This window comes from Pelagibacterium xiamenense (assembly GCF_021166475.1).
GTDB lineage: Bacteria > Pseudomonadota > Alphaproteobacteria > Rhizobiales > Devosiaceae > Pelagibacterium > Pelagibacterium xiamenense.
Window position 1 is genome coordinate 505,910 of record NZ_JAJOYS010000002.1, and the last position, 56,802, is coordinate 562,711.

At 63.5% G+C, this 56,802-nt stretch carries 55 protein-coding genes (2 of these 55 only partly in view); 23 read left to right on the plus strand and 32 right to left on the minus strand.

Annotation, left to right across the window (positions count from 1 at the left end; all coding sequences use genetic code 11):
* From LSG43_RS10430 to petA, 5 genes are all read right to left on the minus strand, one after another.
* Positions 1-166, minus strand: the beginning of a protein-coding gene (locus tag LSG43_RS10430; protein ID WP_231803824.1) for an S-methyl-5'-thioadenosine phosphorylase. Its footprint begins 701 nt before the window's first position; only the first 166 of its 867 coding nucleotides appear in the window; the start codon lies at positions 164-166; its stop codon lies off the left edge, out of view.
* A 4-nt stretch (positions 167-170) separates the two neighbouring features.
* Complete coding sequence (locus tag LSG43_RS10435; RefSeq protein ID WP_231803826.1) at positions 171-386, minus strand: hypothetical protein; 216 nt, start codon at positions 384-386, stop codon at positions 171-173.
* A 129-nt stretch (positions 387-515) separates the two neighbouring features.
* Positions 516-1,349, minus strand: a complete 834-nt coding sequence (locus LSG43_RS10440; protein WP_231803828.1) for a cytochrome c1 — start codon at positions 1,347-1,349, stop codon at positions 516-518.
* A gap of 21 nt (positions 1,350-1,370) precedes the next feature.
* Positions 1,371-2,633 (minus strand): cytochrome b, encoded by a 1,263-nt coding sequence (locus LSG43_RS10445; protein ID WP_231803830.1) that lies wholly within the window; start codon positions 2,631-2,633, stop codon positions 1,371-1,373.
* Between the two features lie 14 nt (positions 2,634-2,647).
* The gene (petA, locus tag LSG43_RS10450) at positions 2,648-3,172 is read right to left on the minus strand and encodes a ubiquinol-cytochrome c reductase iron-sulfur subunit (RefSeq protein ID WP_231803832.1); all 525 of its coding nucleotides are present in this window, start codon (positions 3,170-3,172) and stop codon (positions 2,648-2,650) included.
* A 222-nt stretch (positions 3,173-3,394) separates the two neighbouring features.
* On the opposite strand from petA, the gene LSG43_RS10455 reads away from it, so the two are divergent.
* The 3 genes from LSG43_RS10455 to LSG43_RS10465 all read left to right on the plus strand — a co-directional run bounded on the left by LSG43_RS10455 (position 3,395) and on the right by LSG43_RS10465 (position 5,026).
* Positions 3,395-3,871, plus strand: coding sequence for a tRNA (cytidine(34)-2'-O)-methyltransferase (locus LSG43_RS10455; protein WP_255714146.1), 477 nt, complete (start codon positions 3,395-3,397; stop codon positions 3,869-3,871).
* A complete protein-coding gene (gene hemF, locus LSG43_RS10460; RefSeq protein WP_231803834.1) occupies positions 3,868-4,755 on the plus strand; it encodes an oxygen-dependent coproporphyrinogen oxidase in 888 nt (295 codons plus the stop codon). Before LSG43_RS10455 ends, hemF begins: the two co-directional genes overlap by 4 nt.
* 76 nt (positions 4,756-4,831) lie before the next feature.
* Positions 4,832-5,026 carry a DUF1059 domain-containing protein gene (locus LSG43_RS10465; RefSeq protein WP_231803836.1) on the plus strand — a complete coding sequence of 65 codons (195 nt, stop codon included), beginning with the start codon at positions 4,832-4,834 and terminating at the stop codon, positions 5,024-5,026.
* 105 nt (positions 5,027-5,131) lie between these two features.
* Here the strand turns inward: LSG43_RS10465 and LSG43_RS10470 are convergent, their stop codons facing one another.
* From LSG43_RS10470 to LSG43_RS10480, 3 genes are read right to left on the minus strand one after another with little or no spacing between them, the layout of a single operon-like run.
* Complete coding sequence (locus tag LSG43_RS10470; protein WP_231803838.1) at positions 5,132-6,343, minus strand: tRNA nucleotidyltransferase/poly(A) polymerase-related protein; 1,212 nt, start codon at positions 6,341-6,343, stop codon at positions 5,132-5,134.
* The gene (locus LSG43_RS10475) at positions 6,340-6,966 is read right to left on the minus strand and encodes a CoA pyrophosphatase (RefSeq protein ID WP_231803840.1); all 627 of its coding nucleotides are present in this window, start codon (positions 6,964-6,966) and stop codon (positions 6,340-6,342) included. The genes LSG43_RS10470 and LSG43_RS10475 overlap by 4 nt, the downstream gene beginning before the upstream one ends.
* Positions 6,967-6,974: 8 nt before the next feature.
* Positions 6,975-7,520, minus strand: a complete 546-nt coding sequence (locus tag LSG43_RS10480; protein WP_231803842.1) for a GNAT family N-acetyltransferase — start codon at positions 7,518-7,520, stop codon at positions 6,975-6,977.
* Positions 7,521-7,790: 270 nt separating this feature from the next.
* Between LSG43_RS10480 and LSG43_RS10485 the strand changes: the two genes are divergently transcribed.
* Entirely contained in the window at positions 7,791-8,750 is a 960-nt protein-coding gene (locus LSG43_RS10485; RefSeq protein ID WP_231803844.1) for a glutathione S-transferase family protein, read from the plus strand.
* Between the two features lie 83 nt (positions 8,751-8,833).
* Here LSG43_RS10485 and LSG43_RS10490 read toward each other — a convergent pair whose 3' ends face one another.
* Positions 8,834-9,847, minus strand: a complete 1,014-nt coding sequence (locus tag LSG43_RS10490) for a PAS domain S-box protein (protein WP_231803846.1) — start codon at positions 9,845-9,847, stop codon at positions 8,834-8,836.
* Positions 9,848-10,004: 157 nt separating this feature from the next.
* Positions 10,005-10,472: an NUDIX domain-containing protein gene (locus tag LSG43_RS10495; protein WP_304622649.1), complete on the minus strand. Its 468-nt coding sequence runs from the start codon at positions 10,470-10,472 to the stop codon at positions 10,005-10,007.
* Between the two features lie 82 nt (positions 10,473-10,554).
* Here LSG43_RS10495 and LSG43_RS10500 point away from each other — a divergent pair, with 82 nt between their 5' ends.
* Genes LSG43_RS10500 through LSG43_RS10515 form a run of 4 tightly spaced genes read left to right on the plus strand, consistent with a single transcriptional unit; the run spans position 10,555 to position 14,430 of the window.
* A complete protein-coding gene (locus LSG43_RS10500; RefSeq protein ID WP_231803848.1) occupies positions 10,555-11,445 on the plus strand; it encodes a metallophosphoesterase family protein in 891 nt (296 codons plus the stop codon).
* Positions 11,446-11,493: 48 nt separating this feature from the next.
* Positions 11,494-12,825: a MurL-like N-terminal domain-containing gene (locus LSG43_RS10505; protein ID WP_231803850.1), complete on the plus strand. Its 1,332-nt coding sequence runs from the start codon at positions 11,494-11,496 to the stop codon at positions 12,823-12,825.
* Positions 12,815-14,107 carry a UDP-N-acetylmuramoyl-L-alanine--D-glutamate ligase gene (murD, locus tag LSG43_RS10510; RefSeq protein WP_231803851.1) on the plus strand — a complete coding sequence of 431 codons (1,293 nt, stop codon included), beginning with the start codon at positions 12,815-12,817 and terminating at the stop codon, positions 14,105-14,107. Before LSG43_RS10505 ends, murD begins: the two co-directional genes overlap by 11 nt.
* Entirely contained in the window at positions 14,104-14,430 is a 327-nt protein-coding gene (locus LSG43_RS10515; RefSeq protein WP_231803853.1) for a DMT family transporter, read from the plus strand. Before murD ends, LSG43_RS10515 begins: the two co-directional genes overlap by 4 nt.
* 6 nt (positions 14,431-14,436) lie before the next feature.
* Here LSG43_RS10515 and LSG43_RS10520 read toward each other — a convergent pair whose 3' ends face one another.
* From LSG43_RS10520 to LSG43_RS10540, 5 genes are all read right to left on the minus strand, one after another.
* The gene (locus tag LSG43_RS10520) at positions 14,437-14,688 is read right to left on the minus strand and encodes a hypothetical protein (RefSeq protein ID WP_231803855.1); all 252 of its coding nucleotides are present in this window, start codon (positions 14,686-14,688) and stop codon (positions 14,437-14,439) included.
* 51 nt (positions 14,689-14,739) lie between these two features.
* A complete protein-coding gene (locus LSG43_RS10525) occupies positions 14,740-15,882 on the minus strand; it encodes a glycosyltransferase family 4 protein (protein ID WP_231803857.1) in 1,143 nt (380 codons plus the stop codon).
* A 127-nt stretch (positions 15,883-16,009) separates the two neighbouring features.
* Complete coding sequence (gene mce, locus LSG43_RS10530) at positions 16,010-16,429, minus strand: methylmalonyl-CoA epimerase (protein WP_231803859.1); 420 nt, start codon at positions 16,427-16,429, stop codon at positions 16,010-16,012.
* The gene (gene scpA / locus LSG43_RS10535; protein WP_231803861.1) at positions 16,426-18,549 is read right to left on the minus strand and encodes a methylmalonyl-CoA mutase; all 2,124 of its coding nucleotides are present in this window, start codon (positions 18,547-18,549) and stop codon (positions 16,426-16,428) included. Before scpA ends, mce begins: the two co-directional genes overlap by 4 nt.
* A 226-nt stretch (positions 18,550-18,775) precedes the next feature.
* Positions 18,776-20,740, minus strand: a complete 1,965-nt coding sequence (locus LSG43_RS10540) for an acetyl-CoA carboxylase biotin carboxylase subunit (RefSeq protein ID WP_231804667.1) — start codon at positions 20,738-20,740, stop codon at positions 18,776-18,778.
* On the opposite strand from LSG43_RS10540, the gene LSG43_RS16635 reads away from it, so the two are divergent.
* Entirely contained in the window at positions 20,627-20,965 is a 339-nt protein-coding gene (locus LSG43_RS16635; protein WP_231804710.1) for a hypothetical protein, read from the plus strand. The two genes, LSG43_RS10540 and LSG43_RS16635, sit on opposite strands and share 114 nt — an antisense overlap.
* Before the next feature lie 177 nt (positions 20,966-21,142).
* Here LSG43_RS16635 and LSG43_RS10550 read toward each other — a convergent pair whose 3' ends face one another.
* The 3 genes from LSG43_RS10550 to LSG43_RS10560 form a co-directional block, all read right to left on the minus strand.
* On the minus strand, positions 21,143-22,675 hold the full coding sequence (locus LSG43_RS10550; protein WP_231803862.1) for an acyl-CoA carboxylase subunit beta: 1,533 nt from the start codon (positions 22,673-22,675) through the stop codon (positions 21,143-21,145).
* Between the two features lie 67 nt (positions 22,676-22,742).
* Positions 22,743-23,732 carry an MDR family oxidoreductase gene (locus LSG43_RS10555; protein WP_231803864.1) on the minus strand — a complete coding sequence of 330 codons (990 nt, stop codon included), beginning with the start codon at positions 23,730-23,732 and terminating at the stop codon, positions 22,743-22,745.
* A 180-nt stretch (positions 23,733-23,912) separates the two neighbouring features.
* Positions 23,913-25,637: a tetratricopeptide repeat protein gene (locus LSG43_RS10560; protein ID WP_231803866.1), complete on the minus strand. Its 1,725-nt coding sequence runs from the start codon at positions 25,635-25,637 to the stop codon at positions 23,913-23,915.
* Between the two features lie 330 nt (positions 25,638-25,967).
* Between LSG43_RS10560 and LSG43_RS10565 the strand changes: the two genes are divergently transcribed.
* The 4 genes from LSG43_RS10565 to LSG43_RS10580 all read left to right on the plus strand — a co-directional run bounded on the left by LSG43_RS10565 (position 25,968) and on the right by LSG43_RS10580 (position 29,679).
* Positions 25,968-26,417, plus strand: coding sequence for a response regulator (locus LSG43_RS10565; RefSeq protein ID WP_231803868.1), 450 nt, complete (start codon positions 25,968-25,970; stop codon positions 26,415-26,417).
* 486 nt (positions 26,418-26,903) lie between these two features.
* Entirely contained in the window at positions 26,904-27,092 is a 189-nt protein-coding gene (locus tag LSG43_RS10570; RefSeq protein WP_231803869.1) for a hypothetical protein, read from the plus strand.
* 275 nt (positions 27,093-27,367) lie between these two features.
* A complete protein-coding gene (gene otsB / locus LSG43_RS10575) occupies positions 27,368-28,174 on the plus strand; it encodes a trehalose-phosphatase (protein WP_231803871.1) in 807 nt (268 codons plus the stop codon).
* The gene (locus LSG43_RS10580) at positions 28,171-29,679 is read left to right on the plus strand and encodes an alpha,alpha-trehalose-phosphate synthase (UDP-forming) (protein ID WP_231803873.1); all 1,509 of its coding nucleotides are present in this window, start codon (positions 28,171-28,173) and stop codon (positions 29,677-29,679) included. The genes otsB and LSG43_RS10580 overlap by 4 nt, the downstream gene beginning before the upstream one ends.
* A 58-nt stretch (positions 29,680-29,737) precedes the next feature.
* On the opposite strand, the gene LSG43_RS10585 is transcribed toward LSG43_RS10580, so the two are convergent.
* Genes LSG43_RS10585 through LSG43_RS10595 form a run of 3 tightly spaced genes read right to left on the minus strand, consistent with a single transcriptional unit; the run spans position 29,738 to position 33,292 of the window.
* Positions 29,738-30,685, minus strand: coding sequence for a substrate-binding domain-containing protein (locus tag LSG43_RS10585; protein ID WP_231803875.1), 948 nt, complete (start codon positions 30,683-30,685; stop codon positions 29,738-29,740).
* Between the two features lie 50 nt (positions 30,686-30,735).
* The gene (locus LSG43_RS10590; RefSeq protein ID WP_231803877.1) at positions 30,736-31,770 is read right to left on the minus strand and encodes an ABC transporter permease; all 1,035 of its coding nucleotides are present in this window, start codon (positions 31,768-31,770) and stop codon (positions 30,736-30,738) included.
* Positions 31,751-33,292, minus strand: a complete 1,542-nt coding sequence (locus LSG43_RS10595) for a sugar ABC transporter ATP-binding protein (protein ID WP_231803879.1) — start codon at positions 33,290-33,292, stop codon at positions 31,751-31,753. Before LSG43_RS10595 ends, LSG43_RS10590 begins: the two co-directional genes overlap by 20 nt.
* Positions 33,293-33,622: 330 nt before the next feature.
* On the opposite strand from LSG43_RS10595, the gene LSG43_RS10600 reads away from it, so the two are divergent.
* Positions 33,623-34,648, plus strand: a complete 1,026-nt coding sequence (locus LSG43_RS10600; protein ID WP_231803881.1) for a LacI family DNA-binding transcriptional regulator — start codon at positions 33,623-33,625, stop codon at positions 34,646-34,648.
* Position 34,649: 1 nt separating this feature from the next.
* Here LSG43_RS10600 and LSG43_RS10605 read toward each other — a convergent pair whose 3' ends face one another.
* Positions 34,650-34,991 carry a hypothetical protein gene (locus LSG43_RS10605; protein ID WP_231803883.1) on the minus strand — a complete coding sequence of 114 codons (342 nt, stop codon included), beginning with the start codon at positions 34,989-34,991 and terminating at the stop codon, positions 34,650-34,652.
* Positions 34,992-35,194: 203 nt separating this feature from the next.
* Here LSG43_RS10605 and LSG43_RS10610 point away from each other — a divergent pair, with 203 nt between their 5' ends.
* The 8 genes from LSG43_RS10610 to LSG43_RS10640 all read left to right on the plus strand — a co-directional run bounded on the left by LSG43_RS10610 (position 35,195) and on the right by LSG43_RS10640 (position 43,898).
* A complete protein-coding gene (locus LSG43_RS10610) occupies positions 35,195-36,739 on the plus strand; it encodes an ABC transporter ATP-binding protein (protein WP_231804669.1) in 1,545 nt (514 codons plus the stop codon).
* On the plus strand, positions 36,736-37,827 hold the full coding sequence (locus LSG43_RS10615; RefSeq protein ID WP_231803885.1) for an ABC transporter permease: 1,092 nt from the start codon (positions 36,736-36,738) through the stop codon (positions 37,825-37,827). Before LSG43_RS10610 ends, LSG43_RS10615 begins: the two co-directional genes overlap by 4 nt.
* A complete protein-coding gene (locus tag LSG43_RS10620; protein WP_231803887.1) occupies positions 37,824-38,738 on the plus strand; it encodes an ABC transporter permease in 915 nt (304 codons plus the stop codon). The genes LSG43_RS10615 and LSG43_RS10620 overlap by 4 nt, the downstream gene beginning before the upstream one ends.
* Before the next feature lie 54 nt (positions 38,739-38,792).
* Entirely contained in the window at positions 38,793-39,869 is a 1,077-nt protein-coding gene (locus LSG43_RS10625) for a BMP family ABC transporter substrate-binding protein (RefSeq protein ID WP_231803889.1), read from the plus strand.
* A 114-nt stretch (positions 39,870-39,983) separates the two neighbouring features.
* Positions 39,984-41,693 carry an adenine deaminase gene (gene ade, locus LSG43_RS10630; protein WP_231803891.1) on the plus strand — a complete coding sequence of 570 codons (1,710 nt, stop codon included), beginning with the start codon at positions 39,984-39,986 and terminating at the stop codon, positions 41,691-41,693.
* A gap of 41 nt (positions 41,694-41,734) precedes the next feature.
* Positions 41,735-42,043, plus strand: a complete 309-nt coding sequence (locus tag LSG43_RS10635; RefSeq protein ID WP_231804671.1) for a hypothetical protein — start codon at positions 41,735-41,737, stop codon at positions 42,041-42,043.
* Positions 42,013-42,147 carry a hypothetical protein gene (locus tag LSG43_RS16495; RefSeq protein WP_255714149.1) on the plus strand — a complete coding sequence of 45 codons (135 nt, stop codon included), beginning with the start codon at positions 42,013-42,015 and terminating at the stop codon, positions 42,145-42,147. Before LSG43_RS10635 ends, LSG43_RS16495 begins: the two co-directional genes overlap by 31 nt.
* A 104-nt stretch (positions 42,148-42,251) precedes the next feature.
* Positions 42,252-43,898 carry a tannase/feruloyl esterase family alpha/beta hydrolase gene (locus tag LSG43_RS10640; RefSeq protein WP_231803893.1) on the plus strand — a complete coding sequence of 549 codons (1,647 nt, stop codon included), beginning with the start codon at positions 42,252-42,254 and terminating at the stop codon, positions 43,896-43,898.
* Positions 43,899-43,937: 39 nt separating this feature from the next.
* On the opposite strand, the gene LSG43_RS10645 is transcribed toward LSG43_RS10640, so the two are convergent.
* From LSG43_RS10645 to uraH, 7 genes are all read right to left on the minus strand, one after another.
* Positions 43,938-46,106, minus strand: a complete 2,169-nt coding sequence (locus LSG43_RS10645) for a malate synthase G (protein WP_231803895.1) — start codon at positions 46,104-46,106, stop codon at positions 43,938-43,940.
* Between the two features lie 205 nt (positions 46,107-46,311).
* The gene (gene guaD, locus LSG43_RS10650) at positions 46,312-47,634 is read right to left on the minus strand and encodes a guanine deaminase (RefSeq protein WP_231803897.1); all 1,323 of its coding nucleotides are present in this window, start codon (positions 47,632-47,634) and stop codon (positions 46,312-46,314) included.
* Complete coding sequence (locus LSG43_RS10655; RefSeq protein WP_231803899.1) at positions 47,631-48,860, minus strand: urate hydroxylase PuuD; 1,230 nt, start codon at positions 48,858-48,860, stop codon at positions 47,631-47,633. The genes guaD and LSG43_RS10655 overlap by 4 nt, the downstream gene beginning before the upstream one ends.
* A 229-nt stretch (positions 48,861-49,089) precedes the next feature.
* A complete protein-coding gene (gene xdhC / locus LSG43_RS10660) occupies positions 49,090-49,911 on the minus strand; it encodes a xanthine dehydrogenase accessory protein XdhC (protein ID WP_231803901.1) in 822 nt (273 codons plus the stop codon).
* Complete coding sequence (gene xdhB, locus LSG43_RS10665; RefSeq protein WP_231803903.1) at positions 49,908-52,247, minus strand: xanthine dehydrogenase molybdopterin binding subunit; 2,340 nt, start codon at positions 52,245-52,247, stop codon at positions 49,908-49,910. The genes xdhC and xdhB overlap by 4 nt, the downstream gene beginning before the upstream one ends.
* Positions 52,247-53,716, minus strand: coding sequence for a xanthine dehydrogenase small subunit (gene xdhA, locus LSG43_RS10670; RefSeq protein WP_231803905.1), 1,470 nt, complete (start codon positions 53,714-53,716; stop codon positions 52,247-52,249). The genes xdhB and xdhA overlap by 1 nt, the downstream gene beginning before the upstream one ends.
* A 3-nt stretch (positions 53,717-53,719) precedes the next feature.
* A complete protein-coding gene (uraH, locus tag LSG43_RS10675) occupies positions 53,720-54,070 on the minus strand; it encodes a hydroxyisourate hydrolase (protein ID WP_231803907.1) in 351 nt (116 codons plus the stop codon).
* Positions 54,071-54,219: 149 nt separating this feature from the next.
* Here uraH and puuE point away from each other — a divergent pair, with 149 nt between their 5' ends.
* Positions 54,220-55,644 carry an allantoinase PuuE gene (gene puuE, locus LSG43_RS10680; protein WP_231803910.1) on the plus strand — a complete coding sequence of 475 codons (1,425 nt, stop codon included), beginning with the start codon at positions 54,220-54,222 and terminating at the stop codon, positions 55,642-55,644.
* A gap of 12 nt (positions 55,645-55,656) precedes the next feature.
* On the opposite strand, the gene LSG43_RS10685 is transcribed toward puuE, so the two are convergent.
* The 3 genes in view from LSG43_RS10685 to LSG43_RS10695 are tightly spaced (at most 48 nt apart) and all read right to left on the minus strand, a layout consistent with a single transcriptional unit that may run on beyond the window.
* A complete protein-coding gene (locus tag LSG43_RS10685; protein WP_231803912.1) occupies positions 55,657-56,043 on the minus strand; it encodes a YybH family protein in 387 nt (128 codons plus the stop codon).
* A 14-nt stretch (positions 56,044-56,057) separates the two neighbouring features.
* Positions 56,058-56,519 (minus strand): SRPBCC family protein, encoded by a 462-nt coding sequence (locus LSG43_RS10690; protein ID WP_231803914.1) that lies wholly within the window; start codon positions 56,517-56,519, stop codon positions 56,058-56,060.
* Between the two features lie 48 nt (positions 56,520-56,567).
* Positions 56,568-56,802 carry the 3' portion of an SRPBCC family protein gene (locus LSG43_RS10695; RefSeq protein ID WP_231803916.1) on the minus strand. The gene runs 206 nt beyond the window's last position, so 235 of the gene's 441 nt are visible here — the last part of the coding sequence; its start codon lies beyond the right edge, outside the window; it ends in the stop codon at positions 56,568-56,570.

The window sequence follows — 56,802 nt, forward strand, 5'->3', positions numbered from 1 at the left end:
CGTGCCTGGGCAGAAACCGTAGCGCGAGCCCCTCGAACCGCGCATGAAGTATGGCATCGGACGGTTCGCCCCACGGGCTTTCGATAACGCGCCACTCAGGCGCCTCCAGCCCGGGCAGGTCGTAAACGCCGGAGCCGCCGACAATGCCGAGAACCGGGTCGGCCACGCGGTCAGAAGTACCGGTTGGGGGGTACGATCCTGGCGGTCAGTTCGCCCGCCTTGCGCGCGGCCCGCATCGTCGCCTCGCGGGCAGCCCGTTTACTCTCTTCGCTCACCAGCTCTCCGGCAACCCGTGGAGCATTGCGTATAGCCTCGCGCACCACCGGATGCCGGCTCGCGGCAAGCGCGATGAAAAACGCGTTGCGGGCAACATTGAATGCGGACATGGCCCCTCCGGTCACCATCGAATGCATTGGCACAAGAATGATCGAGCGCGCGGCGCCAATCAAGTGCAAACACACAAAAAGAAAGGGCCCGCAGGGGCCCTTTCAAAACGTTCGAATACGTCCGGCACCCTAGTGGGCGTCGCGCCAGATCCGGCGCTTGACCAGATACATCAGCACGGCAAAGCCGATGAGGAAGAGGATGACCCGGAAGCCGAGTTCCTTGCGATGCACCATGTGCGGATCGGCGGTCCACTGCAGGAACGCGGCAACATCGCGTGCATATTGCTCGACCGTCTCGGGCGTCCCTTCGCCTTCGTAGTCGATCATTCCGTCCGCCAGCGGCGGCGGCATGGCGATCGAGTGTCCGGAAAAGAAGGAGTTGTAGTACTGACCCGGCTGCATCTCCACGCCTTCGGGCGCTTCGTGATAGTTGACCAGCAGGTTGTAGATGTAGTCCGCCCCGCCTTCCTGATAGGCGGTGAAGTACGTGAAGATCCACCACGGGAATTCCAGATGGATCGACCGCGCCTTTGCCATCAGCGAGAGGTCGGGCGGCAAGGCGCCGCCATTGGCGTCGCGCGCGATCTGGTCGGACGGGAACGGATCGGGCCACCGGTCGGCGGGAATGCCCTCGCGTTCGCCGCCTTCGGCGTCAGGATCGGCGATGGTGTACTGCTCGGCGAGCGCCCGCACCTGCTCTTCGGAGTACTGCGGCCCGCCGGGCTCCGAGAGGTTGCGGAACGCAATGTACTCAAGGCCGTGGCAGCTCGAGCAGCTCTGCTGGAAGATCTGGAACCCGCGGCGAAGCTGGTTCCGGTCGTAGGTGCCGAAGACGCCCGCGAACGTCCAGTCTTGCTGCTCCGCATGCGCTGGTTCCTCGCCTGCCGCGACCGCGGGCGCAGACGCAAGAGCCAGGGATAGCGTGAGGATAAGCGCCGCCAGGAGTGTCTTTTTCTCAGTCATTGTCTTTTCCCCCTGGCCCGATCAGGCCTTGGCCTTCTTGTCCGAGCCCAGAACGCTTTCCGAAATGCTGGCCGGAAGCGGCGCAGGCGTTTCGATCCGCGAGAGCAGCGGCAGGATGATCAGGAAATAGGCGAAGTAGTAGGCCGTGCAGAGCTTGGCGATGACCACATACACGCCTTCCGCCGGCTGCGCACCCAGATAGGCGAGCGCGATGAAGTTCAAAACGAACAGCCAGTAGAAGGGCTTGAACAACGGCCGGAAGCTCCCCGAACGCACTTTCGAGCGGTCGAGCCACGGCAACACGAACAGGATCAGCAGCGACCCGCCCATGACGATAACGCCGCCGAGCTTGGAGTTGATGAACAGCACGTTGAAGTCGATCGCGCGCAGCATCGCATAGAACGGCAGCAGGTACCATTCAGGCACGATATGCTCAGGCGTCACCTGCGGGTTGCCCGGAATGTAGTTGTCCGGGTGCCCCAGAATGTCCGGCGCAAAGAACACGAACCAGGCGAACGGGATCATGAAGACGATGATCGCGAACAGGTCCTTCATCGTGAAATAGGGATGGAAGGGCAGCGTATCGCGGTTGTCCTTGACGCTGACACCGGCCGGATTGTTGTTGCCCGGCACGTGCAACGCCCAGATGTGCAGCACAACGACCGCCGCGATGATGAACGGCAGCAGGTAGTGCAGCGAGAAGAAGCGGTTGAGCGTCGGATTGGCGACCGAGAACCCGCCCAGAAGCAGGATCTGGATCGGCTCACCGATGATCGGCAGCGCCGAGAAGATCCCGGTGATCACCGTCGCACCCCAGAAGCTCATCTGGCCCCAGGGCAACACATAGCCCATGAACGCCGTGGCCATCATCAGGATGAAAATGATGACGCCGAGCATCCAGAGCACTTCGCGCGGCGACTTGTACGAACCGTAGTAGAGCCCGCGGAAGATGTGGATATAGACCGCCGCAAAGAACATCGAAGCGCCCACCGCGTGGGTGCCCTGGATGATGCGGCCATAATTGACGTCGCGCTGAATGTGCTGAACCGACGCGAAAGCGAGGTCCACATTTGGCGTATAGTGCATCACCAGAATGATGCCGGTGACGATCTGCACCACCAGCATGAAAGCGAGAATGCCGCCGAAGGTCCACCAGTAATTGAGGTTCTTCGGGGTCGGGAAGTCCATCAGGTGTTCCTTGGAGAACCTGACGATGGGCAGACGCTCGTCGAGCCAGCGCTCGAACCCGTTGCCCGGCGTGTAATTGCCAGCGTGATTAGCCATGCCTCAGATCCCCCTTACCCGATCTGGACGATAGTATCGGAAATGAATTCATAGGGCGGAACCACGAGGTTCGCCGGCGCCGGACCGCTGCGGATACGGCCCGAGGTGTCGTAGACCGACCCGTGGCACGGGCAGAACCAGCCGTCAAAGGCGCCCGCCTCGCCGACCGGCACACAGCCCAGATGGGTGCAGTTCGCGATCATGATCAGCCATTCGGCATGGCCTTCCTTGACGCGATCCTCGTCGGTTTCGGGGTCCTTGAGATCGGCAAGCGGGGTCGCCCGCGCCTCTTCGATCTCCTCGGGCGTGCGGTGCCGCACGAAAACCGGCAGGCCCCGCCACAAAATGGTGACCGTCGAGCCTTCAGCCACCGGCGAAAGGTCGAACTGGATCGAGGCGAGAGCCAGAACCGACGCATCGGGATTGAGTTGATCGATAAGGGGCCAGGCTATGCCCGCCAGGCCCACCGCCCCTGCAGCGCCGGTTGCGATGTAGAGAAAATCGCGTCGTGTCGCTTTTGTTTCGCTCGCTGTCGCCAAAGCTAGATCCCCGTAAGGCCTGTACAAAAGAATGCGATCCGCTTCCGGTCCCGAGATATCCGCATTTTTGGATGCGCGACTCGGCCCGGGCCGCTGGCAGGCGGCGCGGATTTTTGGGTTCTTTTTGCACTGTCTTTGCCGCTTGTCCAGACATCGGGGACGTGACTTCCCCCATCTGCGACACTATACCCACCTAACTTTCGACCCAATGGAGCCACGATTTTGGCGTCACCCATCGCCCTCGCGCTCTATCAGCCCGATATTGCCCTCAATACCGGTACGCTTCTGCGCCTCGGCGCCTGCCTCGATGTCGCTGTCCACGTGATTCATCCGACCGGCTTCCCTTTCTCGCGTGCAACCCTCAAGCGTTCCGGCCTCGACTATCTCGACCACACCGAAATCGTCGAACACGACAGCTTCGGCCAGTTCGACGCCTGGCGCCGCTCGGAGAACCGCCGCCTCGCACTCCTCACCACCAAAGCCTCCGCTTCGGTTTACGAGGCCCAATTCGCCCCCGGCGACATCCTCATGATGGGCCGCGAAAGCGCCGGTGTCCCGGACGCGGTCGCACGAACCGCCGATCTGCGCCTGCGCATCCCCATGCGACAATCCATGCGCTCGCTCAACGTCGCCATCTCCGCCGCCATCGTGCTAGGGGAGGCCTTGCGCCAGACCAACCATTTCGCGAGCCTCTCATGACCCTCCCCGCTGATATCGAAGCGAAGAAAGCCACTGCCAGCGCCTGGTTCAAAAAGGTCCGCGACGACCTTTGCGCCGCCATCGAAACCCTCGAAGACGATCTCGCCGGACCGCAATCCGACCTCCCGCCCGGCCGCTTCGAGCGCGAGACCTGGCACCGCACCGACCATACGGGCGCCGAGGGCGGCGGCGGCGAGATGTCGGTCATCAAGGGCCGCGTCTTCGAAAAGATGGGCGTCCACATCTCCACCGTTCACGGCCGCTTTTCCCCCGAATTCGCCAAGCAGATCCCCGGCGCCGACGAGAATACGGAGTTCTGGGCCTCCGGCGTCTCGGTCATCGCCCACCCCTGGAACCCCAACGTCCCTGCCGCGCACATGAATACCCGCATGCTGGTGACCACCGATTGCTGGTTCGGCGGCGGCGGCGATCTGACCCCCGTGCTCGACGCCCGCCGCACCCAGGACGACCCCGATTCGGTCGCCTTCCACGCCGCCATGCGAGCCGCCTGCGATCCCCACCCGGTCGCCGATTACGCCCGCTACAAGGCCTGGTGCGACGAATACTTTTACCTCCCCCACCGCAACGAACCCCGCGGCATCGGCGGCATCTTCTACGACCGCCACAATTCGGGCGACTGGGACGCCGATTTCGCTTTCACCCAGGACGTGGGCCGCGCCTTCGTCGATATCTACCCCGAACTGGTCCGCCGCAACTTCAACACCCCCTGGACCGACGCCCAGCGCGAGGAACAGCTCATCCGCCGCGGCCGCTACGTCGAATTCAACCTCCTCTACGACCGCGGCACGACCTTCGGCCTGAAAACCGGCGGCAACGTCAACTCCATCCTCTCCTCGATGCCCCCCGAGGTGAAATGGCCTTGAACCGGGAACAGACGGACCCCACCTCTCGTTTGTGGTACACTTCTCACCCGTAACAACGAGGAACGGAGGAAACACCATGAAACGCTTTGATGGCGGATCGTTGATCCCCGGCGCAACCTGGCATCTGCAGGCCGAGTCCGAGGCCGAAGTGGTCCGCAAAGTGATCGAACGCATGCGTAGTGAGCATGGCGAGACCGAAATCCGCCCGGATATGGTCGAGCGCATCAAGGAGCGCATCGTCGACGTTGGAAACAACGAAACCCGGCACTGATCCGGCCGGTCGCTTATCGGTCAGCACTTCGATGAGCGCCCGCGCGCCGTTTGACGCGCGCGGACGCATAAATGCAGCCCGATTAATCCACGACAAGACCCACGGTTACCGGCCCTCGGGCGGCGCGGCGAGCGCAAGCAGTGCAGCCTTGTCGGGCACGAAGTCCCGTTCGATCCAAACCCGCTTCAGCCGGTCGAGTTCGGCCCCCAAGGCCTCGCCGGGCGCAAATCCGAGCGCCATGAGGTCCCGTCCATCGACGGGAAAAGACGGCGGGTCGAGCGCGGCGACGATATCGACGTGCCGGCTCACCCAGGCGTCGGCCTTGTCCCCGAGCGCCGCCGCCAGATAGACCGCATGGCGCTTGGCATCCGGCCACCGGTAGGCGACTTCGCTCGTCCGGTCCGCCAGAAGCCCCCGTGCCGCCGCCAGAACGTCACCCGCCTCCCGGACGGTCCGCGACGCAAGCCGCCAGCGTGCCTGCAGCGCCTCGCTGGGAATTCCGCCACTAAGAACGATCGCGAGACGTCCCGAAAGCGCAGGTTCGGGACAGACGCTTTCATAGCGCCTGAAGATGCCGAGCCTCGCGCCGCCATCGAGAAGGTCGGCCGCAAGCCCGATCCCGATCATCGCCGAAAGCGTATCTCCGATCCGCGGCAGTGCGAGAAGCCGCGTCATCTCCTGCCCCACGCGCTCCGCGGAAAGCTGGGAGAGATCCTGCGCCGCCTCGGCGCAAGCCGCCAGCGCATCCGCGTCCAGGCGTTGCTCGCCGTGGCTCGCGCAGAACCGGAAATACCGATAGACGCGCAGCCGATCCTCGGCCAGCCGCTGGCGCGGATCGCCGATAAAGCGCACGCGCCGCGCGAGGCAATCCGCAAGTCCCGCGAGCGGATCGAACAAGACCCCGTCGCCCCCCGCATAAAGCGCATTCATCGTGAAATCCCGCCGCGCGGCGTCGGCCCGCCAGTCGGTCCCGAAAACGACGCGCGCATGACGCCCATAGGTTTCGACATCCTTCCGCAAGGTCGTGACCTCGGCCGTCATCCCTTCGTGCACGAGCGTCACCGTGCCATGGTCGAGACCGGTGGGATGCGCCCCCAGACCGGCCGCTTTGGCGCGCGCCATCACCTCCTCGGGCAAAAGTGTCGTCGCCAGATCGAGATCGGTCCGCGTGCGCGCGATCCCCAGAAGTGTGTCCCGCACGATCCCGCCGACCGCGCGGGTCGCCCGCGCGTCGCCATCGAGGCAGGCGAAAAACGGCGCGGCGCGCGCCAGCCACCCGGCGTTCGCCAGTCTTTCGAGCGCTTCGGTCCGGCTCATGCCGGCGCTCCTCCCAGAATGATCTGGTCGCGGAACCGGCGCGTCAACTCCGCCGTGATCCCCCAGATCCTGTGCCCCTCGTGATCGATCTGCCACCCGCGCCGCTCCTGGCCCATATGCATGACGCGGAAGACGCCATAGGATCCGGGATCGATGATGCGGTGAAGCGGCACCTCGAAGACGTCGTCCACCTCGCCGGGATTGGCGATGAAGGGCGCACGCGGCTCGACCACCGCGACGACCGGTGTGATGAAGTAATTCGTCCCGGTGAAGAAATACGGCATATAACCCAGAACCTCGGCATCCGCCGGGTTGAGCGCCACTTCTTCATTCGCCTCCCGCAGCGCCGCATAGGCCGCGTCCCGGTCTTCGGGATCGATCCGCCCGCCGGGAAACGCCACCTGCCCCGAATGCCGCCGCAGCCCCGCTGAACGCTCGGTATAAAGCACCGAAAAATCGGCCCCTCGCCTGACGAGCGCGATCAGAACCGCCGCCGGCACAGGCGGACCGTCGAACGCATCGGGCAGGATGATATCCGCGACGAGATCGTCCGCGTCCGGCATGGGCTGGGGTGAAGCCAAGAGCCGCGCGCGTACCCGCGCAATATCCTGATCCGCCAGCAAGATTTGTCCTATCGCGTGATAAACCGCGCAACGGGCCCGGAAAGCTTCGCACCCATCTCCGCGTCCGCAGAATGTACGAGGACGCGCGCCGGATCAACCGGACCGGGAAAGGTGATGGCGTTGGGTACCGTGGGCGCAAAGCCGAGCGGGCCGTAATAGGCCTGGTCCCCGACCAGCAGAACGAATGCGATCCCCTCGCGCGCGAGCGCAAGGTCGCACACATGCATGACCAGCGTGCGCCCGGCCCCCTGCTTGCGGAACGCCGGATCGGTCATCAGGGGTCCAAGAAGATAGCCGTTGACCCCGCCGACGCTGATCGGGGTCATCCGCACCGACGCCGCGCGCTTCCCGCCCAATTCCGCGATCCAGCACAGGCTGGGATCGGCGGCAAACCGCTCGCGCACACGGAAGGCCGCGCGCGCGAAGCGCCCGGGCCCGAACGAAACCTCGTGCAGGTGCTCGATCCAGGCATCGTCGAAGGGGGTTTCAGGCCGGACGGCCAGCGCTTCAGGCTTGGCCACGAAATCCGCGGCATGCGGCGTGGAGATGGTCATGGTCGAAAATGTCCAGTGCGGAGGAAATGAGAACGACGTCGAACCGCGCGGTGGCGCGGTAGGCTAAAGTCGTCGGATATCCTGCGCAAAGGCGTACATTTTCGAACGGGCTCCAAAACTGGTTTTCGCAGATACCATCAGCGGCAGCGACCGTCCACGAAAATATGGACCGCCCGCGCAAGAAACAGCCCGTTCAACGCCAGGGGGCTAATCTTTTCACTCATTGGGCCTACATAGGACGCACAAGGCATAACTGGAAGGAAAGCGCAAATGGGACGTCTGATCGACGGCAAATGGTCGACCCAATGGTATGATACGAGGTCCACCGGCGGAAAATTCAAGCGCTCGGAATCCGCGTTCCGCAACTGGATCACGGCCGACGGGACCCCGGGCCCCTCTGGCGAGGGCGGGTTTGCCGCTGAAAGCGGGCGCTATCACCTTTATGTCTCTTATGCGTGCCCCTGGGCCCACCGCACATTGATTTTCCGCGCCCTCAAAGGCCTCGAGGAGCACATCACCGTCTCCGCCGTCTCCCCCAAAATGCCCGACGAAACCGGCTGGGCCTTTACCGGCGAATTGGGCTCTGACAAGGACCCGCTTTTTGGCGCCGACTACCTCTGGCAGGTCTACACCAAGGCGATCCCCGACTATTCCGGCCGCGTCACCGTGCCCGCGCTCTGGGACAAAAAGACAAACACCCTGGTCTCCAACGAGAGCGCGGAAATCATCCGCATGTTCAATTCCGCCTTCAACGGGCTGACCGGCAACACCCTCGATTTCTACCCCGAGGCGAAGCGCGACGAGATTGATACGATCAACGCCCGCGTCTATGACGACATCAACAACGGCGTCTACAAGGCCGGTTTCGCCACCACCCAGGAAGCCTATGAGGAAGCGGTCACCGCACTTTTTGACGCACTCGACTGGGTCGAATCCATCCTTCAGAATTCGAAATTCCTCGTCGGCGACGAACCCACCGAAGCCGACTGGCGGCTCTTGACCACGCTCTTCCGCTTTGATGCGGTCTATGTCGGCCACTTCAAGTGCAACATCCGCCGCATCGCCGACTACCCAGCGCTCTCGGCCTATCTCAAGACCCTCTATAACTGGCCCGGCGTCGCCGAAACGGTCCATATGGACCACATCAAGACCCACTACTACTGGAGCCACACCACCATAAACCCGCACCGGATCGTCCCCTCGGGTCCGGCGCTCGACTGGCTGGAATAGCTCCGATCAGACCCTATGAGCCGTCGGGACAAAATCCCCGTCGGCCATCGGCCGGTGCAACGCCACCATGACAGCCGGAGCGATCAGGTCTTCAGGCGTGCCAATGGAATCTCGATCGTGATGACGAGGCCCGTTGGCCGCCAGTCGCGCGTGAGCGTCGCACCCAGCGCCGAGGTCAGTTTGTTCGCCAATTGGCTTCCGAAGCCTGAGGCCTTCTCGCCGTGCAATCCGGGGCCGCCCGCTTCCGCCCAGTCAATCCGGACGTTATCGCCTTCCACATGGAGCCCGATGGTAAGCTGGCCTTTGGCGACCGACAATGCGCCGTATTTGGCGGCATTGGTGGCCAGCTCGTAAATCAGAAGCGCAATATTGGTTGTGGCGTGACTACCGACAGCGACGTGATCTCCCCCAATTCGGACACGGTTTCCGTCGCTATAAGGCGCAAGAACGGTCTCGATCAACGCAAGCAGGTCGCCGCAAGCATTCTCGTTTTCGTCCGCCGACCAACCGCTCGTCGTGAGTTCATGGGCCCGGGCAAGGGCCGATAGCCGGTCGCGAATGGTGCTCGCCAGCGCCTCGGCCGCCAGGTTTTGCCGCGCCGTGAGCGTCACAATGGACGTTGCCACCGCGAAGAGATTTTTTACCCGATGCTGCATTTCTCGAATGAGCAGACGCTGGTTCTGCTCGGCCAGGCGGCGTTCGGAAATGTCGCGCGCAATTTTTGACGCACCCACGATGGTGCCGGCCGCATCGCGGATAGGTGAAATCGTCAGGGATATGTCGACAAACGATCCGTCTTTGCGGCGCCGCACCGTTTCGAAGTGATCGACCCTTTCGCCGCTTCTTATCTTGGCGAGAATGCGCGGCTCTTCATCGAGCCGTTCCTCGGGAATCAGAATGGTGATCGGCTTGCCGATAACCTCGCTGGCTGTATAGCCGAAAATGCGCGAGGCTCCGGGATTCCAGGTCTGAATACGTCCCGAGAGGTCCTTGCTGATGATGGCATCGTCCGACCCCTCCACGATGGCCGACAGCCAGTCGCGTGGATCGGGATTATGAAGTGGTAACACACCGCCCGTGCGGTCCGCCTGCGCCATCGTGAACTCCCGATCCCAATTCCACGCCCTCGATCATATGGCGCGTACATATGGCGCGGGGAGAGTGAAACGATGTTGTTCCTTGATACTAAACAACTACGCTATGGGGGGCGCAAGATCAATGCGCCAGATCGGACCCTGCCATCCCGCTTGCGCCCTACCAGACCCCGTCCGGCGCCGTTTCGCCCACAATCTCCGCAAGCCGCCGCCGGGTTCCCGCACTCGTCGCCTCAGGCAGATCGTCGAGCGCGAACCACCCGATTTCGCGAATTTCCGCATTCGGCGTGAACGCGGCGACGGCCTGCGCGTCCGCGGCCGTATAGAGCGCCACATGGTCGCGATTGGTGTAAAGCGTGCTGTGATAAAGCCCGAAGAGCCGCAACGGCCCGCTCACCGCATGCCCGGTTTCCTCGCGCACCTCGCGCCGCGCGGCCGCTTCGGTGGTTTCCCCAGGATCGACGCCACCGCCGGGCAGGTGCCACCCGGCGACATAGCCGTGCCGCACCATCAGCACCCTGCCCTTGACGATCACCGCACACCGCACACCGAGGGTCAGGTGCTTCTTGATGCCGATCGCCCGGAGCATCAAGGAAAACTTCAGCTTTTGAAACCGGTTGCCGGTCATTAACGCATCTCGTCACAAATCGGGGCAAATACGGCGCTAAACCATTTTCTTGCCATAAGCAAAGTGGCAATACTGCACGCCAATGATCACGCTCGCCCACATTTCCGACGTCCATCTTTCTCCCCTGCCCCGGGTTCACCCCCGCGAGTTGATGTCCAAGCGGATCACCGGCTACCTCAACTGGAAGCTCAATCGCGCGCATCACATGCGCCGCGATACGCTTTCCGCGCTTGTGAGCCACATGAAGAACCAGGCCCCCGACATGATCGCGGTCACCGGCGATCTCGTGAACCTCGGGCTCGACGACGAAATCGACCGCGCCGCCAACTGGCTTGCCGCTCTGGGGGGCCCGGATGCCGTTTGCGCCATCCCCGGCAATCACGACGCCTATGTCAAGGGTGCCCTCGAAACCGCCCTCAAGCACTACAACGGCTATATGTCCGGCGAAACGCTGGACACAAACCCGTTCCCTTATGTCCGGCGCCTCGGCAATGTCGCGCTCATCGGGGTCTCCAGCGCCATCGCCACGCCGCCCCTGATCGCCGCCGGCCAGGTCGGCCAGGGCCAGATCGGACGGCTGGCGCGACTGCTCGAACTCCTGGGCGAGGCCGGGTTTTTCCGCGTCGTCATGATCCATCACCCTCCCAGCGAAGCGCTCGGCCGGCACAAACGCAAAGGGCTCTGGGACGCGCCCGCCGTCCGCTCCGTCATCTCAAAACACGGGGCGGAATTGATTTTGCACGGCCACACCCACATATCCTCGGTTGGAGCCATCCCGGCCCCGGCCGGCGAAATACCGGTCGTGGGGGTTGCCTCGGCCGCCGCGCCGCCCGACGATAACGGCGCGCCGGGACGTTACAACCTCTTCGAGATCGAGAAGGTCGGATCGATGTGGACCTGCACAATGCGCGAGTTCGGCTATCAGCGCATCGGCGACGACATCGCGCTGCGCCTGCAGATGCGCATCCACTAGGCAGGTTCCGACTACAACCTGCGTCAAGCCAAGAACCTGGGGCCCGCCGTGACCGACACCTTCACAATCGCTGTCCCGCAATTCGACCCGGCCACCGGCGAAGCCGTCTTCGCCTACGGGCTCGACGGCCTGCACTTTACCGAACGCCTCGAATTCCCCCATGAGGGTCTTGACGCCTCCGCGGCCGCCACCCCGGCCTTCGTGCAACTCCTCGCCCTCGCCGCCGCCGTCCTCGGCGTGAGCTACTATAAGCTCAAGGCCCCCTTCGAGATCGACATCTCCGGCCTCGCCCTTCCTCCAGGTGCGCGGGACTTCCTCCTCGACATCTACGAAAACGGCCTTGGGGAATTCTTCGCCCGCAACAATCTCAGCCGCTACGGAAAGCTCGATTTCACGGGCGAAACCGTCGCGCACGACCTCTCGCGTCCCACCCTCCCCGATCGCGCCCTCGTCCTCGTCGGCGGCGGCAAGGATTCCCTCGTCAGCGTCGACCTCCTCGAGCGCACCGGCGCCGAAATGACCCTCTTCGCCGTCAATCCCAAGGGCCCGATCTCAGCGTCCGCGGACCGCGCCGGCCACGACCTCGTCGCCGTCCGGCGCACGCTCGACCCCGAGATGATCCGGCTGGGCAGCGAGCCCGGCTACTACAACGGCCACGTCCCCTCCACCGCGATCAACTCCATGATCGCGAGCCTCGCCGCGCTCCTTTATGGCTACAACGCCATCGTCCTGTCCAACGAGCGTTCGGCGAGCGAGGGCAACCTCACCTTCGACGGCCGCGAAGCCAACCACCAATATTCCAAATCCCTCGCCTTCGAGGGCCGCATCAAGACGATGCTCGCGAGCGTCACCGGCGGCGCACTCGACTATTTCTCCCTCCTGCGCCCCTATTCCGAAGCCCGCATCGCGCAGCTTTTCGCCCGCACCACGCGCTTTGACGACGTCTTTTCAAGCTGCAACCGCAACTTCCGCCTTTCGGGCCACGACGGCCCGCTCTGGTGCGGCGCATGCCCGAAGTGCCATTTCGTGTTCCTCATCTTCGCCCCGCAAATGACCCGCGCCCGCCTCGAGACGATCTTCGGCCAGAACGTGCTTGATAACCCCGCCAACATCCCCGCCTACCGCGAATTGACCGGCCTTTCCGGCCACAAGCCCTGGGAATGCGTCGGCGAGATCCTCGAAGCCGCCGCCTGTCTGTGGAAAATCGCCGATCACCCCGACTGGCGCGACACCGCCGTCGTCAAGGCGCTCAAACCCGGCCTCGAAGCCTTCTACGGCACGGATCGTCTCGTCTCGGGCTATACCGAGGCCATGACCGACAGCCCCGAACACCTCGTGCCCACGCACATCTTCGATGCGGTTGCCCCCCATGCGCATTGACGGCCCCGTTCTCATCTACGGCGCCGGCCGCGAAGCGCGCTCCACCGCCGCCTTCCTCAAAAAGCGCGACCCGCGCCTCGAGCTCTTCGTCACCGCCGACACCGGCACCCCCGAACTCCCCGGCGCCACCTTTATCCCGCCCGACGCCGCCCGCGACGTCACCCGCTTCGGCCTCATCGTTAAAAGCCCGGGCGTTTCGCTCTATAAGCCCTTTTTCGACACCGCCCGCGCCGCCGGTGTCCCTATCAGCTCCAATCTCAACCTCTGGGCCGCCCATTTCCGCGAAGGCCGAACGGTTATCGCCATCACCGGCACCAAGGGCAAATCGACGACCGCCACCCTCGTGCATCTGATGCTCGCCCATTCGGGCGTCGACGCCATTCTCGCCGGCAATGTCGGCATCCCCCCGCTCGACGCAGCGGACAAGGCACAGCTCGTCGTCTTCGAGCTCTCCTCCTACCAGACCGCCGACATCGATTTCGCCCCCGACATCGCCGCGCTCACCAATCTCTACCCCGAGCACGTCGACTGGCACGGCAGCGTCGAGCGCTACTACGCCGACAAGCTCAACCTCTTCGCGCGCGGCCCGGCCAGGATCGCCCTCGGCAGGCAGGCGGAAGCCGCCGCTCCCGTCGGCGCGGCAATCACGCCGCCCAGCCAGCCGGTCGCCCCGCTCGACGCGCGCCTCGAGGCCGAGATCGCCGAGGCCGCCGCGTCCTCCCGCCTCAAGGGCGCCCACAACCACGAAAACGCCCGCCTCGCCGCCATGATCGCCATCGAAGCGGGCGCAACGCGGGAGGGTGTTCTCGCCGGCATCGCCGCCTTTGTCCCGCTGCCGCACAGGCTCGAAGAACTCAACCTCGGCAACATCCTCTTCGTCGACGACTCGATCTCCACCACCCCCGAGGCCACCAAGGCCGCCCTCGCCGCCTACAAGGGCAAGCGCATCGCGCTCATCGCGGGCGGCCACGAGCGCCAGCAGGACTATACCGAACTCGCGGGCCTACTTGGCACCTCTGGCGTCGTCATGCTCTGCTGTCTGCCGGTCACCGGCACCCGCCTCGCCAGGGCCACCCGCGAAGCCGCCCCGCAAATCCCCGTCGCCGAATGCCGTTCCCTTGAAGGCGCGATCCAGATGCTCGCCGGCACCGGGGCCCCCTTCGACACCGTCATCCTCTCCCCCGGCGCGCCCAGCTACAACCAGTTCGCCAACTTCGAAGAGCGCGGCAAAGCCTTCAAGGCGCTGGCGCAAGCGTATTTTTCCGGTTCAGAACACCCATGACCTATCTCTACCTGGTGATCGCCATCGTCTGCGAGGTCGTCGGCACCTCCGCGCTCAAGGCCGCCGAGGGCTTCACCCGCCCCCTGCCGAGCATCGTTGTCGCGATTGCCTATGCTGGCGCGTTCTTCTTCCTCTCGCTGACGCTGAAAGCCATGCCGGTCGGTATCGCCTACGCCATCTGGTCCGGCCTCGGCGTCGTCCTGATCGCCCTTGTCGGCTGGACGGTTTACGGCCAGGCGCTGGACGCGCCCGCCATCCTTGGCATGACATTGATCGTTGCGGGAGTGGCTGTGCTCAACGTGTTCTCGAAGGCGGGGCACTAAGCCCGGTCAGAACAGCTTATCGAACTTGGCGTACCGCTCTTCGAGCTCTTTGCGCCGTGCATCGAGTTCGGCCTGCAACCGCGATTGAGCGCTTTGCGCCGCCAGTTCGCCAATGCCCTGAATCTGAATATTGGCCGCAGCCTGGAACCCGGCCACCAGCGCCTGGGACTGCGACTGGAAACTCGAGATCATCTCTTTGCGCTTGAGCCGTGCGGCTTCCATCTCATCCCAGGCGGACTGCTTGGGAAACCAGTTCATTTTCTTGAAACCGCCGACCGTGCTCATGTCCGCGACAGTAGCGGACCAGCGTTAACGCCCGGTTAGCACTTTGCCCGCAGCGCGAACGTCCCGCGATGCCCAGTCGATGACCGGCATCTGCGCCAGAAACTGCGCCGAGCTCTCCTCCCACGAAAAGCCGCTGGCGTACGCCCGGCAGACTCTGCGGGGAATGGCAAGCGCGGCCAGTGCCGCGTGGCGCAGGTCCTCGCTCAAGACGCCCGTGCCCGACTCCGCGACAACATCGAGCGGCCCCGGCACCGGATACGCCGCCACGGGCGTCCCCGACGCCAGTGCCTCGAGCAGCACCAGCCCGAACGTGTCGGTCCTCGAGGGAAAAACGAATACGTCAGCCGATGCGAAATATCGCGCCAGCTCCACGCCGCGCAGATGCCCGGTGAAAACCGCATCGGGGTATTCGCGCTCGAGCCGCGCCCGCGAGGGCCCGTCGCCCACGATGACCTTGGTGCCGGGCAGGTCGAGCGCAAGAAAATCCTCGACGCTCTTTTCCACCGCCACGCGCCCCACATAAAGAAAGATCGGCCCCTCGAGCCCCAGATCCGTGCGCTTGTCAGGGTTGAAAAGCCGTGCATCCACGCCCCGCGACCAGATCACCGTATTGGCGATCCCGCGCGCCGCCAGCCGGTCCGCCACCGTCTGCGTCGGTACGAGACAGACATCGGCGGCTTCGTGGAACCAGCGCAGGTAGCTGTAGGACCACCCCAGCGGCACCGGCAGCCGCGCCCGGATATATTCGGGAAACTGCGTGTGGTAGGAGGTCGAAAACGGCAGCCCCTTCTTGATGCACAGCCGCCGTACATGCCCCCCGAGCGGGCCCTCGGTCGCGATGTGGATCGTGTCGGGCCGCAGCGCCTCGATGGACTTGCGGACGTTGCGGGGGTTGACGAGACAAAGCCGGATTTCGCCATAGCTCGGCATCGGCACCGTCCAGAACCCTTCAGGCGACAGCACGTTGACCGTCAGTCCGCGCTCCCAGAGGTTTTCGCGTAGTCGCTCAAGCGAGCGGACGACCCCGTTGACCTGGGGATGCCAGGCGTCGGTCACCAGCAGGACGGATCGAATGGCCTCCGTAGACGCGCGCCCGGTGGCAAGGATGGCTCCATCGCCCTCGAATTCCTGGACCAGTGCCGGCTTTGCTCTGTGTTCGCCGCCCAACAGCCTCGGTCTCCCTTTTGGACGTCCCCGCGCAGGGTTCACATCCGTGCTTTGGTGCCTCCGGTCAAGCCGAAAATGTACGCAGCACCGAACGGGCTTTGGTTTTTCCCACGCGCCGCCCGATTCGTCACGCTTTCTCCGGCGCAACTTCCTCAAGCTCGATCAGGGTACCGGTGAAATCCTTGGGGTGCAAAAACAGCACCGGCCGCCCATGCGCGCCCGTCTTTGGCAACCCGTCCCCCAGCACCCGCGCGCCTTCGGAAACAAGCCTGCGCGCCGCCGCGTGAATGTCCGGAACCTCAAAGCAGATATGGTGCATGCCCCCGTCGGGGTTCGCCTCGAGGAACTTCGCAATCGGAGAGCCGTCCCCCAGTGGCTCCAGAAGCTCCACCTTGCTGTTGCCGGTATCGACGAAAACGACCGTCACCCCATGTTCGGGCAAGGCCTGCGGCGCCGACACCTTCGCCCCCAGCAGATCGTGATATTTCGCCGCCGCCGAAGCCAGGTCGGGCACCGCGATCGCGATATGGTTGAGCCACCCGATCATCGGTTCGAAAGCTTCCCCTCGATCCGGTCGATCACCGCGAAAGCGGCGTCGAGCACGTTGGTGCCTGGTCCGAAAATGTCACTCACGCCCGCATCGCGCAGAAAGTCGTAATCCGTGCTCGGGATCACCCCGCCCACGAACACCGTCACCTCCCGCAAACCCCGGTCCGAAAGCGCCTGCATCAGTTCGGGCACCAGCGTCTTGTGCCCCGCGGCCAGCGAGGAAACCCCCACCGCGTCGACCCGCAGATCGTCCGCATGCGCCGCCACCTCCGGCGGCGTCTCGAACAGCGCGCCCATATGCACGGCAAACCCCAGATCCGCGAACGCTGTCGCGATCACCTTGGCGCCCCGGTCGTGCCCGTCCTGCCCCATCTTCGCGATAAAAATCGCCGGCGCCCGGTGGTGGTGTCCCTTGAACGCATCGACCCGCCGCTTGGCCTCGGCAAATTGCGGATCGCCCTTATAGGCCTCCGCATAAACCCCCGAGAGCACCCGTGTCGCCGCATCGTACCGCCCGTAGACATCCTCGAGCGCCTGCGAAATCTCCCCCAGCGTCGCCCGCTTCCGCGCCGCGTCGATTGCGGCGTAAAGCAGGTTCCCCTCGTTCATCGCAGCATATTCCTTGAGCGCTGAAAGCGCCGCCTGACACGCCGCCTCGTCCCGGCTCTCACGCACCCTTTCGAGCCGCGCAATCTGGGCCGCCCGCACCTTGGCGTTGTCGATATCGAGCGTCTCGATGGGCTCTTCGGCGTCGAGCCGGTATCGGTTGACCCCGACGATCACCTCCTCGCCCCGGTCGATTTTCGCCTGCCGAACCGCCGCCGCCTCCTCGATCCTGAGCTTGGGCGCACCCGACTGCACCGCCTGCGTCATCCCGCCCTCGACCTCGACCTCGGCAATGAGCGCTTCAGCCTGCCCAACCAGCTCCGCCGTCAGCGCTTCGACGTAATACGACCCGCCCAGCGGATCGACCACGTCCGTCACCTTCGTCTCGTGCTGCAAAATAAGCTGCGTATTGCGTGCTATTCGCGACGAGGTCTCCGTCGGCAACGCGATAGCCTCGTCGAACGAATTGGTATGCAGAGACTGCGTCCCCCCAAGCACTGCCGCCAGCGCCTCGTACGCCGTCCGCACGACGTTGTTGTACGGGTCCTGCTCGGTCAGCGACACGCCCGAGGTCTGGCAATGGGTCCGCAACATCTTCGAGCGCGGGTCCTTCGCCCCCAGATCGGCCATGATCTTCGCCCACAGCGTCCGCGCCGCCCGCAGCTTGGCCACCTCGACAAAGAAATTCATCCCGATCCCGAAAAAGAACGAGAGCCGCGGCGCGAACCTGTCGATATCGAGCCCCCGCCCCACCGCCGCCCGGACATATTCCATCCCGTCCGCCAGCGTATAGGCCAGTTCCTGCACCGCCGTCGCCCCGGCCTCGTGCATGTGATACCCCGAAATCGATATCGAGTTGAACTTCGGCATGTATTCCGCCGTGTGGGCGATGATATCCCCCACGATCCGCATCGAGGGCTCGGGTGGGTAGATATACGTATTGCGAACCATGAACTCCTTGAGAATGTCGTTCTGAATGGTCCCCGAAAGCTGCGCTTCGGCCACGCCCTGCTCTTCGGCGGCAACGATGAACATCGCCAGCACGGGCAGTACCGCGCCGTTCATCGTCATCGAAACGCTCATCTCATCGAGCGGGATACCGTTAAAGAGGATCTTCATATCCTCGACGCTGTCGATCGCCACCCCGGCCTTGCCGACATCGCCAACCACCCGCGGATGATCGGAATCGTAGCCCCTGTGCGTCGCCAGATCGAACGCGACCGAAAGCCCCTTCTGCCCCCGCTCGAGCGCCTGCCGATAGAACCGGTTGGATTCCTCGGCCGTCGAAAACCCCGCATATTGCCGGATTGTCCAGGGCCGGTTGGCATACATCGTTGCCCTTATGCCGCGCGTAAACGGCTCCACGCCGGGAACAGCCTGTTCAGCACCAGCTCCGAAATAAACCGGCTCGACAGGTAGCCCCCCATAGTCGCGCGAAAGTGCATCGACGCCCTTGCCGTTAAGCTCTTGCTCGGCCAGCTTGCGCCAGATATCGCGGGGGTCGTCGCTCATCTCCTACCCCCACCCCTAGCCCCTCCCCACAAGGGGGAGGGGGACTCGCGTTGTGCTCGTGGCACCACCTGAGACAGGACACAACTTGGTTCCCCTCCCCCTTGTGGGGTGAGGACTGTCCCGAAGGGCAAATCATGCCGGTGGCATGATTTGAAGACCGAACGCCTGGAGCGTGAGCGAAGGGCCGGAACGGGGTTAGGGGTGGGGGTATCCAGCGCTTCCACCATCACACCGCCTCGAACTCCATAATCACCGCATCCACCGCCAGCACATCCCCCGCCGCCGCATTGATCCTGGCAACCTTCGCCCGCCGCTCGGCGCGCAGGACGTTCTCCATCTTCATTGCCTCGACAATCGCCAGCGGCTGCCCGTCCTCGACGATGTCGCCTTCCTTGACGTCGAGGCGGATCACCTGCCCCGGCATCGGGCATAGCAAAAACTTGCTCATATCCGGCGGCGACTTCTTCGGCATATGCCGCATCAGGTCCGCCACATGCGGCAGCACGACCTTGGCAACGAGATCCGCCCCGCGATACCGCATCCGGAACCCCGAGGTGATCCGGTCCATCCGCACATAAAGCATTTTCCCGTCGATCTCGGTCGCCGCAACCGACGCCCCCGGCTGCCAGCCGTCCTCGATCAGCAGCGGCTGCCCTTCGCTCGTCATCAGAACGAAGGATTCGTCTGACTTCGGGATCGAAAAGTCCCATCGCCGGTCCCCGATCAGCACCGAGCGCTCGGTCGTCACATGTTGCTGCGTCATCGCCCCCGGATGCGCGAACCCGCGCGTTTCGAGCTGAAACGCCGCCCGGCAGGCCAGCGCCGCCATGGTCAGCATCGTATCCTCGTCGAGCAGCGCCCCGGTAAATCCCTCGGGGAATTCCTCGGCAATGTAGTTGGTCGTGAGGTGCCCCTCCCGGAACCGCTCCTGCTGCATCACGGCCGCAAGGAACGGAATGTTATTCCCCACCCCATCGATATCGAACTGGTCGAGCGACACCGCCAGCCCGTCGATCGCCGCGAGCCGCGATGGCCCCCACGTCACGAGCTTTGCAATCATAGGGTCGTAATAGGGTGAAATCTCCGCACCCTCGAAAACCCCGGTATCGTTGCGCACGACAAGCTGCGCCGATGCCTCCTCGGTCGGCGGACGGTAGCGCTTCAGCCGCCCCGTCGAGGGCAGGAAGTTCCGATACGGGTCCTCGGCATAAATCCGCGCCTCGACCGCCCAGCCGTCCAGCGTCACATCCTCCTGCTTGATCGAAAGCGCCTGTCCGTCTGCAATCTTGAGCATCTCCTCCACGAGATCGATCCCTGTCACCAACTCGGTCACCGGGTGCTCGACCTGCAGCCGCGTATTCATTTCGAGGAAATAGAAATTCTTCTCCTTGTCGACGATGAACTCCACCGTCCCCGCGCTCACATAATTGACCGCCTTGGCCAGCGTGACCGCCTGTGCGCCCATCTTCGCGCGCGTCTCCGCATCGAGGAACGGCGAGGGCGCCTCTTCGATCACCTTCTGGTTGCGCCGCTGGATCGAACACTCGCGCTCGCCCAACGAAATGCAATTCCCCTGCCCGTCCGCGAGCACCTGAATTTCAATGTGCCGCGGCTCCTCGATAAACTTCTCAATGAAGACCCGGTCGTCGCCGAACGAAGACGCCGCCTCCGATTTCGCCCGCTCGAAGCCCTCCTTGACCTCTTTGTCGGACTTGGCGACCCGCATCCCCTTGCCCCCGCCCCCGGCGGACGCCTTGATCATCACGGGATATCCGATCTTCTTGGCGATCTTCACCGCCTCGGCGGCGCTCTCGATCACCCCCATATGCCCCGGCACGGTCGAAACCCCGGCTTCCGCGGCGATCGTCTTGGAGGTGATCTTGTCCCCCATCGCCTCGATGGCCTTGACCGGCGGCCCGATAAAATAAATCCCTTCCTGCCGCAGCCGCTCCGCAAAGGCGGCATTCTCCGACAGGAACCCATACCCCGGATGCACGGCCACCGCCCCGGTTTCCCGGCACGCGGCAACGATCTTCTCCATATCGAGATAACTCTCCCCCGCCGGCGCCGCCCCGATATGAACGGCCTCATCCGCCATCTTCACATGCAACGCATCCTTGTCGGCATCGGAATAAACCGCCACCGTCTCAACACCCATCCGCCGCGCGGTCTTGATAATCCGGCAGGCAATTTCACCGCGATTGGCTATGAGGATCTTGGGGAACATTTAGTGGCCACCAAATATCTCTGGAAAGCTGGCTCGAGCCACGTCAATATCGACAACCATCCGCGCCCCTATATCCCGTGGGTGAAAGCGCTCAGGGACCGGTTTGATTTCTCGGCCAAACACTCTGTTCAGTCGCCCAGCATCCAAGTTTCCTCGCTCAAATTCTGCTCCACCATACAATCGATATAGTTCTCGAACTAAGTAACGATCTGCCTCCCTTGCCCCTAAATCGAGTCCAATTGACTTCATGAACAATGCAGTTGGTGGCTGCGCTGGTTGCTCGATTGTCAATAGCGGCGTTGCGCCGGTCGGAACTACGCCTTCAGGAATGCGTTTGGGCAAGCGATGTCGGTACATTTTCTCTCCTCACAACGGAATATTCCCATGCTTCTTCACCGGCACATCCACCTTCTTGTGCCGCAGCGTCTCGAACGCCCGCGCCACGCGCCGCCGCGTCGAATGGGGCATGATGACGTCGTCGATGAACCCCCGCTCCGCCGCAACGAACGGATTGGCGAACCGCGCCTCGTATTCCGCCGTCCGCGCCGCGATCTTCTCCGCATCGCCCAACTCCGAGCGATACAAAATCTCCGTCGCCCCCTTCGCCCCCATCACCGCGATTTCCGCGCTCGGCCAGGCATAATTCACATCTGCCCGGATATGCTTTGACGCCATGACGTCATACGCCCCGCCATAGGCCTTGCGCGTAATCACCGTCACCTTGGGCACCGTCGCCTCGGCATAGGCGAACAGAAGCTTCGCCCCATGCTTGATGATCCCGCCATATTCCTGCGCCACCCCGGGCAGGAACCCCGGCACGTCGACGAACGTCAGTACCGGGATGTCGAAGCAGTCGCAGAACCGGATGAACCGCGCCGCCTTCTTCGAGGCCGCGATATCGAGACACCCCGCCAGCACCAGCGGTTGGTTGGCGATCACCCCCACCGTCTGCCCGTCGAGCCGGATGAATCCGACAAGGATATTGCCCGCATGCTCCTTCTGGAGTTCCAGAAACTCCCCCTCGTCGGCGACCTTCTCGATCACCTCGCGCATGTCGTAGGGCACGTTGGCGTTCTCGGGCACCAGCGTATCGAGACTGTCCTCCCGCCGGTCGATCTGGTCGTTGGTCTCGACCCGCGGCGCCTTTTCCCGCGCCGAAAGCGGCAGATAGTCGAAGAGCCGCCGCACCTCTAAAAGCGTCTCGATATCGTTCTCGAACGCCGCATCGGCCACCGATGAAATCTTCGTATGCGTCGAGGCCCCGCCCAGTTCCTCGTGCGTCACCGTCTCGTTGGTGACGGTCTTGACCACGTCCGGCCCGGTCACGAACATGTAGCTCGTATCGCGCACCATGTAGATGAAATCCGTCATCGCCGGCGAATAGACCGCCCCGCCCGCGCACGGCCCCATGATCACCGAGATCTGCGGCACCGCGCCCGACGCCTGCACATTGCGCCAGAAGACCTCGGCATAGCCCCCGAGCGAGGCCACGCCCTCCTGAATGCGCGCGCCACCGGAATCGTTGAGCCCGATCACCGGCGCCCCGTTCTGCACCGCAAGGTCCATGATCTTGCAGATTTTCTGCGCGTGCGTCTCCGAGAGCGAGCCGCCGAAAACCGTAAAATCCTGCGAAAAGACGTAAACGAGCCGCCCGTTGATCGTGCCCCAGCCCGTCACCACGCCGTCGCCGGGGATCACCTGCTCGCCCATGCCGAAATCGGTGGCCCGGTGCGCGACAAACATGTCGTATTCTTCGAAACTGCCCGGATCGAGCAGCACGTCGATCCGCTCGCGCGCCGTCAGCTTGCCTTTGGCGTGCTGCGTCTCGATCCGGCGCTCGCCGCCGCCCTGCCGCGCCTGCTCCCGCCGCGCCTCGAGCGCGTTGATGACTTCCTGCATGACCGCCCTCCGCCGTTTCCAGGGACTTTAACCCGGCTCATGGTTAAAGCCATATGAAATCCCGCGTTTACGACGAGGTCTTGACGACCACGCGGCCACGTATGCGCCCGGCGAGGATCTCCCCGGCAAGCCGCGGCAGATCCTCGAGTTGCGCGTCCTCAATCATCTCGTCATAGACCTTGGGCGAGAAAAGCGAGGTCAGCCGCTCCCACGCGCCGACCCGCGCAGCACTCGGCTGCATGACGCTGTCGATCCCCGCAAGCGTGATCCCGCGCAGGATGAACGGAACCACGCTCGCGTCCCAGCCATCGCCCGCCGCCAGTCCGATCGCCGTCACGATACCGCCGGGCCGGACCTGCTTGAGCAATTCCCCCAAGGGCGGCCCGCCAACGGAATCGATGGCGCCGGCCCAGCGCGGCGTGAGGAGCTTCTTCCCTGTAGCCGCGAGCACCTCGCGCCCGACGATTTCTGCAGCGCCCAGCCGCGTCAGCGTTTCGGCAAGTTCCGGCCGCCCGGTCATCGCATGCGCCTTGTAGCCGAGTTGGGCCAGCAGCAGCGTCGCGATCGACCCGACCCCGCCGCCCGCACCGGTAACGAGAATGGGCCCGTCTCCGGGTTTGACGCCCTCGGCCTTGAGCCGGTTGACCGCCAGCATCGCGGTCAGCCCCGCCGTACCGAGCACCATCGCATCGCGGGCCGTAAGCGTCCTGGGCAGCGGCACCAGCCAGTCGGCCTTGACCCGCGCCCGTGTGGCAAAGCCGCCCCAATGGATCTCCCCGACCCGCCAGCCGGTCAGGATCACACCCTGCCCCGGATGATACCGCCCGTCGCGGCTCTCGATCACCCGGCCCGCGAAATCGACGCCCCCGATATGCGGGTAGTCCCGGACCAATCCCCCCTGCCCGGTCAGCACCAGCCCGTCCTTGTAATTGAACCCGGCCCACTCGACCCCGACGAGCACATCGCCTTCAGGCAGTTGAGCTTCGTCGACCTCCTCGATCGCCGAAGCGACCTTGCCGCTCTCATCCTTGCGGGTCACCAACGCTCTGAACGCCATTGTTCCACCCTCCTCGCGTTTCCCCAATCTGAACGCGATTGGCCGAACGCGTCTAGAGTGTTTCCGAACCAATGAGGTGGACGCCCGTCGGTCCGGCTCCGAGGGGCCGCGCAGGCGCAATACGCCAGAACTAAGACTTGAAACGGCGCGCCCCGGATGGGGAAAACGAAGGCGCGCGGCTCAAAACGGATTGACGAGCCGGTCGAGAGGCACACCCGCCTGGGAAATCCCGTTGCTCAACTCGAGCAGAACCGCCGGATCGCCCGTCATCTGCCGCAATGCCGGCAGGATCCCGAGACGCCGGTAGGATTCAAGCGCCAGAAGACGCGACAGGTAGGTATCGATGATCGCCGAATCCCGGGTCTGTCCGCCAATCGCAACCATCACAGCCGCCCCGAAGCTGGGATAGGCCCGAACCATCTCGCGCGCATGCGACAGGGCCGTATCGTATTCCCCGTTCCTGAGCGCCCAGAGCGCCGGCACGAAATGGAACCGCGGCGGCGGGTCGTCCTCGGCCGCCAGCGCGGCATTGGCATGTTCGAGCGCCGGCGCCCAGTTGTTCATCTGCGCCAGAACGATAGCGAAATGCGCCAGCACGTTGACATCGGCAGGATTGAGCTGCAGGGCCGTGTTGTACCTGTCGCGCGCCGCAAGGTGATCGCCCGTGACCGATGCGACGTGCGCATATTGGGCCCAAACGAACGCGCTCGTCGGCATGTGATCGGCCGCTTGCGCCCCCTGCGTTTCGGCCTGCACGAGCAGGTCCTGCGCTTCGGGCAGATCGACACCGATCTCGACGGCTTCGTCCGCCTGGATGCTGGCCAGCATCGCGCCGGCCTCCCCGCCCCGCGACTCGGAACTCAGATGCGCGCCCGCACACGCGTTGACACGCGCGGCCAGGACCGGATCGAAGGCTTCCTCGTACCAGCGGAAAGCGACCATGCACGGATACGGCGCCAACACGATTTCAGTGTCGCGCGCGACCTCGATCCATCGCCGCGCCGGGGCGTGCAGAACACCGCGCGGACTGGCCAGGCGCATGGCGAAATAGCGCGAAACATCGTCGATCGATAGCGTGACGCGCCCCGCCGCGACCGGCGCATTCACATCGAACGAAACCGGCTGCATGTTGGCATCGACGCGCGAGAGTAGCGCGCCGTACTGCACGCCTCCGCCCGCACGGCGCACGACGCCCGAAAGGACGAAAACCGGGCGCCCGCTCGCCAGCTCGCCGGAGGTTGCCGCAGCCTGCGTCCCGCCATACCGCGCCTCGACATAGGGAAAAAGACCGAAGTCGGTAACAAGCTCTACCGCAAGCCCGGCCGCGAGCGGTTCCCCGATCGCATCGTTCGCGAGGTTTTCGAATTCCTGCACGATCACCAGCGGCGCCAGCGGCTGTCCCTCGGACGGTACGACAACGTCGCGCCGGGAGATATTGGGCCAGAGGACAAGGCTCAGGATGATGAAGACGACGGCAAGCCCGCCCACGAGCAGGACTGTCTCGAATAGCGGCCTGTGCTTGCGAGGCGGGGGCGCATCGCCCGAATCGAGCGGCGTCGGCGCGGACTGGATTTCCTTCGGAGGCGCGGTCTCGGGCGGCGGCGCCGTCTGGAAGATGAATTCGGGAACATACCGCCCCCGGGGCAGCGTAATCCGGACCGCTCTCGGCGTACCTGTAACCGCGTAGTATTCGGCAAGCAGCGAGCGCAACCGCCGCGCCTGTACGCGTACGATCGGATCGCTCTGCGGGTCGAAATCCTCTTCGCGCCCCAGCACATCCACCGCGATCGAATAGGCCTTGATCGAAGTCTCGTCACCCCGAAGCCTGGCCTCGACGACGTAGGTCAGAAACGCACCGAGCTGGGGCGACCGGCGCAGCACGTCCCATGCGAGCAAATCGCGCAAGGCTGCACGAATTGCCTCCACTTGATCGGCGCTGAATGGCTCGCCCCTCGACACAGGACACCTCCCGCCCTGGATGCGCCACACTACGCGCCTTGGTTTTACATGTAAATTGCCCTCTCTGTTTACGTCGGTTTACCCCAACTAACGTGGTCGCGATCCGGGTTCTCCATCATATGCCGGGGCAGTTGAAGCGCCGGATTCGCGGGTCCGGGCGCAGGGAATGCTCGCCTCGGCGGAGGCGCAGCGTATTTGATGGCAGCAACGACTTGTGGTGTGGGGCACGTAGAGCCGTGTTCCCATACGATTGGGTTGTTGTGCTGAATGGGGCCGATGACGCAGTTTCTTGATGATAAGCCGGTTTTCGCGCTTGTCGACGATCACATACACTCAGCGCGGCAGCTCAGCCGTACGCTGGCCGCAGCGCCTGACCCCGCCTTCCTCGTGTGGCTCGGGGACGCGGGGCGTGCCCGGCGCGTCCTGACCGAAATTTTTGCCAGCCGCCCGGAACGAACCCCGGACATGGTCATTGTGGACCTCAAGGGACATTCCACAGCCACCTCGGAGTTCATTGCGGATATTGCAAAGCTCGTGCACAATGCAGATATTCCTGTTGTGGCCTTGGCGTCGACACTGGACGCGCAAACGCGGAACGCGCTGCTGGCAGCAGGGGCGGACGCAGTTTTCGAGCGGCATGCCGATCTCGACGTTTATCGCCGTGAAATGGCCCAACTCACAGGGTTTTGGGTGCGGGAAACCGCAACCTGGCCAATTCGGGCGTAACCACCGCGTCCCCGGTTACGTCCGATAGGGAGGAATGAGCTCCTGAATACGTCCCCCAAAGGTCGTGTTTGCATCCATTCCTCCCGCCTTTTTTGCAGCCGCGCCCGGCCTGACCTTTCATCACCACCGATAGATCGATCAGCGCCGGGTGCAGGCACGGCATAAGCATTGCAGGATCCGGTTAGAGCGCCCCGCGCCAGACGCGCTCCCACCAGGTATCGCGGTTTGCCCCTCCCGAACCGCGATACGGAAAACGGCGGCCTATTGCGTCCACGGCCCCTGTTTTCCACCCAGGGGAGAGAGGCCGGGTTTGTCCAAGCGGCATCTGTTCAGCCTCTCTCCCCGCCGCGTTTTCCCCAGCAGGCCATCGCAGCCCCGCCCGGGCTTGCATGTCGGTGCATCTTGGAGCATTCTCCCCCGATGCGGCGTTAACGATTTCGCAACGTGTCTTAAAAAGTTGCAAATCACGTGCGGGAGGCCACCACGATGACTGCGCCACGCTTTGTCAGCCTTGCGGCTTTGGCGGCAAGTTTGCTGTTTATTGTTCTTACCATCACGCAAGCCAATGGTCTGACCGGCCCCACCGAGGCCACGGTCGCCCAGGCGTTTTGTGTGGATGCCGGCGGCACCGGGATGTGCGCAACCGAGCCCGCCAACGCGTCGCTGACGCGTTAGCCCGGCCGGGCAGAATCCCGCCTCAGGGCGGGGCTAATAAATTGTCTTTATTATAGATTCCCGAGCGCGTGCGTCAGGCGAAGGTCGGCTATGCGTCCGCACGGCTATGCGGCCGCGACAATATCTGCCATATTTTTAGGCATAAGAATCGCTACGCTAACTGATTAATCTTTCGCTCCGGCACCGGTTGCGTGGAACCGGGTCCGCATGCCGGGCATTCTCAAAACAAGGAGCATTTGGCACTCTTTGCCCGATCCGAGGTCATGACAGACTCAATGAACGCCATTCTGTCCGCGCTAGACGAACCGGTGGCGCTATTTTCCGATTTCGACGGCGTGCTCGTCGAGATCGCTCCAACACCCGACGCCATTCTGGTCCCCGACGATCTCGCCCAGCGGCTCGAAGATCTTGATGACGCGCTCGATGGTGCATTTGCTGTGATCTCCGGACGCCCCGTGTCCGAAATCGACCAGTTTCTGCCGCTCTCTTTCCCCTTTGCCGTATCGGGCAGCCACGGCGCGGAAACCCGCCGCGACGGGCAGATGGCGCCCGCCTCTCCCGATCTCGCTGCGGCGGCCGATCAGATTGCCGAACGCGCGCAGAGCGCTCTGGGCGGGATTTCAGGCATCCTCGTCGAACTGAAACCGGCCGGCGCCGCCATCCACTATCGTGGAGCCCCGGACCATCGTGACGAAGCGCGACAAGCGCTCGAGGCTGCCATCGCCGACCGCCCCGATTTCCATATCATCGCCGGTAAAATGGTCTTCGAGGCCCGTCAAAAGGGTGCCGACAAGGGCCGCGCCGTCACCCGCTGGATGGAGTATCCGCCCTTTTCCGGCCGCTTGCCCGTTTTCATCGGCGACGACGTGACCGACGAGGACGCCTTCCGCGCCGTCCAGTCCGCGGGCGGCATCGGCATCAAGGTCGGCGAAGGCGAAACGACGGCGCGCTTCCGCATTCCCGACGTTGCGGCTGTCTACCGCTTAATCGACGCCATCGCGCAAAAGGCGCGCGCGATGGATCATACCGACGGCCCGGACCGTTTCCCGCATAGCGCCAGCAAAGAGGCCAGTGAGAAATGAGCAGGCTCATCATCGTATCCAACCGCATTCCGGGGAAATCCCCCGCCGCCGGCGGCCTTGCCGTCGCGCTCAAGAAAACGCTTTCGACGCGCGACGGCTTCTGGTTCGGCTGGTCCGGATCGTTTTCCGAAAAGCCGGAGAAAAAGGCACGCTTCGAGACCATAGACGGCCTCAGGATCGGCCAGATCGACCTGACCCGCGCCGACCACGCCGCCTATTACGCCGGGTTTTCCAATTCTATCCTTTGGCCGGCCTTCCACCTGCGGCTCGACCTCACGGACATTCAGTCCCACTGGTACGAGGGCTACCGCGGCGTCAACGCCCAGTTCGCCGACGCGCTCGTTGAAGAAATCGAACCCGGCGACATTATCTGGGTGCACGATTATCATCTCATTCCGCTGGCGACCGAACTGCGCCGCCGCAACATCCGCAACCGCATCGGGTTCTATCTCCACATTCCCTTCCCCACCCCCGATGCGCTGAACGCGATCCCGCACCACGAGGATCTTTTGAAGGACCTCGTGGCCTATGACCTCGTCGGCTTCCAGGCCCATCGCGACCTCGTCGCCTTCAACGAGTTCATAGCCCACGAGCAGATCGTTGCGGAAACCGGCGGCAAGCCCTTCGTCGTCGATCCCGGCGACACCGTCCTCGACGTTTTCCCCATCGGATCGGACCCCGAAGCCTTCGCCAGGCTCGGCAAAAGCGCCGCCGCCCAGAAGATGTACAACCGCGTCGCCAGAGGCCTCAACGGCCGCGCCCTCGTCCTCGGCGTCGACCGGCTCGACTATTCCAAGGGCCTCCCCCAGCGCATCTCGGCCTATGAAAAGCTCCTCGAGAACAACGCCAGTCTGCGCCGCACCGTCCACATGATCCAGATCGCGCCCCCTTCGCGCGACACGATCAAGGAATACCAGGTCATCTCCGACGAACTCGACAGCGCCGTCGGCCGCGTCATCGGCAAATTCTCCGAGCCCGACTGGCTGCCGCTCACCTACGTCAAGCGCGCCTACGGCCAGGCCTCCCTCGCCGGCCTCTACCGCCTCGCCCGCGTCGGCCTCGTGACACCCCTGCGCGACGGCATGAACCTCGTCGCCCACGAATATGTCGGCGCGCAGGACCCCGAAGACCCCGGCGTCCTCGTCCTCTCGCGCTTCGCCGGCGCCGCGGAAATCTTCCACGACGCGCTCATCATCAACCCCTTCGACACCGATGAGACCGCCGAAGCCATGCGCCAGGCCCTCGTCATGCCGCTCGAGGAGCGCAAGCAGCGCTGGCGCAACCTCATGGACGCCGCCCAGGAGCACAACGTCGACAACTGGGCCGAAAGCTATCTCGACGCCCTCGCCCACGGCCACGCGGCATCATCCCCCGGCGACGACGACACGCCCGGCACGCGCCCGCACGCGACGACGCATGGCGCCGCCGGAAAGCCCGGCACCCCCCGCACCTCCATCGCCTCGCGCATGCCCTTCTTCCCCTGGCTGCGTTCGGTCTTCTCCTAGCGCCAAAGAAAAAGGCGGCCCGAAAGCCGCCTCTTCCTTCTGCGCATGGGAGACCCGATCAGAACGGCGAATCCGGGAAGTAGAAGTTCTCCGCATTCTCCGGCGTGATCAGCGGCGCACCGAGAATATACTCGCCCGAAACCGGCCCGTTCGAGGTAAAGTGCGCGACAGTCACGTCCATGGCCGTCGCGATCATTGCGGGCGGATAAAGAACGTCCACCGGAATGAGCTCGGAGCCGTCCATCACCATCTCGATGACTTCCTTCATCCCCGCGCCGCCGACGATGAACATCTCGTCCTCGCGGCCCGCCTGACGCACCGCCTCGATCACACCGAGCGCGATATCGTCGTCCTGCGCCCACACCCCGTCGATATCCGGGAAGCGCGACAGGAAGTCCTGCATCACCTCGAACCCGTCGTCGCGGTTCCAGTTGGCGTATTCGTGGTCCAGCACATTGATGCCCGAGCCCTCGATGCCGTCCATGAACGCGTTGAAGCGCTCGTCGTCGATCACCGTGGGAATGCCGCGCAGGATGACGATGTTGTCGCCCTCCCCGAGCCGCGACAGGAAGTACTCCGCCGAGACGGCCCCGAGCGCGGTATTGTTGCCCGCCACATAGACGTCCTCGATGCCCTCCTGCGAGAGCCCGCGGTCGACGACCGTCACGAACACGCCCTGCTCCTTGACGTTCCGCACCGGCCCCGTCAGCGGCTCGGATTCGAACGGCAGCACCACGAGCGCGTCGATATCGTGGATCGCGACGAGATCCTCGAGGTCGTTCGCCTGCTGCGACGGCCCGTCGGCGGCCACCAGCACGATGTCGATCTCGGGATGCTGCTCCTCGATCCGCATTTCGGCCTGCTGGGCGTGCCAGTTGAGCCCGCCGGTCCAGCCGTGCGTTGCCGCGGGAATGGAGACCCCGATGGTCACCTCCTGCGCCATGGCGGCGCCCGCAAGGGCGGTTGCCCCCAACGCTGCGACCGCGAATGTCTTGAGTATCTGCATATGCTCCTCCTTGGTTGTTATGAGCGGCCGGCCTCGGACCGGCCCCGTCCTCAGGCCGATGGCTTGCGCCTGAAGATGTTGAGATGCCCCAGATTGCCACGCTGGAGCCACACGGCGGCGATGATGATCACGCCTTGCACCGCGCCGTTGAGGTAGTTCGAGATGATGTCGGTGAGATTGAGGATATTCCCGATCGTCGTGAGCATGATCGCGCCGACGACCGTCCCCCCGATCCGCCCATAGCCGCCCTTGAGCATCGTCCCGCCGATAATCACCGCCGCGATGGCCTCGAGCTCCCACAGAACCCCCGTCGAGGACGACGCCGACCCGAGCCGCGGCACGTAGATGATCGTCGCGACCGAGACGCAGAGCCCCTGGATCACATAGGTCAGCGTCTTCACCCGATCCACCTTGATCGCCGAATAGCGCGCCACCGTCTCGTTCGACCCGATCGCCATGCAATAGCGCCCGAACGCTGTCCGGTTGAGCAGCACCCAGCCCACAATGGCCACGAGCGCGAAGACGATCACCGGGATCGGCACGCCCAGAACCGCGTCGTAATAGACCGGCCGGTAGACGTCCCGGATATCGAAATCGAGCGACAGCGTACCGCCATCGGCAAAATAGGTGACGAGCGAACGGTAGATGCCCATCGTCCCGAGCGTCACGATGAACGCCTCGATCTTGCCCTTGGTGGTCATGAAGCCGTTGAGAAAGCCCGCGGCCGTCCCCAGCACCACTGAAACCAGGCACCCGAACAGCACCGTCTGCACCCCGACGCCCATCGTATCGATGGCCCCGTTCATGACGATGATCATGATCCCCGAGATCACCGCCGCCATCGACCCCACCGAAAGGTCGATGCCGCCCGCGGTGATGACGAACGTGCCGCCCACCGCGATGATCCCGATAAAGGCCGAGCGCGTCAGAAGGTTGGTGACGTTGCCCTCCGACAGGAACGCGGGATTGAGAACGAAGCCGACGAGACACAGGACGATCAGCGCCAGCAGCGGCCCCATCGTATGGTAGTCGATCGAAAACCGCCTCTTGGCGGGCTTCACGCCCTCATGCGCTTGCACGGTCATCTTCGTTCTCTCCCTTCAGTCCTGCGGCATAGCGCATGATTTCTCCTTCGGTGATTTCGCTGCCTTCGAGAACGCCCATCCGGCGCCCCTCGCGCATCACGACAACGCGGTGCGACAGCCCGATCACCTCCTGCATCTCCGAGGAGACGACGATGATCGACTTGCCCTCTTTGGCGAGCGCCGCGATGATGTGATAAATCTGCTGCTTGGTCCCCACGTCGATCCCGCGCGTGGGCTCGTCGATGATGACGATTTCGGGCTCGGCCTCCATCGCTTTGCCCAGCATCAGTTTTTGCTGGTTGCCGCCCGAAAGCTGCCCGACCTTGACCGAAGCGTCGCGCGCGCGGATATCGAACCGCCGCGTCGCCCGCTCCATGGCCTCGACTTCGCTCGCCTCATTGAGAAACCCTCCGCGAAGGTGGCGGTAGAGCGTTAAAAGCGTCAGGTTCGGCTGCAGCCCCACATTGAGCAGCAACCCCCGCCCCTTGCGGTCCTTGGTCATATAGACCATCCCCGCCTTCACCGCTTCGGCGATCGAGGGAAAATGGACCGGCTCGCCGTTGAGCGTAACGGACCCGCCCTCGCGCGGCACAAGGCCTGCCACCGCCTCCATCACCGCGGTCCGCCCCGACCCGATCAGCCCGGCGAACCCGAGGATTTCGCCCTTCCGCAGCGAGAAACTCACGTCCCGCACGCCTTCGGCCACAAGGTTCCTGACCTCCAGAACCACCGGCGCGTCGACATCGGGCTCGGTCTTGGGCGGATAGAGATTGGAAAGCTCGCGCCCCACCATCATTTCGGCAATCGAGTCCGCCGTCAGGTCGCCCGTCTCGACGGTTGCGATCAGTTGCCCGTCGCGCAGCACGGTCACCCGGTCAGAAATCGCCATCACCTCGCCAAGCTTGTGCGAAACGAAAACGATGGCGACGCCCTTTGCCTTCAGTCGCGCGACCTGCTCGAAGAACGCATCGATCTCGGCCCCCGAAAGCACCGCCGTCGGCTCGTCCATGATCAGAACCCGCGCGTCCCGGGAGATCGCCTTGGCGATCTCGACCATCTGCTTGTCGGCCACCGAAAGCGTGTTGATCCGCGCATTGACGTCGATATGGACATGCAGGGCATCGAGGATCTTTCGCGCTTCGGCCTGCATGTCAGAGAGCCGCAGGAACCCGAACCGCCTCCACTCGCGCCCCAGAAAGATGCTCTCGGCCACGGTCAGGTGTTCGGCGAGGTTGAGTTCCTGGTGAATGACGACGATCCCGAGCGCCTCGGCCTCGCCATTGCCCGGCAGGCGGACCGGCTTGCCGTCGAGCAGCACCGTGCCGGACGTCGGCGCCTCGAGCCCCGAAAGGATTTTGATGAGTGTGGATTTGCCCGCGCCATTCTCTCCGATCAGCGCGTGGACTTCCCCCTTGCGAATATCGAAGTCGACCGAAAACAGCACCGGCACTTCGCCGAAGCTCTTGGACACCCGGCTGGCGGCCAGAATCGGTGCCGCATCCTGCGCGCCGGCATCGGTCATGACGCAAATCCTCCCCCTGTATCCGGCACGGTATTTTTACCTCAACCGGCTGTATTCATGGCGGTGTAAACCTTTTCATTCGCCATGTAAAGGTTTACACAAGTCTGAATGTGTATAAATCGCGCGGTCCGGGCTTGCGCTTCGCACAGAGGCACGGCCTCTACAGGAAACGACCACCGGACGACACGCGGACAGGCACGGGAGGATCAGACTTGGCTTCGGAAAATATCGCCTCGCCGACGCTCCGGCGTTCGGCTTGCCCTCCGCGCGCAGATTGGCGTCAATACCCGGTGCACCGGCGCCTCGCGGCCCTGGCATGAGAGAAATCCGTTGAGCGCGATCAAACCAGCAACGATCGAGGATGTGGCGCTGATTGCCGGCGTATCGATCGCCACGGTTTCGCGCGCGCTCAACGAGCCCGGCAAAGTCGCCGATTCCACGCGCCGAAAGGTCATCGAAGCCGTCGCCCAGACCGGCTACACGACAAACGCGATGGCGCGCAACTTGCGCATGCGCAAGTCCAACATGATCCTCATCCTGGCCCCCGACGTGGGCGACCCCAATTTCTCCAACATCCTGATTGGCCTCGAAACCGAAGCCAGCAAACGCGGCTATGGCGTTCTCATCGGCAACACGCAGAACGACCCGTCCCGCGAAACCGACTATCTGCGCTTTCTCAGTTCCAACCAGGCCGACGGCATCATCCTGTTGACCGGCCACCTGCCCTTCGGCCTCACCCAGGCCGGCCCCGACGTTCGGCTTCCCCCCATGGTGGCGGTGAACGAACCGGTTCCCAACGCCGCTGTACCCTTTGTCGGCGTCGACAACATCGAAGGCGCCCGCACCGCAACCGATCACCTGATCTCCCAGGGCCACACCCGCATCGCCTTCATCGGCCAGTCGACCCGCAGCGCGGTCTCATCCTATCGGGAAGAAGGCTACCGCCGCGCCATGACCGGCGCCGGATTGACGATCGACCCGCGCTTCGTCCTCGAAGCCGACGGCACCACCGAAAGCGGGCGTGGTGCGGCCGAGCGCATGTTCGTGCGCGACCAGCTCCCCACGGCGTTCTTCTGCGTCAACGACGCCACCGCACTGGGCGTCATCATTGCGTTGACCGCCCGCGGCTACGCGCTGCCGCAAGACTTCTCCGTCATGGGTTTCGACGACATTTCCTATGCGAGCTTCGTCACCCCCTCGCTCACCACCATGAAACAGCCCCGTCTCCAGATCGGCGAAGCGAGCATGGAACTCCTTCTCGCCATGCTTGAAGGCGCCGACGTTCAAAAGCGTGAGATCCTGCTCCGCGCCGAGCTCATTCTGCGCAACTCGGTCGCATTGCGGCGTCCCGGATGAACTATTGGCCGGCCGGTGCCGGCACCGCGTCAGTGGGGTCTTCCTGCGGCGCGGTCGGTTCCTCTTCAACCAGAGGCGGCTCATCCGCGGACGGCACGAGGTTTTCCTCGGTTTCAGGAACCGGCAGTGGCGCCTGCTCGTTCTCTGCGCCCTCTTGCTGCACCGTCTCGCCCCCATCGGTCGTCGTCGGCGTCCCGTCATAGGTCGCCTCATTCCACCAGATGGCGAGCGCGAACCCGATCGCAAGCGCCAGCATACCGAATATCAGCGCGCGCAGATTCATCTTCCGGCGGTTGCCCTGGCGCACTTCGGTGGTTGAAAGGTCGGGTTTTTCTTCAGCCATTGAACCGGTTTCCATGAAATGATTTTGCACGATAACGTATGGTGTTCAAACGGCGCGACCGCGCATGCGTTCCGCTCTGCCACCAAAACATGCACGGGTCGGAATTGGCCAAAAAACCGTCAACAGCCCATGGAACCGGCTTGCACGCGGGGAACCAAGGCGACATAGTGCGATTTGTCCATTTGGTCTAATTTTGGCGCATGATGAACGGACCCGCCCCTGAAACGCTGCTTTCCCTTAGGGGCCTGACCAAGACTTTCGGTACGTTCAAGGCCAACGATTCCGTCGACCTCGAAATACGCCCCGGCGAAATTCACGCTCTTCTGGGCGAGAACGGCGCGGGCAAGTCGACGCTGGTCAAAATGCTTTACGGCGCCCTCCAGCCCGACGCCGGTACCATAGTCTGGCGCGGCGAGGAGGTCACCGTCCCCAATCCGGCCCATGCACGGCATCTGGGCATCGGCATGGTGTTCCAGCATTTCTCGCTGTTCGAAGCCCTGACGGTTGCGGAAAACATCGCCGTCGCGTTGCCAGGTGACATCCCCTTGCGCAAGATCGCCGCCGACCTCGAGCGCGTCTCGAAGGAATACGGCCTGCCGCTCAAGGCCAACGCGCGCGTCTACGACCTCTCCGTGGGCGAACGCCAGCGCATAGAGATCGTCCGCTGCCTCCTTCAGCAGCCCGACCTCATCATCATGGACGAGCCCACCTCCGTGCTCACCCCGCAGGAGGTCGACCAGCTCTTCAAGGTCCTCCGCCAGCTCTCCTCCGAGGGCAAGGCAATCCTCTATATCTCCCACAAGCTCGAGGAAGTCCGCGCGCTCTGCGAACGCGCCACTATCCTCCGCCACGGCAAGCGCGTGGGCGATTGCGTCCCCAACGCCGAGACCGCCGCCTCGATTGCCCGCATGATGGTGGGCGCCGACATCCACGAAGTCCGCCCCGCCAGGCACGACGTCGACCGCTCCAATCCCCTGCTGAGCCTCAAGGGCGTTACTATGGACGCGCGCGACACCTTCGGCACGGCGCTCAAGGATGTGTCTCTCGACCTCTACGCCGGCGAAATCGCAGGCATCGCCGGGATCGCCGGCAACGGGCAGACCGAACTCTTCGACGTCATCTCGGGCGAGCGCCTTGCCGGCCGCCCCGAGCAGGTCATGCTCTTGGGCCGCCCCATCGGTCATGCCGACATTTCCCAACGCCGCGCCATGGGCGCTGTCTTCATCTCCGAGGAACGCCTCGGGCACGCCACGGTCCCCACGCTCACGCTCTCGGAAAACGTCATCTTGACCCGCTACAGGGTCAATTCCGGTCTCAAATCCGGACCCTTCCTCAACCGCGGCAAGGCGAAATCCCTGCTCGAAACCATCACCGCCACGCTCGACGTTCGCAAAAGCGCCCCCGACCCTGCCGCGCAGGCGCTCTCGGGCGGCAACCTCCAGAAATTCATCATCGGCCGCGAAGTTCTCGAGGACCCCAGGGTCATCGTCGTCAACCAGCCCACCTGGGGCGTCGACGCGGGCTCCGCCGCCCGCATCCGCCAGGCGCTGATCGACCTCGCCGAAAGCGGCGCCGCCGTCCTCGTCATCAGCCAGGACCTCGACGAGCTCTTCGAATTCACCGACCGCCTCGCCGCCATCGCGGAAGGCCGCCTCTCCGAATTCGAGCCCGTCGCCAAGACCAACCGCAACGCCATCGGCCTCAAGATGTCCGGCATCTTCGCGGGCGACGAGGAGGCCGCCCAGTGAGAATAGAACTCATCAAGCGCGGCACCCCCTCGGCAACCCTGCGGTATCTCTCGCCGATAATCGGGCTCACCCTCGCAGTTATCACCGGCGCCATTATGTTCGCCATAATGGGCAAGGACCCGGCCGTAGCGCTCTACGTCTATTTCGTCGAGCCGCTGACCGAGGCCTGGTCGGTCCATGAACTGTTGATCAAGGCCGCGCCCTTGATCCTCATGGGTGCCGGCCTATCCGTTTGTTATCTATCGAATAATTGGAATATCGGCGCCGAGGGTCAGTTCATCGTCGGCGCGCTCGCGGGCTCCATTTTTCCGGTACTTTTCACCGGTTTCGACAGTTTCATCGTACTCCCCAGCATGGTCATCTTCGCGATGGTCGGCGGCGCCCTTTACGCGGGTATCCCGGCGCTCCTCAAAGCGAAGTTCAACACCAACGAAATCCTCACCAGCCTGATGCTCGTCTATGTGGCCGAAAGGCTGCTCGATTGGCTGGTGCGCGGGCCCTGGCGCAATCCCGGCGGCATGAACTTCCCCGAGTCCGTCCGCTTCCCCGAATTCGCCCGTATCCCCCAATTGATGCCCGCCGATGGCCGCGCGAACTGGGGATTCATCGCTTCTGTCATTGTCGCCATCGCCATTTGGGTCATGCTGAGCCGCACGCTCAAGGGCTTCGAAGTCAAAGTCATCGGCACCAGCCCCCGCGCCGGCCGCTTCGCGGGCTTCTCGGCGACCAACATGATCTTCTTCTCCTTCATGCTCGCCGGCGCCTGCGCGGGCCTCGCCGGGATCATCGAAGTCGCTGGCGCATCAGGACAATTGCGCCCCATCATCTCCCCCGGCTACGGCTTCACAGCCATCATCGTGGCCTTCCTCGGACGTCTCAACCCCCTCGGCGCCATCGTCGCCGGCCTCGTCCTCGCGCTGACCTATCTCGGTGGCGAAGCCGCCCAGATCTCGCTCCAGATCTCCGACAAGGCCACCCGGGTTTTCCAGGGCGCATTGCTCTTATACGTCCTCGCCTGCGACACCCTGATCCTCTACCGCGTCCGCTTCACCCGCACCCCACGCGCAACCGTGGAGGCCGCGGAATGATCGAAGCCATCCTCCTCACCATCGTCACCGCCTCGACCCCGCTGCTCCTCGCCGCCATCGGCGAGCTCGTCGTGGAGCGCTCGGGCGTTCTCAACCTCGGCGTCGAGGGCATGATGGTCATGGGCGCCGTCGGCGGTTTTCTGGGCATGATGTGGACCGGAAACCCCTTTATCGGCGCGATTGTCGGCATCCTCTTCGGCATGGCGCTTTCGGCGCTGTTCGGCTTCCTCGTCCTCTCTCTGGCGACCAATCAGTACGCCACCGGCCTCGCCCTTACCATCCTCGGCCTCGGTCTTTCCGGCCTCCTGGGCGAAGCCTATGTCGGCCGCTCCGCCATCCGCATGCCCGCGCTCGACATCCCGGTCCTAACCGACCTGCCCATCATCGGCAGGCTGGTTTTCGGCCAGGATTTGATCTTCTACGTCTCGATCGCGCTCGTCATCGGCGTCGCATGGTTCCTCTTTTCCACCAAGCAGGGCCTCACCCTGCGCGCCATCGGCGACAACCACGCCTCGGCCCACGCACTCGGCATCAAGGTCATCCGCTACCGCTACCTCGCGGTTCTCTTCGGCGGCGGCTGCGCGGGTCTCGCAGGGGCCTATCTCTCGCTGGTCTACACCCCGCAATGGGCCGAGAACATGACTGCCGGCCGCGGCTGGATCGCGCTTGCGCTGGTCGTGTTCGCCTCATGGCGCCCCGCCCGCGTGCTTGCCGGCGCATACCTTTTCGGCGCGGTTTCGATCGGCCAATTGCACGCCCAGGCACTGGGCATCGCAATCCCGTCCCAGCTACTTACTGCGCTCCCCTATCTGGCCACCATCGTCGTTCTCGTGATTATCTCTCAGAACCGGCGCCTGACCATGATCAACACCCCGGCTTCGCTGGGCAAAAGCTTCGTGCCCGACCGCTAGCGCGAAGCGAAAACAATTGGCGGGAACTCCGCCGGCATGAAAGGAAGGACCATCATGAAGACAACACTTCTCACAACCCTCGCCACGGCCACCGCGCTGTCGTTGACCATGGCTCCCGCCGCCTTCGCGCAGCAGGACACCGCCGAAGCCTGCTTCGTCTATGTGGGTTCTGCCACCGACGGCGGCTGGAGCCAGGCCCATGACGAGGCCCGTCAGGCCGTGGACGAGCATTTCGGCGACGCGGTCACCACCCGCTACGTGGAATCCGTACCCGAGGCCAACTCCGAAGGCACCATCGAACGCCTCGCCCGCTCGGGCTGCGACATCATCTTCACGACCTCCTTCGGCTTCATGGACCCCACCATCGCCGTCGCCGAACGCTTCCCGGACGTGAAGTTCGAGCACGCCACGGGCTACAAGACCGCCGACAACGTCACGGTCTACAACTCCCGCTTCTATCAGGGCCGCTACATTCAGGGTCAGATCGCCGCTTCGGTCTCTGAAACCGGCACAGCAGGCTATATCGCCTCCTTCCCGATCCCCGAGGTCGTCCAGGGTATCAACGCCTTCCTTCTGGGCGCGCAGTCGGTCAATCCGGACTTCTCGCTCAAGGTCGTATGGGTCAACTCCTGGTACGATCCGGGCGCCGAAGCCGACGCGGCCAAAGTGCTGATCGACCAGGGCGTCGACGTCATCACCCAGCACACGGACTCCACCGCTCCGGTTCAGGAAGCCGAAGCGCGCGGCATCAAGGCCTTCGGCCAGGCATCCGACATGATCGAGGCAGGCCCCACCGCCCAGCTTACCGCTATCTTGGACACCTGGGCGCCCTACTACATTGAGCGCGTGCAGGCCGTTCTCGACGGCACCTGGGAATCCGAGAGCAACTGGGACGGCCTTGCAGATGGCATCCTGACCATGGCGCCCTACACCAACATGCCGGACGAAATCGCCGCCATGGCCGAGGAAACCGAGGAAGCCATCAAGTCCGGCGAACTCGTCGTCTTCACCGGCCCGATCACCAAACAGGACGGGACCGTCTGGCTCGAAGAGGGTGAAGTTGCCGACGATGGCACTCTGCTCGGCCTCAACTTTTACGTCGAAGGCGTGGACGACCAGCTTCCCCAGTAAAACGCGGAGCGTTCCGAATCGAGAGCGGCGGCAGCGATGCCGCCGCTTTTTCTATCCTTGACGCCCCCGCTGAGCCCGGCAAACTGAACGGCCAACGACAACGACGGTGAACCGATGACCACAGCCGCCCAACTCGAAAAGATGATCAAGGCCGGGCGCGGGCACGAGCCTGCCGATCTGGTCATCAAGGACGTGCGGCTCCTCGACGTCATCACCGGCACCATCACGCCGACCGATATCGCCATCGTCGGCGACCGCATCGTCGGCACACACGCCGAATATCAAGGCAAGACGGAAATCGACGGCCGCAACCGCTTCGCCGTCCCCGGTTTCATCGATACACACCTGCATATCGAATCCTCGCTCGTCACCCCGTTCGAATTCGACCGCTGCGTCCTGCCCCACGGCGTCACCACCGTCATCTGCGACCCGCACGAAATCGCCAACGTCCTTGGCGCCGAAGGCATCCGCTATTTCCTGGACTGCGCGGAGCGCACCATCTTGGATGTGCGGGTCAACCTCTCCTCGTGTGTCCCCGCCACCGCGTTCGAAACCGCCGGCGCCAGACTCGAGATCGACGATCTGCTGCCCTTCCGCGACCACCCGAAGGTCATCGGCCTCGCCGAAATGATGAACTTTCCCGGTGTTTTAAACGCCGATCCGGGCATCCTCAAAAAGCTCGAAGCCTTCCAGAACGGCCATATGGACGGCCATGCCCCACTCCTGCTCGGCCAGGACCTCAACGGCTATCTCGCTGCCGGCATCCGCACCGACCACGAAGCCACGAGCGCCGCCGAAGCCCGCGAAAAGCTTGCCAAAGGCATGGCGATCCTCATCCGCGAAGGTTCGGTTTCCAAGGACCTCGACGCCCTCGCCGAAACCCTCGACGAAAACACCTCCGCCTACGTCGCGCTTTGCACCGATGACCGGAACCCCCTCGACATCTTCGAAGAGGGCCACCTGGACTCCTCGATCCGGCGCCTGATCGCGCATGGCCGCCCGATCCATCACGTCTACCGCGCCGCTTCGCATTCTGCGGCCCGTATTTTTGGCCTTAAAGACCGCGGCCTGCTCGGCCCCGGCTGGCGTGCGGACATAGCTCTTCTGGACGACCTTGAAACCTGCGCGGTTTCCGATGTCGTGACGGCCGGCAGGCGCATCACGCCGGAAATCTGGGATACCCGCGAGCCCGTTGAGGCCGTCGGCCTCGCCTCCATGAAGGCCAGGCCGGTGGCCCCGGAAGCCTTCATCACCCAGCCCGACCCGAACCGAAACGAAGTGCCCGTCATCGGCGTCAAACCCGGCCTCATTCTCACTTTCCGCGAGAGCGCCAGCCTTGAGACCGACGAATTGGGCCTCAAACCCGATACCGAGGCAGACGTCATAAAGGTCGCCGTCGTCGAGCGCCACGGCATCAACGGCAATATCGGCCGCAGCTTCGTCAAGGGGTTCGGGCTGAAGCGCGGCGCTATCGCTTCCTCGGTCGGCCACGACAGTCATAACATCACCGTCGTCGGCGTCACCGACGACGACATGGCGCTGGCCGTCAACCGCCTCATCGAAATCGGCGGCGGCTTCGCGGTCGCCGACGAAGGCGAAATCCTGGCCGATCTCGCGCTCCCTCTCGCCGGTCTGATGAGCCTCGAACCCTTCGAGCGCGTCACCGAGTATCTGGAGCATCTGCGGGAAGCGGCCAAGGTCATCGGCTGCACGCTGCCAGAACCCTTCCTGCAGGTCGCCTTCCTCGCTCTGCCGGTCATCCCCCACCTGAAAATGACCGACAAAGGCCTGTTCGACGTCGACAAGTTTGGTTTCGTGAACTGACGCGCCCTTGATTAGTCATAGACGCCGCTTATCTCGTGGCGATGAACAAGGATCAGACCCGGCTCGAGCGACTATTTCTGCGCATTGAAAGGCGCTTCCCGCGCTTCGGACGCGCCATTTGGTACATCCGCCAGCCCTGGGCCATCCTGATCCGTATCCCGTTGGGGCTTTTGCTGATTGTGGGCGGAGTCTTCAGTTTCCTCCCCATCCTCGGCGTCTGGATGCTTCCGCTGGGTATCCTCCTGCTCGCCGTCGACCTCCCCTTCCTCCGCCGCCCCCTCAACGCGGTCGTCATACAATCCGAACGGCGCTACCGCCAATGGCGCCGCACGCGCCGGAAGGCGACCTGACGATCGGCCGCAGTTTCGGCGTGATCGCTGCCGAAATCCGTTCGCTGAGCGATGAAGCCAACCTCTTCACCGACCGGCTGGTGGCGAGCCTCAAGGGTTCATGACCGCTGAATCGCACCGCCAACGCACCGGCATGCAGTGGCTTGCGCAAGATTGGTATATATCATAACAATTATAGGGCATAACAAATGGGAGGAGGACCCTGGATATGCCCATCAGAACCATTGCCGCGTTCAGCGTACTGACCGCCGCCGCTGCGCTGCATTCCGGTGCCGCAACGGCGCAACCGCTTGACTGCGCCGCCGATAGTTTCGCGATTGACGGCCTTGTCGTCGAAACCGCCGAACACGTCGAGCCAGGCGAAGACGCCCCCATCTCCCACTGCCGCATCGTCGGTCAGATCGACCAGCGCGAGGGCATCGATGGCATGGCATACGCCATCGGCTTCGAACTGCGGCTCCCCGACGACTGGAACGGGGATTTCGTCCACCAGTTCAACGGCGGCAATGACGGCGCCATCGTCCCCGCGCTTGGCGAACTCCCCGATGGCACCACAGCGCTGTCTCAGGGCTACGCCGTCGTCTCCAGCAACGCCGGACATAGGGGTGACGCCCACCCTGAAGCCGGCCTTGCTGGCGGCGCCCGATTCGGCTTCGATCCCGAAGCCCGCAGCGATTACGGCTATTCCGCCGTCGCCAAACTGAACCCCGTGGCCACGGCAATGGTCGAAGCCTATTACGGCGGCGATATCGCCCACACCTACGGCGTTGGTCGCTCCAATGGCGGCCGCCACGCCATGGTCGCCGCTGCGCGTATGCCCGAAGCCTTCGACGGCCTGCTCGTCGGCTACCCCGGCTTCAACCTCCCCAAGGCCGCGATCCAGCACGCCTGGGACGTCCAGGCCTTCAAGTCCATCTCCGACGACATCCGCACCGCTTACAGCCAGGACGACCTCGACATCGTTGCCAGCGCCGTCCTCGCCGCCTGCGACAACCTCGATGGCCTCGAAGACGGTATCATCGCCGATACCGACGCCTGCCAGGCCACGTTCGACATCGGCACCGTCCAGTGCGCCGAAGGCCAGAACGACCAATGCCTCTCACCCGCCCAGGTCGAAGCCCTGAGAACGATCCATGCAGGCCCCACCAACTCCGCCGGCGAGCAGCTCTACTCGGAATGGGCCTGGGACCGTGGCATCGCCTCACCCAACTGGCGCTTTTGGAAGCTCGAGAGCACAGTGCCGCCCTGGGAGAACATGCCCATCATCGCGGTCATGGGCTCAGCTTCACTCGCCCAGATCTTCTCGACCCCGCCGACGGAAATCGAAGGCTCTCCCGCAGCGCTCGAAAATTTTCTGCTCGAGTACGACTTCGACACGGACGCCGAGGCGATCTATGCAACCACGGAAGACTTCCCGGAGTCCGCGATGGATTTCATGACGCCCCCAGGCGCCGATGATCCCGAACTCGCCGCGTACCGCGACGCCGGCGGCAAGATGATCATCTATCACGGCGTCAGCGATCCGGTGTTCTCGGTGCTCGACACCACGGCATGGTACGAAGCGCTCGACGCCAACAATAACGGCCGCGCCGGAGATTTCGTTAAGTTCTACCGCGTCCCCGGAATGGGCCACGGCCACGGTGGCACCGCGACCGACAGCTTCGACGCCTTCTCCGCGCTCACTGCATGGGTCGAAGACGGCACCGCGCCGGGCCCGCTGGCTGCCAGCACCACACCGGACAACGCACTCATGCCCGAACTCGCAGACGCCACCCGTAAGCTCTGCCCCTACCCGGCTGTCCCGCGCTACACCGGCGGCGACGAGGCCAGCCACGAAAGCTTCACCTGCGAATAAGAAACGATCCCCTCCGGCACGCCGGAGGGGACCAAATGTTCAGCCCCGCGCCTTTTTCTCGGCCCGCTTGGCGTGCAATATCGGCTCGGTATACCCCGAAGGCTGCGACGTCCCTTCAAGCGCCAGCGCTAGGGCCGCCTGGAACGCAACCGAATGCTCCGGATCGTCGCTCATCCGCTCGTAGCCGGGATCGCCCGCATTCTGCCCGTCGACGATTGCTGCCATCCGCGTAAACGTGGCGACGACCTCGTCCTGCGTCACCACCCCGTGCCACAGCCAGTTGGCGATCGCCTGGGATGAAATCCGGCACGTCGCCCGGTCCTCCATGAGCCCCACATCGTTGATGTCGGGCACCTTCGAGCATCCCACGCCCGCATCGATCCAGCGCACGACATAGCCAAGAATGCCCTGTGCATTGTTCTCCAATTCGCGCTGAATATCTGCTTTCGATAGCGTCTCCGGATCGAGCACCGGCATCGAAAACAACACATCGAGCCCCGGCGTCGCCTCATTATGCCGCCGCTTCTGGGCTTCGAACACGTCGACCTGATGGTAATGGATCGCATGCAGCGTCGCCGCCGTCGGTGACGGCACCCACGCGCAGTTCGCCCCCGCATTCGGATGCCCGATCTTCTGGTTGAGCATATCCGCCATTGCGTCGGGCTTGGCCCACATGCCCTTGCCGATCTGCGCCCGGCCCGAAAGCCCGCAAGCAATCCCGATCAGGACATTCCGATCTTCATAGGACTGGATCCACTTCTCCGCCTTGATCTGCTCCTTGGGCAGCACCGGCCCGGCTTCCATCGAGGTATGAATTTCATCCCCCGTGCGGTCGAGGAACCCGGTGTTGATGAAGAACACCCGCTCCCGCGCCGCATAAATGCACGCCTTCAAATTCGCCGAGGTCCGCCGCTCCTCGTCCATGATGCCGATCTTGATCGTATTGAGCGGCAGCCCCAGGAACTTCTCCACCTCGCCAAACACATTGCACGCGAACAGAACCTCGGTGGGCCCATGCATCTTGGGCTTGACGATATAAATCGATCCGGTCTTCGAATTCGCCTTGCGCTTCAGGTCATGCATCGCGCACAGCGCCGTCACCGCCGCATCCATCAGCCCTTCGCCAATCGGATTGCCTTCCCCATCGAGGATCGCATTGGTCGTCATCAGATGCCCGACATTGCGCACGAGCAGCAGAGCCCGCCCCTTGAGCGTGACATCCGACCCGTCGGGGGCGGTATACGTCCGGTCCGGATTGAGCCGCCGGGTCATCGATTTCCCGTTCTTTTCGAACGTATCCTCGAGCGCCCCGGTCATCAGCCCCAGCCAGTTGCGATAGACCCCGACCTTGTCCGCCGCATCCACCGCCGCGACCGAGTCCTCGCAGTCCTGGATCGTGCTCATCGCGCTTTCGAGAACGATGTCGGCCAACCCCGCCGGATGCGTCTTGCCGATAGCGTTGTCGGGATCGACAACCAGCTCCGCATGCAGCCCATGATGCCGCAGCAAAATCCGCGTCACCCCGGCGGCCTCGGCATAGCCTGCGAAGGCATCCGGTTCGGCAAGCTTCGCCGGCCCGTCCGGCCCGTCGATCACCAGCCGCGCCGGACCGCCATCCGTCGCGACGGCATACCGCGTCACCTCCGCGTGCTTCACCCCCAGAAGCGGAAACGCCTCATCGAGAAACGCCGCCGCCCGCACAAACACTTCCGCGCCGCGCTTGGGGTTATACGCCTTGCCCGGCGCCAGTTCTCCCTCCTGCGCAATCGCATCGGTGCCGTAAAGCGCATCGTAGAGGCTCCCCCACCGCGCATTCGCGGCGTTGAGCGCATAGCGCGCATTGGACACCGGCACCACAAGCTGCGGCCCGCAGATCGTCGCGATCTCGGGATCGAGATTGTCCGTCTCGATAGCAAAGTCCCCAGGCTCGTCCTCGATATATCCGATGGACTTGAGAAAGGAGATATACCCCTCGGGATCGGCGGCGACCGGCCCATGCGATCGATGCCAATCGTCGATTTCCTGCTGCATCCGGTCCCGGATATCGAGCAATTCCCGATTGCCCGGCATATAGGCCGCAACCATCCCGGCGAACCCCGACCAGAACGCGTCGGACGCCACATCGAGCCCGTTGAGCGCCTCACCCTCAACAAATGCGGCCAGCCCGGCATCGACCTTCAGCCCGGCGCGATCGACGTAATTGCCCATGGGTTTTCTCCAATCAACCTTGTTCGTTTCTGCCTATACGCAGGCCCGGTCCCCGCCAAGCCGTTTCGCAAAAGACTTCCACGATGCGGAAATCCGTTCACCCTTTGCGCCACCATCCCACACCATCAAGGGCGGGACCGTGCCGTGCCCATTGCGTGGCAGCGCATCGCGGCCGGCACCGGGGATCCCCCTTTTTGGGGAGGGTTTAGGGGTGGGGGTAGTCGGCAGAAAGCCCCGCTTTCGCCGCCTCCCCAGCCACATATGTCTCCGCCACCACCCGATCATCCCCACACGTCTGGAGCAGAAACAGTTCCTCGCCCAACGTGTCCACATGCTCCATCTTGAGCGCCATATGCGGCACCGCCCGCGCGTCGAGCACGACGATATCGGCATCCGCCCCGGCCTCCAGCGTCCCGATCGAATGCTCGAGCGACAGCGCCCGGGCATTCCCCAGCGTCATCATATAAAAGCTCTCGAGCGGCGACATGCGCTGCCCCCGCAATTGCAGCACCTTGTAGCCCTCATCGAGCGTCCGCAGCATCGAATAGCTCGTCCCGCCGCCGATATCTGTCGCGACCGCGATCCGCACATTCCCGTCCTTCATCCGCTGCCGGTCGAAAAGCCCAGAACCGATAAAGAGGTTCGATGTCGGACAGAACACCGCCACCGACCCGGTCTCGTACATGAGCTCGATCTCGCGATCCTGCATATGGATGCAGTGCCCTAAAAGCGTCTTCGGCCCCAGGAGCCCGTAGTGCTCATAGACCCCGACGTAATCCGGCAGGTTCGGGAACAACTCCTTGGCAAAGGCAATCTCGCCAAGGCTCTCGTTCACATGCGTCTGGATATACGCATCGGGGAAAAGCCGCGCCAAATCCTGGCACATCTCGAGCTGTTCGGGCGTTGAGGTGAGCGCAAACCGCGGCGTGATCGCCACGTTGAGCCTCCCCACCCCGTTCCACGTTTCCATCAACCGCCTGGTATCGTCATACCCCGATTGCGGCGTATCGAGCAGCCCTTCAGGCGCATTGCGGTCCATCATCACCTTGCCGGCGATCATGCGCAGATTGCGCTTGTCCGCCTCGGCGAAAAACGCCTCCGCCGATTGCGGATGCACCGTGCAGTAAACCGCCGCCGTCGTGGTTCCGTACCGGATCAACTCATCGAAAAATGCCGAAGCGATCCGCGCCGCATGCGCCGCGTCGGCAAAGCGCTGCTCTTCGACAAAGGTGTAGGTGTTGAGCCACTCGAGCAGGTCTTTGGCATACGACCCCACCACCTGCATCTGCGGATAATGGATATGCGTATCGATGAACCCCGGCATGATCAGTTTGGGCCGATGATCGACCACCTCCGCCTTGGGCAAAGCCAGCTTCAACGCTTCGTTGAATTCCCCCACCGCGACGACCTTCCCGCCATCGACAGCCACCGCGCCATCCTCGAAATACCGGTAGGCAGAATTGTCGTCCGCCCCCTGCGGCTCGTCGACAAAGGTCAGCACGCGCCCGCGCAGGATCTTCGCACTCACAGCAATCCCTCGCCCGCGACCGACTGATACCAGACCACCACCAGATTGCGCTCCTCGTCGGTCATCATCGAAACATTCCCCGGCGGCATCGCGTGGCTGCGCCCGGCCTGAATGTAGATCTCCCGCGCCCGTGCCGCGATCTGCTCGGGTGTTTCCAGCATCACATTCTTGGGCGCCTCATGAACACCCTCCCAGAAGGGCTGCGCCGCATGGCACATCGCGCACCGCCCCTGAACGACGTTCGAGACCTCGGCAAAATGCGCATCCTCCATGAAGACCTGCGCGCTCTCGCTTGGCTGACTCATATCGCCCCCGATCTTGGGGCCCGATGAGAGCCACATGATCCCGATAAACAGAATAGCCGCCAGCCCCCAGGTCCAGTGCGCATGCTTGCCGGTCGCATGAAACGTATTGAAATAGTGCCGGATCAGCACACCGATCAAAAAGATCAGCCCCGCAATTACCCAGTTATATTCCGTCGCGAACGCGAGCGGATAATGGTTCGAGAGCATGAAAAACAGAACGGGCAGTGTCAGGTAGTTGTTGTGCACCGACCGCTGCTTGGACTGCGCCCCGAGCGCCGGGTCCGGCGTCTCCCCAGCCTTCAAACTCGCGACGATCGTCTTCTGGTTGGGAATGATGATGAAAAACACGTTCGCCGACATGATCGTCGCGGTGAACGCCCCCATATGCAGCATTGCCGCGCGGCCCGTGAAAACCTGCGTATACTCCCACGCCATCGCGACGAGAATGCCGAACAGCACCACCATCAGCCCGTTCTGGCTTTTGCCCAGCGGCGATCTGCAGAGCGCGTCGTAAACGAGCCACCCCACCGCGAGCGAGCCCGCGGAAAGCCCGATCGCCCCCCACACCGGCAGATCCATCACCGACCGGTCGATCAGGAACAAATCCGCCCCCGCGTAATAGACGATGGCAAGCATCGCGAACCCGGTCAGCCAGGTCGTATAGCTCTCCCATTTGAACCAGATCAGGTGCTCGGGCAGGTTGGGCGGTGCCACCACATATTTGTTGATGTGATAAAACCCGCCCCCATGCACCTGCCATTCCTCGCCAAGCACGCCCTTGGGCAGGTCGCCGCCCTTGCGCAATCCGAGATCGAGCGCAATGAAATAAAACGAAGAACCGATCCAGGCGATCCCCACGATCACATGCGTCCAGCGCACGGCAAACGCCAGCCATTCCCAGAAGATCGCAAAGTCTGTCATTAGTGATATTGCCTCAAAATCAATGAATGCCCCTCGGCTTACCCCCACCCCTAACCCCTCCCCACAAGGGGGAGGGGGATTACTCTGTGCTCGCTTCTTGGCAGGACTCGGAAACAGGCACTGCTAGGTCCCCTCCCCCTTGTGGGGAGGGGTTAGGGGTGGGGGTATTCGGCGAAAGCCGAAGTTACAGCGACAACGCCGCCCCTGCGATGAGAGAATAAACACCCCCTCACCCATCGCCACCGCCATGATACCGTGCAATCGCCCGCACAACCTCCGCCGCCGTCAACGCCGCGATCACCTCCGGCCGCTTGTCGTTCACATCGCTGCCGCCAATCGGCATCACCAGCCCCTCGGCCAGCCCCGGCGCCACGCCCATATCGGCGAGCCAGCTCTTGAACGTCGCGCGCTTGGTCTTCGACCCGATCATCCCGACATAGGCCGTGTTCCGCTCCAGCGCCTCCCTGGCGATCAGGAAATCGAGCCCGTGATCGTGCGTCAAGATAACGAACGCGCTCCCCTCCGGCGCCTCGCGCACCAGCGCTTCCTGCACCGGCACGTGCCGCGCCTCGACGCCTACCGGCGCACCCTGGATTTCCACCGCCCGGTTATCCACCAGAAGCGTACGATAGGGCAGCGGCGTCAGCGCCCGTGCCAGCGCCTTGCCCACATGCCCCGCCCCGAAAACATATACATGCGGTCGCAGCGCATAATCGGCCTCCGCCCGCGCCCGCAAATCCTGCGCAATCGGCGCATCGATGGTCTGCAGTGATATCTCGACCCGCCCGCCGCAACACTGCCCGATCTCCGGCCCCAGCGGCAGGTCGATCACGTCCGCTGGCATGCCCTCCTTGATCATGGCCCGCGCCCGGTCGATAGCCCGGAATTCAAGCTGCCCGCCGCCGATGGTGCCCAACAACCCCGTCGCCGTCACCACCATCCACGTCCCCGCCTCGCGCGGGGTCGAGCCCTGCGTGCGGGTCACCTCGACCAGCACGGCAACATCCGCCGCATCCAGAAACGCCCGCACCTGTTGCGGCGCCGGACTCATTGCCCCGCTGCCGCGCGCTTGAGCCGTTCGATGGTCATCAGCACCCTCTCAGGCGTCGCCGGCGCATCCATGCGCGGAGGAATTCTGTAGTCCGCGACACTGGCCGCAGCCATCGACAACGCCTCGAGCACAGAGATCGCCAGCATGAATGGCGGCTCGCCCACCGCCTTGGATCGCCTGATTGTCGGAGCCTTGTTCACCGACCATTCCGCCAACCGAACATTGAAGACCTTCGGCACATCCGAAGCGAGCGGGATCTTGTAGGTCGAAGGCGCATGGGTGCGTAATTGCCCCTTGTCGTCCCACCACAATTCCTCGGTCGTGAGCCACCCCATGCCCTGGATAAATCCGCCCTCGATTTGTCCGATATCGATGGCCGGATTGAGCGACTTGCCCACATCGTGAAGGATATCCACCCGCTCGACCATATATTCGCCCGTCAGCGTATCGACGACGACCTCCGAGCACGCCGCGCCATAGGCGAAGTAGAAGAACGGCTTCCCTTTCCCCGCCGCGCGATCCCAATGGATATCCGGTGTCTTGTAGAACCCTGCCGCTGAAAGCTGCACGCGCCCCAGATACGCCTGGTTGATGAACTCGGCCCAGTCGATCCGCTGGTTGCCGACGAGCACGCAATTGGGCTCGAACACCACCGCATCCTCGGGCACGCCATATTTCTCGGCCGCGAATTTGACCAACCGTTCCTTGATCTGCCCCGCCGCATTGGCCGCCGCCATCCCGTTGAGGTCCGATCCCGAGGACGCCGCGGTTGCCGAGGTATTGGGCACCTTCCCCGTCGTCGTTGCGGTGATCTTCACCTTGCTAAGGTCGATCTGGAATTCATCGGCCAGGACCTGGGCCACTTTGACGTAAACGCCCTGCCCCATCTCCGTGCCGCCATGGTTGAGGTGCACCGATCCGTCCTTGTAAATGTGCACCAGGGCCCCGGCCTGGTTGAACGCGGTCATGGTGAAGCTGATGCCGAACTTGACCGGAGTGAGCGCAATCCCGCGCTTCAAGACCGTCGACGTCCGGTTGGACGCAACGATCTCTTCCCGCCGCTTGCGGTAGTCCGACGACGCCTCCAGTTCCTCCACCACCCGGCCGACGATATTGTCCTCGACCGTCTGGTAATACGGCGTCACATCCCGCCCGGTCTCGCCATAGAAGTTCGCCTTGCGCACGTCGAGCGGGTCCATCCCCAGCGTATAGGCGATATCCTCGATCCAGCGCTCGCACCCCACCATCCCCTGCGGCCCGCCGAACCCGCGAAACGCGGTATTGGACACCGTATTGGTCCTGAGCGGTTCCGATTTCAGATGCACGTTGGGATAGTAATAGGCGTTGTCCGCATGAAACAGCGCCCGGTCCGTCACCGGCCCCGAAAGGTCCGCCGAATACCCGCACCGCGCCGCATAAACCGCATCGACCGCTGATATCCGGCCCGCATCGTCGAACCCGACCTCGTAGTCTACGACGAAATCGTGCCGCTTCCCCGTAGCGATCATGTCGTCATCGCGGTCGGGCCTGATCTTCACCGTCCGCCCGAACGCCTTGGCCGCAATTGCCGCCACGCAGGCAAAGATATTTCCCTGCGTCTCCTTGCCGCCGAACCCGCCGCCCATCCGCCGCACGATCACATTGACCGCGTTCGAGGGCACCCCCAGCGCATGCCCCACCATGTGCTGGATTTCGCTCGGATGCTGCGTCGAGGAATAGACCGTCACCTCGTCGTCCTCCCCCGGCGTCGCCATGGCAATCTGCCCCTCGAGGTAGAAATGGTCCTGCCCGCCAATGGTCATCGAGCCCTTCACCCGATGCCGCGCCGAAGCGAGTGCCCCCGGCACATCTCCTCGCCGCATCGTCATGCCCTCGGTGACAACCCGGCCGCCGGAAGCCCGCGCCGCCGCGACGTCCACATCGAACGGCTCCTCGGCATACTCCACCTTGGCAAGATGCGCCGCCCGCCGCGCCGCTTCCCGCGTCTCGGCAACCACGGCAAAGAGCGGCTGCCCATTAAAAACGCTCCGCCCCTCGGCAAGGATCGGCTCATCGTCCTTATGGTTGGGGCTGATATCGTTGACCCCCGGCACATCCGCCGCCGTCAGCACGCCCACGACCCCCGGCGCAGCCCGCACCGCATCGAGGTCCATCGCCGTAATCGCCCCGTTGGCACAGGTCGAAAGCCCCAGATACGCATGGAGCGTCCCGGCCGGCTCGACGATATCGTCGATATATTCCGCCGTACCCGCCACATGCTTGTGCCCGGAATCATGCCGCTGTGCGACGTGCACGCCCCCGGAAATCGGTTTACGCTCGTCAGAAAGCGCACTCATCACGCTACCTCATGCCGGATAATACGCATGCCAGGCTCGCCGCTCGTCTCAAGAAAGAACCGCCGCAACAAATTCCGCCCCGCGAGCATCCGGTATTCCGCGCTCGCGCGCCAGTCCGTCAACGGTGTAAAATCCTCGCCAAATACCGGCAGCACCGCCTCGATGCTCCCCATCGTCCACGGCCGGCCCACAAGCGCGGCTTCGACCGCCTTCGCCCGCATCGGCGTCCCGGCCATCCCGCCATAGGCAATCACCACCTCGGCAACGATCCCCTCGACCACCCGCACCCGGAACGCCCCGAGCGTCGCGGTGATATCCTCATCCCGCCGCTTGGTGACCTTATAGGCCGCGAACATCTCATCCGCCCCCGGTCGTGGTACGCGAATGCTCTCGACAAACTCGCCCGGCGCCCGATCCTGCTTGCCATAGGCAATAAAGAAATCCTCGAGCTTGATCTCCCGCCGCGCATCTCCCTTGCGCAGCACGATCGTCGCCCCCAGTGCGATCAATGGCGGCGGCGTATCGCCGATCGGCGACCCATTGGCGATATTGCCCCCCAGCGTCCCCATATTGCGCACCTGCGCCCCGCCGATCCGCTCCCAGAGCTCCTGCAATTGCGGCACGTGCTCGGCGATGACCTTGAACGCTTGCGAATAGCTCACCCCGGCGCCGAAGGTAATCGCATCAGAGCCGACGTCGATATTCTGCAATGCCGTCAATTGTCCGATAAACACCACCGGCGCGATCTCGCGCATGAACTTGGTGACCCACAGCCCCACATCGGTCGCCCCCGCGACAATCGTCGCCTCGGGCCGCTCCTCGAGGACGCTCGCGAGATCGTCCACCGATGCCGGCACGATCAAATCCCCGCGCGCCGACGAAACCACCACCCGCTGCCCATCCCTGAGCGCCTCGAGCCGTGCGGTAATCTCCGCCCGCTCGCGATTGAGCGCATCCTCGACCACCGCGCCATAATTCGAAACCGCCTGCGCTGCCCGCACGATGGGCGCATATCCCGTGCACCGGCACAAATTCCCCTGCAGCGCTCGCTCGATCTCAGCAACACTGGGCGTCGGGGTCTCCAGCCACAGCCCGTAAAGCGACATCACGATCCCCGGCGTACAGAACCCGCACTGGCTCCCATGATAATCGACCATCGCCTGCTGCACCGGATGCAGACCGCCATCGGCACCCCGCAAATGCTCGACCGTCACCACATGCGTCCCGTCGAGCGATCCGACGAACCGGATGCACGCATTCACGCCCTCATAGGCCAGCGTTCCGTCCGCCCCGAGCCGCCCCACGAGGACCGTGCACGCCCCGCAGTCGCCTTCCGCACACCCTTCCTTGGTGCCCCGCAACACGCGGTCGAGCCGCAGAAAATCCAGCAGCGTCCGGTCGGGCGCCACATCGGAGAGCTCCACCAGCCGGTCATTGAGGTAAAACCGTATCGCGTCGCGAACCGTCATCGCTCAGCTCCCGCGATAGGTTGAATAGCCAAAGGGCGAAACCAGCAACGGCACATGATAGTGCGCCTCCGGGTCCGAAACGACGAACCGTACCGGCACCACATCGAGAAACGCCGCCGGCGTCCCGTCGAGCCCAGAAAAATAGTCCCCTACGTGAAACCGCAGCTCGTAAGCCCCGGCCTCAAGCGCCGCACCCTCGAGCAACGGCCCGTCGCACCGCCCGTCCGCATTGGTCCGCACCGTCCGGATCGGATCCCCGTTGCCTGAGAGGAGCTCTATCGTCATATCCCGAGCCGGATGCCCATTGGCCGTATCCAAGACATGCGTAGTCAACCGTCCTGCGCTCATGGCCATCCCTTCGCCGCAAATCAAACCTTCCGACTATCAACCCAAAAACTGACAGTTGAAAGAGGGCGCATGCCAATTTTTTACCACATGGTCCATTTTTTGGCGTTAAGCTGCCGCCACCTCCCTGCCCTCCCATACAGAAGGCCCTGATTCCCATGCGCTATCCCCGCGACTTCCTCGGCTACGGTCCCAACCCGCCCCACGCCAACTGGCCCGGCGGCGCAAATATCGCGGTGCAGTTCGTGCTCAACTACGAAGAAGGCGGGGAAAACAACATCCTCCACGGCGACGCGGCCTCCGAAGCCTTCCTCGCGGACGTCGTCGGCGCCGCACCCTGGCCCGGCCAGCGGCACTGGAACATCGAATCCATGTACGAGTATGGCGGCCGCGCCGGCTTCTGGCGGCTCCATCGGCTCTTCACCGAGCGCAATCTCCCGGTCACCGTCTACGGCGTCGCCACCGCCCTGATGCGCGCGCCCGAGCAGGTCAAGGCCATGCTCGACGCGGACTGGGAAATCGCGTCCCACGGATACAAATGGGTCGAGCACAAGGACATGCCCGAAGACGCGGAGCGTAACCAGATCGCCGAAGCGATCCGCCTCCACACCGTCGCCACTGGCGCCCGCCCCAAAGGCTGGTACACGGGCCGCTGCTCGCTCAACACCGTCGACCTCGTCTCCGAGGAAGGCGGCTTTGCCTATATCTCCGACACCTATGACGACGACCTGCCCTATTGGCGCGTCCACAACGGCAAGCCCCAGCTCATCATCCCCTACACCCTCTCGGCCAACGACATGCGCTTCGTCACCGCCTCGGGCTTTGCGAACGGGGAGGACTATTTCCAGTTCCTCAAAGACAGCTTCGACTGCCTTTACGCCGAAGGCGAAGCTGGCGCCCCCAGAATGATGACGATCGGCCTCCATTGCCGCCTCGCCGGCCAGCCGGGCCGCTTCCAGGGTCTCAAGAAGTTCGTCGATTACATCTCCGGCTTCGACAAGGTCTGGGTCCCCACCCGCCTCGCCATCGCCGAACACTGGGCCGAGCATCACCCCTACAAGACACCGGAACTCCAGCCTTCAAAGATGAACCGAGAGACGTTCATCGCCACATTTGGCGGGGTCTTTGAACATTCCCCCTGGATCGCCGAACGCGCCTTCGAGGGTGAATTGAGCCCCGGCAACGATACCGCCACCGGCATCCATTTCGCCCTCCAATGCCAATTCCGCATGGCCACCGAAGCCGAACGCCTCGACGTCCTCAAAGCCCACCCCGACCTCGCGGGCAAGCTCGCCGCCGCCAGGCGCCTGACCGAAGCCTCAACCGCCGAGCAGGCCTCCGCCGGCCTCGACGCCCTGACTGATGCCGAACGCGAAACCTTCACCGCGCTCAACACGGCCTATGTCGAAAAATTCGGCTTCCCTTTCATCATCGCCGTCCGCGACAACACCAAGTCTTCGATCCTCGAAGCGTTCAAGGCGCGGCTCGAAAATACCCGGGAAGCCGAGTTCGAAACGGCCTGCCGCCAGGTCGAACGCATCGCCGAACTGCGGATCAGGGTGCTTTTCGGAGAGCAACCCTAATCCCCGAGCCTCTCAGATCTGGTCTGCCGTGACCAGATTGGCGTCCCGCGCCAACCGCCATTGCCCGTTGTCCTTGCGAAAGAGCGTCAGCGTATACCCCGAGCGCGACATGGGCTCGCCATCGCCGAGGCGCATGGTGAGCGCAATCTTGTTGCGCGTGAACGCCCAATCGCCTAGCACCTTCAACTCGAGGATCTCGTTCGTCCCCTCAATCGACATCTTCGTGTCATTGCTAAGTGAGAGTGCCGCAAACGTATCCTTGCCGAACGGCTCCTGACCGACGACGGTAAAAACGGCATCGTCCGCCATCAGGTCCAGCACACCCGCGGCGTCCCCGGCCTTGGTGGCCTCCATCCACTTTTGAACGACCGCGCGGATTTGCGCCTCGTCGGTCTCCATGTCGTCACCTCCGCTCAATCCTCGGCATATGTCTCTTCAATCGCCCTGAGCATACCGGCCCAGGCTTTTTTTGTGCTCTCGATATATTCGGCGTATTTCGCGTCCATCTCGTGCGCCAGCGTCGCCCGGCATCCAGCCCCGTCCGGTTCGAGCCTGATACGGACGACTGATGTGGCGTCCCGTTCCTCGTCCTCGTCGATGAAGAAGGTGAAATCCAGCCGGGAGGGGCGCTCGAACGTCAGATAGGTTCCCCAGCAGGGACCTTCTTCTCCGTCCGCAACGTCGACGAACCGATAGGCGCCACCTTCCTGCGGCTCGACCTCGACGACCGTCACCTCACTGTCCCGTCCGATATTCTCATTGTTGCGCTGGAGCCAGCGTCGAATTTTCGCTGGGTTCACCCAGGCATCGAAAACGGCCCCGGGGGTCATGGTCGGAAAACGACGCTCGACCGCGGCGGTCACAAGCTCGGTCATCGGTCTCTCCTTTGTGTAACCCAGGCACGAAATGCCTCCCGGATCACCTCACTTGTAAAACCCCTCTCGCAGATTGATGCCATGCTCGAGATAGACCTTCATCGCGCACAACATCCCGGTCCATCCCTCACAATTGCCATAGGACGCCTTGAGACCCTCCGCGCTCTCGCGCCAGCCTTCCTCGGTGATCGTGACGAGCGTGCGACCGTCGTCCAAACCCTCGAACCCCATGGTGACCGTCGTCTGCTTCCCCTCGTCCGCATCCCAGGTCAAAACGATCCTC

Bases quoted from the DNA above. Each gene is read 5' to 3' on its own strand.
- LSG43_RS10435 (WP_231803826.1), bottom strand. From the start codon at position 386: ATGTCCGCATTCAATGTTGCCCGCAACGCGTTTTTCATCGCGCTTGCC.
- LSG43_RS10440 (WP_231803828.1), bottom strand. From the start codon at position 1,349: ATGACTGAGAAAAAGACACTCCTGGCGGCGCTTATCCTCACGCTATCC.
- LSG43_RS10445 (WP_231803830.1), bottom strand. From the start codon at position 2,633: ATGGCTAATCACGCTGGCAATTACACGCCGGGCAACGGGTTCGAGCGC.
- hemF (WP_231803834.1), top strand. From the start codon at position 3,868: ATGACCCTCCCCGCTGATATCGAAGCGAAGAAAGCCACTGCCAGCGCC.
- LSG43_RS10465 (WP_231803836.1), top strand. From the start codon at position 4,832: ATGAAACGCTTTGATGGCGGATCGTTGATCCCCGGCGCAACCTGGCAT.
- LSG43_RS10470 (WP_231803838.1), bottom strand. From the start codon at position 6,343: ATGAGCCGGACCGAAGCGCTCGAAAGACTGGCGAACGCCGGGTGGCTG.
- LSG43_RS10480 (WP_231803842.1), bottom strand. From the start codon at position 7,520: ATGACCATCTCCACGCCGCATGCCGCGGATTTCGTGGCCAAGCCTGAA.
- LSG43_RS10485 (WP_231803844.1), top strand. From the start codon at position 7,791: ATGGGACGTCTGATCGACGGCAAATGGTCGACCCAATGGTATGATACG.
- LSG43_RS10490 (WP_231803846.1), bottom strand. From the start codon at position 9,847: ATGGCGCAGGCGGACCGCACGGGCGGTGTGTTACCACTTCATAATCCC.
- LSG43_RS10495 (WP_304622649.1), bottom strand. From the start codon at position 10,472: ATGACCGGCAACCGGTTTCAAAAGCTGAAGTTTTCCTTGATGCTCCGG.
- LSG43_RS10500 (WP_231803848.1), top strand. From the start codon at position 10,555: ATGATCACGCTCGCCCACATTTCCGACGTCCATCTTTCTCCCCTGCCC.
- murD (WP_231803851.1), top strand. From the start codon at position 12,815: ATGCGCATTGACGGCCCCGTTCTCATCTACGGCGCCGGCCGCGAAGCG.
- LSG43_RS10515 (WP_231803853.1), top strand. From the start codon at position 14,104: ATGACCTATCTCTACCTGGTGATCGCCATCGTCTGCGAGGTCGTCGGC.
- LSG43_RS10520 (WP_231803855.1), bottom strand. From the start codon at position 14,688: ATGAACTGGTTTCCCAAGCAGTCCGCCTGGGATGAGATGGAAGCCGCA.
- mce (WP_231803859.1), bottom strand. From the start codon at position 16,429: ATGATCGGGTGGCTCAACCATATCGCGATCGCGGTGCCCGACCTGGCT.
- scpA (WP_231803861.1), bottom strand. From the start codon at position 18,549: ATGAGCGACGACCCCCGCGATATCTGGCGCAAGCTGGCCGAGCAAGAG.
- LSG43_RS16635 (WP_231804710.1), top strand. From the start codon at position 20,627: ATGAACGGCCTCATCCGCCATCTTCACATGCAACGCATCCTTGTCGGC.
- LSG43_RS10550 (WP_231803862.1), bottom strand. From the start codon at position 22,675: ATGCAGGAAGTCATCAACGCGCTCGAGGCGCGGCGGGAGCAGGCGCGG.
- LSG43_RS10555 (WP_231803864.1), bottom strand. From the start codon at position 23,732: ATGGCGTTCAGAGCGTTGGTGACCCGCAAGGATGAGAGCGGCAAGGTC.
- LSG43_RS10565 (WP_231803868.1), top strand. From the start codon at position 25,968: ATGACGCAGTTTCTTGATGATAAGCCGGTTTTCGCGCTTGTCGACGAT.
- LSG43_RS10570 (WP_231803869.1), top strand. From the start codon at position 26,904: ATGACTGCGCCACGCTTTGTCAGCCTTGCGGCTTTGGCGGCAAGTTTG.
- otsB (WP_231803871.1), top strand. From the start codon at position 27,368: ATGAACGCCATTCTGTCCGCGCTAGACGAACCGGTGGCGCTATTTTCC.
- LSG43_RS10580 (WP_231803873.1), top strand. From the start codon at position 28,171: ATGAGCAGGCTCATCATCGTATCCAACCGCATTCCGGGGAAATCCCCC.
- LSG43_RS10585 (WP_231803875.1), bottom strand. From the start codon at position 30,685: ATGCAGATACTCAAGACATTCGCGGTCGCAGCGTTGGGGGCAACCGCC.
- LSG43_RS10590 (WP_231803877.1), bottom strand. From the start codon at position 31,770: ATGACCGTGCAAGCGCATGAGGGCGTGAAGCCCGCCAAGAGGCGGTTT.
- LSG43_RS10595 (WP_231803879.1), bottom strand. From the start codon at position 33,292: ATGACCGATGCCGGCGCGCAGGATGCGGCACCGATTCTGGCCGCCAGC.
- LSG43_RS10605 (WP_231803883.1), bottom strand. From the start codon at position 34,991: ATGGCTGAAGAAAAACCCGACCTTTCAACCACCGAAGTGCGCCAGGGC.
- LSG43_RS10610 (WP_231804669.1), top strand. From the start codon at position 35,195: ATGAACGGACCCGCCCCTGAAACGCTGCTTTCCCTTAGGGGCCTGACC.
- LSG43_RS10620 (WP_231803887.1), top strand. From the start codon at position 37,824: ATGATCGAAGCCATCCTCCTCACCATCGTCACCGCCTCGACCCCGCTG.
- LSG43_RS10625 (WP_231803889.1), top strand. From the start codon at position 38,793: ATGAAGACAACACTTCTCACAACCCTCGCCACGGCCACCGCGCTGTCG.
- ade (WP_231803891.1), top strand. From the start codon at position 39,984: ATGACCACAGCCGCCCAACTCGAAAAGATGATCAAGGCCGGGCGCGGG.
- LSG43_RS10635 (WP_231804671.1), top strand. From the start codon at position 41,735: ATGAACAAGGATCAGACCCGGCTCGAGCGACTATTTCTGCGCATTGAA.
- LSG43_RS16495 (WP_255714149.1), top strand. From the start codon at position 42,013: ATGGCGCCGCACGCGCCGGAAGGCGACCTGACGATCGGCCGCAGTTTC.
- LSG43_RS10640 (WP_231803893.1), top strand. From the start codon at position 42,252: ATGCCCATCAGAACCATTGCCGCGTTCAGCGTACTGACCGCCGCCGCT.
- LSG43_RS10645 (WP_231803895.1), bottom strand. From the start codon at position 46,106: ATGGGCAATTACGTCGATCGCGCCGGGCTGAAGGTCGATGCCGGGCTG.
- LSG43_RS10655 (WP_231803899.1), bottom strand. From the start codon at position 48,860: ATGACAGACTTTGCGATCTTCTGGGAATGGCTGGCGTTTGCCGTGCGC.
- xdhC (WP_231803901.1), bottom strand. From the start codon at position 49,911: ATGAGTCCGGCGCCGCAACAGGTGCGGGCGTTTCTGGATGCGGCGGAT.
- xdhB (WP_231803903.1), bottom strand. From the start codon at position 52,247: ATGAGTGCGCTTTCTGACGAGCGTAAACCGATTTCCGGGGGCGTGCAC.
- xdhA (WP_231803905.1), bottom strand. From the start codon at position 53,716: ATGACGGTTCGCGACGCGATACGGTTTTACCTCAATGACCGGCTGGTG.
- uraH (WP_231803907.1), bottom strand. From the start codon at position 54,070: ATGGCCATGAGCGCAGGACGGTTGACTACGCATGTCTTGGATACGGCC.
- puuE (WP_231803910.1), top strand. From the start codon at position 54,220: ATGCGCTATCCCCGCGACTTCCTCGGCTACGGTCCCAACCCGCCCCAC.
- LSG43_RS10685 (WP_231803912.1), bottom strand. From the start codon at position 56,043: ATGGAGACCGACGAGGCGCAAATCCGCGCGGTCGTTCAAAAGTGGATG.
- LSG43_RS10690 (WP_231803914.1), bottom strand. From the start codon at position 56,519: ATGACCGAGCTTGTGACCGCCGCGGTCGAGCGTCGTTTTCCGACCATG.